The organism is Synechococcus sp. A15-44 (assembly GCF_014280115.1).
Classification (GTDB): domain Bacteria; phylum Cyanobacteriota; class Cyanobacteriia; order PCC-6307; family Cyanobiaceae; genus Parasynechococcus.
The window spans coordinates 547,360-601,705 of sequence record NZ_CP047938.1; the positions used below are offsets into that span (position 1 = coordinate 547,360).

Sequence of the window (54,346 nt, forward strand, 5' to 3'; positions counted from 1 at the left end):
TGATGCCTTCGGCTTTGTCGCCGCGCTCAAGGGTGCCGGCCAGGTTGTCGGTATCGGCTTCGATCGTGTTGCCGGTGATCGTGAAGTCGTAGACCCCGGAAGCGATGAAGTCGCCGTCAGAGACATTCTCTTGGAAGGTTATGGCGATGCCATCGGTGGATCCGTCCTCGCCTGGTGCCGTGCCCTTGGCACCTGAAGTCTTCAGGGTGTTGTCGGTGATTACCACGGTGGCCTGGGTGTTGGCCCCGAAGGCGTCGAGGGTGAAGCCTTCATCACCCACTCCCGTCACGATGTTTTGATCCACCGTGAGGTTCAGGCGGCCATTGTCACCGATGTTGGCGTCGATGCCGTCAGCACCACCCTGGAGATTGCTCACGGTGTTTTGATCAATCACCGCTGTGAGGGTGGCGTTGCTGCTGCAGGCTCCGGCGATGCCATCGGTGAAGGCATCAGAGTCGAGGTTGATGCCACCGCGGCAGATGTTCACCTCAATGCCGTCAGTTGCGTTGGTGCCGCGAGCAGCAGGGAAGCCTTCTCCGGACGTGAGGTTGTTGTCCTGAACCGTGTTGTCGGTGATGGCGATGTAACCGTCCTTGTTGTTGCGAACAAAGATGCCGCCTTCAAGGTTGGAATCTTCGCTGGCTTTCATCCCCGAGACGTTGTTGCCGGAGATGATGTTCTTGGTGCTCGTGCCGATGTTTTCGATGTAGATGCCTTCTCCGGTGGCACCGGTGATGACGTTGTCTTTGATCGTCACCTTGTTGCTGTTGCGCACATCGATGCCACGGCCAATGAAGCTCTCCACTGAAGAACCTTCAAGCAGGCTCACTTCAGGGTTGGTGATGGTGTTGTCTTCGATCTCCAGGTTGGTGACGGTGTCAGCAAGGATCTGGCCGTTCACCTTGATGATTTTCACCGCTTGGTCTTGAACCTGGTTTTTGACGGTGACCTTCACGCTGGTTTTATTGCTGGCGCCAATGCCTTCAATCTGAATGGCATCATTCAGTTCACCATTGCCCTCGTTGGTTTTGAGGGTGTTGTTTTCGATGGTGAATTGTCCTGTGACGTAGGTATTGTCAGTTGCAGCCTGATCGTCTTTGTTTTCACTGAAATAGATGTTAATCAGGTCTTTCGATTTTTCGTCATCGGCGCTACCAGCTTGTTCGGCATCGTTGGTCTGCGTGATGGTGTTGTTCCGGATGGTGACGTCGTAGTCGACGTTGGCTGACCCTTCAGCTTCTGTAAGAGTGTCGAATTCAATGCCATCGCCCGAGCGGGTTTGGATGCTGTTGTCTTCGATCGTGGCTTTGATGGTCAGGCGACCAGCGCGTAGCTTTTCGGCCACGGTGAACTTGATGCCTTCTGCTTTTTCTGGCTTCTCGTTGGTTCCAGCAAGGTTGTCGGTATCGGCAACGATCGTGTTGTCAGTGATCGTGAAGTCGTAGACCCCGGAAGCGATGAAGTCGGTGTCAGACACGTTCTCCTGCAGGGTGATGGCGATGCCATCGGTAGAGCCGTCTTCGTCGAGATTGCCGTCGGCATCGGTGCGTGCCCCCTTGGCACCAGAGGTCTTTAAGACGTTGTCACTGATGGTGGCAGTAACTGCTGTATTTGCACCGAAAACATCAAGCGTGAATCCTTCATCGCCGACGCCAGTCACCGTGTTCCCCTTCACGGTGAGGTTCAGGGTGCCGTTGTCGCCCACGTTGGTGTCGATGCCATCGGCACTTCCTTGCAGATTGGTGACGACGTTGTTGTTCACCACGGCGGTGAGGGTGGCGTTGCTGTTGCAGGCACCGGCTACGTCGTCGGTGAACCCGTCTTCACCGAGATTTTCTCCGCCACGGCAGATGTTCAGTTCGATGCCGTCCGAGGCGTTCTGGCCATTCAAGCCACGGGAGGTGGGTGCACCCACGCCGCTTTCCTGGTTGTTGTCCTTCACGGTGTTGCCGGTAATCGCGATGTAACCGTCTTTGCTGTTTCGAACAAAGATGCCGGCTTCCAAGTTGGTGTCGACATCCACGCGCATGTCGCTCACGGTGTTGTTGCTCACCGTGTTGCTGCGGCTGGTTCCGATGTTATCGATGTAGATGCCTTCCCCCGTTGCACCCGTCACCGTGTTGCCGGTGATCCGGATGTTATTGCCGTTCTTCACTGCGATACCGCGGCCGATCAGGCTGCCGTTGGCATCCCCTTCAAGAGCGCTGGTGGTGGGGTTGGTGATGGTGTTGTCAGCAATCACCACATCGGTGGCACCGTCGAAGACGATGGCACCTTCCCCATTCACCGAGCCGGTGAAGGTGTTGTTGCGGATGCTGACGTTGCTGGTGCTGCGGTTTGTGATCGTGGCGTTGGTGAAGTTGAAGCCTGCAATCGTTGTGTCGCTGCCCACCGTCAAGGTGCCGTTGCTGATGGTCGGCATGCGGTTCGAATTGCCGGCGCCGTAGATGTCGCGAAGGTCGACATTGCCGTATTGGGTGTCGAGATCTGGTGCATTGCCGCCATTACTCAGCACAGCGTCCTTGGGAATGGCCAAGGTGCCTCCGCCCAGATCGGTGGCTTTGCCGTCGGCCACCAGGATCACGTCGCTATCGCCCGCGGTGGTTGCAGCACTGAGGCTGTTGTAACCGCAGTCATTGCCGCCTTTGTTACTGCCGACGCAACGAATCACCCAGGCATCGTTGGTTTCGGGGTTCTTGGCTTTTTGGGTGCCCTTTTTGATCCGCACCTCGCTGATGCGAACGTCGATTTCACGCTCAACGGGCAGGCCACGCTGGGCCAACAGGGTCTTCTCGGCCCGTGAGATCTCTGCAGATGCATCACGGTTGAGCGGCTGCGTTCCATAGCGGATGTAGCCGGCCGCTTTGCTCTCAAAAATATCGTCATAGCTGTAGGTGGCACCTACAGCGAAGTTGTCGGCAATCCGGGCTTCGGCCCGGGCGCTGAAGCCGGAGCTGTCGGGTCCGTCGGCCACTGTTGCATCAAGGAAGTAGTAGCCGGCATAGAGCCATAGGCCGCCCTCGTCCCACTGGGCCACAGGAGTACCTACTTCGATGTCGAATCCGCCAAAACTGGTGATCCAGTCTTCGTAGGTGTTTTTGAAAAGAAGGTTGTTGTTTTTAAGTTGGGTACCGGAGAATCCACGATCAACTTCTTTATTCCCATCGCTCAAGGGGATGTAGCCGTTGGCGCGCAGCTCTATGTTTTTATTGAGCGCTTCAAGGCCTACGCCCGCCTGCCAGTTGTAATCATCTTCGTAAGGCGTGGTGTCAGCACCGGCGTTAACTCCGAACATCCAGTCCTTATCACTATTCATCCACCGGTAGCCGAGGCGGGTGCTGGCGCCGAAGCTGCTGTCGCTGAGTTCCCCTCCGAAGTTCCAGTTGGCAAAGCCATCCACGAACAGAACGTCGCCTTTCTCGCTCTGGGACAGCGGAGCAAAGATGTAGCCGCTCAGGGTGTTCGGGGTACCAGCGCCTTCGCTCTGGAAGCGCAGGCCACCGTTGGTGCGCACCTCAGGTACCGAGTAGTCCATGACTGGCTCAGCTGCATAGGCGGTTGCGCCGGTGAAGGTCAGGGCAAGGCCGGTGAGTGCAGATCTGAGTTTCACGAACGAAAGGTTTTGCTTGGCTTATTCCATCGCTGAAAATCATGACTTTGTTAATCACATGATTAAGGTCTGTTTGTTAGCAAGTATTGGCTCAACAAAATCTTTGTTGTGTCTTGAGTTGAGATTAATGTCTCTGGTTGTCGTTTTATCCATGCCGATCAGGCCAACTTTGCTTACAACACCGGCGATGTACGTCAGGCCGGCTGTCTGATCGCCAGCCATGGAAAAGCCCACGCCGAGCTCGGAGAGCGTGCGACGTGGGCCATGGCCGAGATTGATCCCGGCTTTCAGGTCTGAGACCTGATCAGCTGAGTGGTGCCACCGGGGTGGGCTGAGGCTCCACTTCGGCGGCGTCGCCGGCTTGGGGCACGCCCCGCAGGGTGAGGTTGATGCGGCCGCGGTTGTCGATTTCGCGCACCCGTACGGTCACCTCGTCGCCCACCTTCACCACATCTTCGACCTTCTCGACACGGGCTTCGGAAAGCTGCGAGATGTGAATCATGCCTTCCTTGCCAGGGAGGATCTCCACGAAGGCGCCGATCGGGATGATCCGGGTGATCGCCCCAGAGAACACTTCGCCTTCGTTGACCTTACGGGTCAGGCCTTCGATGATCTTCTGGGCTTCTTCAGCCGCAGCACCATCGTGGGAGGCGATGGTCACGATGCCGCCGTCCTCGATGTCGATCTTGGTGTTGGTGCGCTCGGTGATGCCCTTGATTGTGCGTCCACCGGGGCCGATCACGGTGCCGATCAGCTCAGGATCAATCCGGAAGCTGAGCAGACGCGGGGCATGGGGAGACAGGTTGTCCCGCGGGGTGTCGATCGCCTCGAGCATCTTCTCGAGAATGTGGAGACGCGCCGGGCGTGCCTGGTTGACGGCCTCGGCCACGGTCTTCACCGACAGACCGGTGATCTTCATGTCCATCTGCAGGGCGGTGATGCCCTTTTCACTGCCGGCCACCTTGAAGTCCATGTCTCCGAGGAAGTCCTCGATGCCCTGGATGTCGGTGAGGATCCGCACCTCATCGCCTTCCTTGATCAGACCCATGGCTGCGCCACTCACCGGGGCCTTCAACGGCACGCCGGCGTCCATCAGCGAGAGGATGCTGCCGCAGACGGAGCCCATCGAGGTGGAGCCATTGGAGCTGAGCACTTCGCTCACCACACGCACCACGTAGGGGAAGGTGTCCTTCTCGGGAAGCACCGGAAGAATGGCTCGCTCGGCCAGGGCGCCATGGCCGATCTCTCGACGACCGGGGGAACGCATCGGCCGCGTTTCACCGACGGAGTAGGGCGGGAAGTTGTAGTGGTGCAGATACAGCTTCTCGGTGTTGGGATGGAGATCGTCCATCTCCTGGGCATCGCTGGGGGTGCCCAGCGTTGCGGTGGAGAGCACCTGGGTGAGTCCGCGCTGGAACAGACCCGAGCCGTGTACCCGGCGCGGCAGCACACCGGCCATGGCGCTGATCTGACGCACTTCGTCGAGGCCGCGTCCATCCACGCGCTTGCCGTCCTTGAGAATCTGCTGACGCATCAACTTCTTGGTTAGCGCCTTGAAGCTGTTGCCGAGCAGTTTGGGGCTGCTTGCCAGGGCCTGACGGACGGCATGGTCTTCCTTGAGGCCAGCGATCGTCTCGGATACCTCACCTTTTACAGCTTCCAGAGCTGTGTCCCGCTCGTCCTTGCTCTGATCAAACTTGCTGAGGACAGCACTGATCGCCTTGGTGCACTGCTTCTCGAGATAGGCAGGAACGGTGCTGTCTTCCTCCGGCTTCTCCGGCTTCACCTGGGTGATGCCCAGATCCTTCAGCAGCTGTTCCTGGGCCTTGATCAGTTCGCAGATCGCTTCGTAGCCGAAATCAATCGCCTCGATCACGTCTTGCTCGGGCAGCTGGTTGGCGCCGGCCTCAACCATCACCACCCCGTCAGGGGTGCCGGCGACCACCAAGTCCAGATCACCCCGTTCGATCTCCCGATAACTCGGGTTGAGCACGAAGTCATCTCCCAACAGGCCCACTCGCACGGCTGCCATCGGGCCGTTGAAGGGGATGCCTGCCAGCAGCGTGGCAATCGATGCGCCCGTCACCGCAAGAACATCAGCGGGCACCCGCTCATCAAGGGACAGGCAGGTGGCCACCACCTGCAGGTCGTCGCGCAGCCAGCTGGGGAACAGTGGCCGCATCGGGCGGTCAATCAGTCGGGCCGTGAGGGTGGCGCGTTCGGGTGGGCGGCTCTCACGACGCATGTAGCTGCCAGGAATGAGCCCAGCCGCATAGAGGCGCTCCTCGTAGTCGCAGATCAGCGGCAGGAAATCAATTCCATCTCGGCCGCCGGAGCGGGTTGCGGTGACGAGCACGGCGGTGTCTCCACACTCCACCAAGACGGATCCTCCCGCCTGAGGGGCGAAGCGCCCGGTGGTCAGTCGAATCTCGCGTCCGTCAAAGGAGATCGACTGGGTTTGTCCTTGCACGACGTCTTATGTCCTTTTGTCAATCCCAATTCTGACATTTCATGGCTGCTCTTCACAAGAAAGGGGAGGCCAAGCCTCCCCACTACGACGTCATGGCGAGACGCTGATCACCAGCTGGACTTGACCACGCCGGGCAGTTCACCTTTGTGGGCGCGCTCACGCAGCTGGTTACGGCAGAGGCCGAAATCGCGATACACACCGCGGGGCTTGCCGGTGGCCCAGCAGCGGTTGCGCACACGGATGCGTGCGCTGTTGCGGGGCAGAGCCTGAATCTTGCGATGGATCTCCAGGCGATCCATCGGATCTTCGGCTGCGTTGAAGGCTGCCATCAGTGCTGCGCGCTTGGCCGCATAGCGCTCAACCGTTTTCTTGCGCTTCACATCGCGAGCGATCATCGACTTCTTGGCCATGCAGCTGAGGGCAGCGAGTGAACGAATCGTCAACGATACATGGGCGTCATCACCCTGCTAGCGACCCATCAATTGCTGGACCACCGGCAGCTGGCTGGTGTCACGCACGATCAACACCACGGTGAGGCCCACCAGAAGCAGGAAACCGGATTGCACAAAGGCCATTTGGATCCGTTCGGACACCGGACGACCGCGAACGGATTGGATCGCCAGCATCATCATTTGCCAGCCATCGAGCAGAGGCAGTGGCAGTGAATTGAGCACCGCCAGATTGATCGAGATCAGAGCTGAGAAGAGCACCAACCCAGATCCCCCCTGCTGGCTGAGCTGAGCGCCCATCTCAACGATCTTCACCGGGCCACTCACCTGGCCTGCGGTGGATCGGAAGTTGGTTAGCAGGCCGGCGTAGCCATGCACGGTTTGCTGCAGCATTTGGCCGAATTGAGAGCCCGTGGTCCCTAACAGTTCTCCAGGACCACGCACACGCCGCATCTCTCCACTGATGTTGGCCTGCAGCTGAGCCCCGATTTTTCCCGTGCCTTGCTGATCGTCAGGGATCAGCTCAACCGTGGAGGTCTCGTCTGCGCGTTTTCGTTCCACACGGATGGATTGTTCTGGTGCTGCTTTCACATCCCGCACCATGGCTTCCACGCCCCGTTGTCCTGCAGCAAGGGGTTGGGCATTCAGGCTAAGGATCTGGTCACCGGCACGAAGCCCGGAGCGGGCGGCAGCGCCACCCGGTTGCACCTGCACCACCAGAACCCCCGGATCCGGCGCGGCGGGAACGCCGACAAACGCTGCCTGAGCGAACAGCACCACCAGTGCCAAGGCCAGGTTGGCCAACACCCCAGCAGCCACCACCAGGGCTTGCTGGGGGATGGGCCGGTTGCGCAGCAGATCCGGATCATCAGCCGGGATCGTGCTCTCCTCATCGTCGTCAGGGAAGGCGACGAAACCACCCAGGGGCAGCAGCCGCAGGGCGTAGGTCACCCCACGCCGTTGCCGCTTGATCAGGGCCGGGCCAAAGCCAATGGAAAAACCGCTGACGCGGATGCCCTGGAGCGTGGCAGCCAGGAAATGGCCGGCCTCATGGACCACGATCAGCAGGGCGAGGACCAGAAGGGCCGCCAAAACGTTCATATCGCCGTCAGGATTCCAGTCGGATCATTCTGGCTGGAGTCGCTCGCGGCCGACGTAGGGCACCAGCGCTTTGGGCAGCAGGACGCTGCCGTCGGGCTGTTGGCCGTTCTCCAACAGGGCCGCCATGGTTCTGCCGACGGCCAGACCGCTGCCGTTCAGGGTGTGAACCAGTTTCGTGGCCTTGCCTTCTTTGGTGCGGATGGAGGACCGTCGCGCCTGGAAATCGCCACAGACGCTGCAACTGGAGATTTCCCGATAGGCCCCCGCTCCTGGCAGCCACACCTCGAGGTCGTAGGTCCGACGCGCGGAAAATCCGAGATCAGCGGTGCAGAGGTCCAAGACCCGATAGGGCAGCTCCAGCGCTTGCAGAACGGCTTCTGCATCGGCGGTGATCTGTTGGTGCGCTTCTTCGGAGTGATCCGGATGGGCAAACCAGTACAACTCCACCTTGTTGAACTGGTGCAGGCGAATCAGCCCACGGGTGTCGCGGCCGTAGCTGCCGGCCTCACGGCGGAAACAGGGGCTGTAGGCGGCGTAGCGCAGGGGCAGTTGATCCGCAGGGATGATTTCGTCTCGGTGCAGGGAGGTCACCGGCACCTCAGCGGTCGGTGTCAGCCAGAGGTCGTCATCCGCGCAACGGAAGCTTTCCTCAGCGAACTTGGGCAGTTGTCCTGATCCGGTGAGGCTGGCGCTGTTCACCAGCACCGGGGGCAGCACTTCCCGGTACCCCTTGCTCGCGTGAAGGTCGAGCATGAAATTGATCAGGCCTCGCTCCAGGCGTGCCCCCTGGCCCAACAGGGTGACGAACCGACTCTGCGCGATGCGGACGGACCGTTCGGTGTCGAACAGCTGCAGACGATCCGCGATCTGCCAGTGTTCCTCGAGGTTGTCGTCAACGCGGGGGGTCCCCCAGCGGCGCACTTCAATGTTGTCGTCCTCACTGCGACCGTCAGGGCAGGCGTCTGAGGGGAGATTGGGAAACCCCAGCAGCTGCTGCTTGAGCTCACTCGAGAGCTGCTTTTCCTCCTCTTCAAGCACCGCCACCTTCTGCTTGATGGCATTGCCCTGTTGACGGAGTTCGGCGACCTCGTCGCCTTTGGGATCAGCACCTGATTTGATGCGCTGGCCCACTTCCTTGCCGATCCGATTGCCTTCCGCCTGAAGGCTGCTGCGTTGTTGCTCTAGACCGCGTTGCTGCTGGGCAATCAGCTGCAGTTTGGTGAGATCAACAGCCTTTCCTCGCCGCCCCAATTGCTGGGCGATCGTTTCGGGGTTGTCACGCACAAGGCGCTGATCGAGCACGGTTTCAGGGGCGTCAGCGCGGGCAGCCTATGGCAGTCCGCTTCAGAGCACCTGGCCCACCATCACCGCTGCGATGCCCGAGAACAGGGTGATGCCAAGAGCTGTGAGGGGGCTTTGCCCCTGGGCGACGGCCATGGTCGTGATCACACCAGCGCCAAGGCAGGCCACGCAGAGCTGAGTGGCGATGTCGTTGCGGCGCTCCACGTTGGTCCTGCTGTTGTTGGGACCGTAGGGAGCGCGCCGGCCAGCGCCTTACTCAAGGCGGGTGTTCGTTACGCCGCGTCAGGCTTCGTTACCTGCAGCAACAGAGGCGGGGCGGGCACGGCCGCCGTCAGCCCACTGTTTCAGCCGCTCCAGCTGTTCGCTGGCGGTGCGGGAGAGGGGGATGAGCTGGGAGGCCGCTCCAATCAGATCAGGCTCCGTCAACTCACGGTTGTCGGCAAAGGCCAGGTGCATCGCTTCGATCACGGTCTGCTCCAGCTCGGCACCTGAGAAGCCCTCACTGCGGCTTACCACCGTCTCCAGGGGAAGCTTCAGCCCCGGTCGTCTCCGTTCCAGATGCAGCTCAAGAATGCTGCGGCGCTCAGCGCTGCTGGGCAGATCGAGCATGAAGATCTCATCGAAACGTCCCTTGCGCAGCAGCTCCGGTGGCAGCTTCTCAACGCCGTTGGCGGTGGCCACCACGAACACCGGTGACTCTTTCTCCGCCATCCAGGTGAGCATGTTGGCCAGAACCCGCTGGGTTGTGCCGCCGTCACTGCGGCCATCCCCGCCGAAGCCCTTGTCGATCTCATCGATCCAGAGCACGCAGGGCGCCATGGCTTCAGCCCGTTGGATCATCTCGCGGGTGCGTGCCTCGCTGGCCCCCACCAGACCCGCGAACAGCCGCCCCACATCCAGCCGCAACAGGGGCATCGACCAACTGCAGGCAATGGCCTTGGCCGTGAGGGATTTGCCGGTGCCTTGAGGACCCACGAGCAGGACGCCACGGGGCAGAGGCAGTCCGAAACGCCGTGCATCTTCTGAGAAGGCCCGGTGCCGTTGGTTCAGCCAGGTCTTGAGACCATCGAGGCCTCCGATGGCTTCGGTGCCCGCATCGCTGCGACAGAACTCCAGCACCTCACTGCGGGCAATCGTCTGGCGTTTTTCGTCCAGAACGTCCTGCAGATCTTCAGATCCCAACTGGCCGCGGCGTGCCAGGGCCCGGGCGGCCACCTGGCGAACACGCATCTCGCTGAGCCCGCTGCAGGCCTGAGCCAATTCATCCAGGACAGGAGCTGGCAGGGGGCTGCCGCTGCTGGTGCCGATGCTGCTGATCAGCCGGCGCAGGTCGTTGTTGTCGGGAAGGGGGAGATCGAGAAGCGTGAGGCTTTCTTCCAGATCACCGGGGGGTGTCCATTGCCCGCAGCACAGCACCAGCGTGTGAGGGGTGCTGCGCAGGGATGCTTCGAGATTGCGCAGCATCCGGGCCACACCGGGGTCATCGCAGAAACGATGAAAATCCTTGGCGAGCAGAAGGGTTGGGCTACCCGCATCCCGTTGCTGCAGCCACTGCAGCATGGCCATCGGTTGACGGCTCCCCTGGCCATCGGCATTCACCGGACCGCTGATGCCATCGATGAAATTCCAGCAGACCAGCTGGCGTGCAAGCCGCTGAGCAGCCTCTCCCAGCAGGCTCTCCACCCGGGCTTCCTCATTGCTCCGAACCCAGATCAGGGGTGTGCGCGCACGCACCAGAAGGTCGATCTGATGTCCCCAGGTGGCACTGCTCATGGCTGATCGATCTGCTGCTGTAGCTGCTGCAGGGCCTGCCAGCGGGGATCCACAAGCTTTGTTTTGGTGTCTGGGATCACGGGCTGCTGCTGGAGACCTGGTGGGCCTGGGCAGTGGTCACCGCAATGGTTGACGGCCGGCAACAGCAGGTTGAGCTGTTCGAAGGCCCATTGCTGGGGGTCAAATTGACCGCGTGGATCGAGAACATCCACCAGCCCTTCCATCTCGGCAACCTCTCCGGACAGCTCCAGCTCGTCGGCCGTCGGCTGCTCGTCTCCCAGCCAGATCAGTTCCGAAGGCGTGCAGCTGAGCTTCTGATTGAACTGATTCAGGCAGCGATCGCAGCAGAGCGTCACGATCGTGTTGAGTTTCCCCTCAACCGCCAAGACGTTGCCGCGGTGCTCTGCGGAGACATGGCCTCGCACGGGTGTGAGCAAGGGGAGCTCATCGAGCTCACCCTCAACCTCCCAGACTTTCGCGGTGCCGAGGGCCCGGAGCTCCTGGAGAGGAACAGGCTCCAGTGCCTCGGTCACTTGCCCTTCGGTTCAAAGGGCAGGCGTGAGCCGCCTGAGGTGGCAGAGACCGTCACTGTTTTCTGGGCCATTTGCTGATCCAGAATTTTCTGCAGGTTGTCGGGCAGTGCCTCTTTGGTGAGGATGAAGGTCTGCAGGCCTTGGAAGATGTTGGCGATCAGCATGTAGAGCAGAACGCCGGCGGGGAGTGGGAAGAACAAGAACATCCCCGTGATCATCACCGGAGTGATTTTGTTGGCCGTGGCCTGCTGAGGGTTCGCAGGCATGCCCATGCCCGAAAGCAGTTGGGAGATGAACAGGGTGATGCCGAAGCCGGCAACGAGAATGGCGATGTCCCAGTTGATGGCACCGTCGGCATAGAAGCCGACCTGGCCCAGGGCTTTGATGAACAGGAAGCCGCTGCGGGCTGCCAGGCCCGGAATCTTCGCTTCAACCGTGGCGTCACCGGCGGCGAGGGCCGTGATGGTGCCGTCCTCGCTGACGCTGACGATGTCATCACCTTTAGTCACTGCCCATCTGGGGGAGAAGCGTCCAGGGTTCTCAACATCCGTGAGCACGTCGCTGAAGGCGCGGCCATCCTTCGTATGAAGGTTCACAGTGGCGCTGTCGCCAACGCCGATCTTGGTGCCCCGCGGCAGGCTGGCGATCACCGGCACATGGTCGGTTTCACCGATGAAGATGGAATGGCTGGCGCTGTTGAACGGTTTGGGTTCAACGGCAGCGATCTGGTCTGCCGGCAACACCTTCATGTTCAAGGTGTAAGGAACGTCGGCGAACGGTGACCCCCGCAGGGTTGCGAACAATGCAAACAGGATCGGCATCTGCACCAGCAGCGGCAGGCATCCCGCCAGGGGGCTGCCGAATTCCTTCATCACATTGCCCAGCTCCTCCTGCTGTTTCTGAGGATTGTCGGCGTAACGGCTTTTGATCTCAGCCTGACGTTTCTGAATCACCGGTTGGGCGATGCGCATGCGCCGAGCGCTGCGAATCGATCCTGCGCTCAGGGGGTAGAGCGCGATCCGGATCACGAGGGTGAGGGCGACGATGGCCAGGCCATAGCTCGGAACCAATCCATAGAAGAAGTCCAGGATTGGAATCAGCAGGTTGTCGGAGATGTATCCGATCACGTTGAAGAAACGGGGGGGCGGGACGTTGTGAGGCCAGTGTGCATGAACAGCTGCACTCAGGCGGCGAAACCTTCAGTGGTTTTCTCTTGGGCTTTGGCCGCACGGCTGCTGATGCGTTCGAGGATGTAGGCCTCCACTTCCCGGAATCGGGGCATCGAGCGCAGTTCGAGCCTGGCGCCGTCCTTGAGGACTAAGACCATGTCTCCCCAGGCACCGAAGCCCCGGGGCACGGTGCGGACTTCGCTGATCTGCGAGTACACCACTTGGGTTTTGTCCTTGCCCATCCAGCCCCCGGTCACCGAGATGCGGCGACTGGTGATGCGGAAGCGCAGCCAAAGGGCCCGAACAACGGCCCCAATGGTGAAGGGAAGGCCGATCAGCGTGAAGCCAAGCAGGATGTTGAAGATCAGATCCCCGCGGGCTGGTCCACCGTCGTAGTGGACATCTTCCTGAATGCTGGTCATGGATCCAGTCCGGCGCTTCTCAGAAGACTGTCGCATTCTTCGAGCAACTGTGTGGGTTCGGCTTCCGCGGCTTCCGGACGAAGGCTGATCAACAGCCAGCGACCTGCCAGGTCGTTGCGTTGTTCAAAACGTCGACGCAGGTGGTCATGCAAAAGCCGCCTGAGGCGGTTCCGCTTGACCGAGCGCTTGCTCACCTTGTTGCTGATCACCAGAGCGCAGCGACAGGTTTTCTCCTGGATGCCCCGCAACTCCTGGCGAAGCAGATTGGAATCACCTGCAGCAACGCGCAGAACCATCAAGGTTCCGTGCTGTCGCTTGGACGATCGGTGCAAACGGTTGAAGCATCGATGCCCGCGCAATCGCATTGAGGCGGGAAGGACCATCAACCAATCTTGTTGGGAGGGGCCGAAGACGGGATGAATTCTCTGGATTCATCCCAGGCAATCAGGCGGCGAGGCGGGCGCGGCCGCGCTTGCGACGCGTGCGGATCACGCGACGGCCGGTGTGGGAGCGCATCCGTACACGGAAACCCGAGACGCGCTTCCTCTTGCGGTTTGTTCCCCCGAGGGTGCGCTTGGTCATGGACGTCTCCTGGCTACCGGCCGATCTGAATCTGGGATTTTATCAGTTAGTCCACATCGATCAGCCAGCTGCCGCGGTAGCCGGACATCGGCACATCGCCGGGGGCCTGCACCAGGGCGTTGAACTGATACATGCGCTTCCCCTGGGGGTTGAACAGCTTGATGTGAAGCGAATAGTCCCCGTCTGAAGGCAGCGGCGTGTCGGGGAAGACCACGATTTCTGTTTGGTCTTTGTTGACCTCAATCACCGCCGGGATCTCTTCGAGGCACTTGCTGCGGCTCATCATGCTGCCAACGCTGGTGCGGCAAATGCGCATGCGGTGGGGCTTGAGCTTGGAGTCGAAGTAGTCCGGAACGGTGACGGTGAGTTTGAGAATCGCGGTCTTGCGGTCCTTTTCGCGCAGGGTGAGGTACCACTCCGAGCGGTCGTTTTCGATGCTGGAGGTTTGGTAGTAGTACAGCTTCCGGTAGTCCCGGTCGTTGTCCCAGCGGAATTCCATCAGCCCCGGTGTGCCCTGGGCGTGGGCGATCTGCTGGGGGGCTCGGGTCAGTGTGGAGCCAATCAGTAGGGCCGCCGCAGTGCCGGCTCCAGCAAGCAAGCGTCTGGTGGTGGAACGGGCCATAGGAAGCGTCTCGTTGGTGGGATTCTCCTGAGTCCAACCACGGGGCGGTGATCTCAGGGGTCGGAGGCTGATCTGTCAGTTGTGACCAGATCTGTCCGGCCGCAGCCGCTGCGCATCGCCCTGATAGGGATGAACCGGTTGCTGGCCCTGCGGAATCCAGGCGTGGGCCAGGACACGGATGCAGCGTGGGAGATCTCCCTGAACGGCCATTTGCTGGCAGTCCAGCAGGGCTACCGAGTCCCAGCCGGGCCGCCTCCGTGCAATGGCGGCCGGAAAACAGGCGTCAAGATCAGCCGTCACCGAGAACGTCACCGACACCAGCTGGTCGGGAGTAAGACCATTGCGATCAACAAGGGCATCCATCAGGGCGCTGACCGCGGTTTGAATGGCCTCCGTGCTGTTCTCCGTGCAGGTGGTGGCCCCACGCAGGCCTCTTAGCGCAAAGGGTGAGCTGCTCATGGGCGGTACAGCCAAAGCACCTGACCGCTCCCCATCAATTCAATCGAGAGGCGCTGCTGCAGTTGATGCAAGAGCTCGGATCCCGGCAGCAGGCCACTGAGCTTGCGGCGTTGCTTGCCCAGAGTGACGGGGCGAATGTCGTCCGCGTCGAGGTCGGCCAGCTGCGCTGCGAGGCGACGGGCATGGTCCTCGTCACCGAGTTCATCCACCAAGCCCAGTGCCTGTGCCTGTTCTCCGCTGAAAACCCGTCCATCGGCGAAGCGCTTCACCGTTTCCAGCTCAAGGTTTCGCCCCTGCGCTACAACACCAACGAACTGGCCGTAGCTGCTGTCGATCAGCTCCTGAAGCAAGGCACGTTCGGCATCGCTCAGCGGGCGATCCGGGGAAAGGATGTCCTTGAACGGACCACTCTTCACCGTGTCGAAGCGAATTCCGATCCGCTCGAAGACCCGAGAGAGGTCGTTGCCCCGCAGGATCACCCCGATGGAACCGGTGATCGTGCCGGGATTGGCGACGATTTTTTCCGCCGCCACGCCGATGTAGACGCCGCCGGAGGCGGAGATGTTGCCAAAGCTGGCCACCACGCGACAGCCCTGTTCCCGGAGCCGCAGCAGGGCTGCATGAATTTCCTGGCTGTCTCCAACCGTGCCGCCTGGACTGTCAATCCGCAGCAGCAGGGCTGGAAATTCCCTTTGCTTCACCTCCCGCAGCGCTTTGAGCACCCGCTTCCGCGTGGCACCGGTGATGGGGCCATCAACAACGATGCGCGCCATCCGTCGTCGGGATTTTCGCCGCCAGGGCCAGATCATGTTGCGCATCTGCATCGCTCCAGATCTTAAAAAGAGCACCCAAGCGCCCATCCATGCCGTCGTTGCGACTCTGGTTTCTGATGGTGTTGCCCTTCGCGCTCTGGGGAACGGCGATGACCGCCATGGCGCCATTGCTCGCCAGTGCAGGGCCTTGGCTGGTAGCAGGCTTGCGCCTTGTGCCCGCCGGTTTGGCTCTTCTGCTCTGGGGGCAGTGCACCGGCCGAGGCCTGGCGATCGATTCCCGTGATCGGCCTTGGTTCCTCCTGTTCACCCTGGTGGATGCCACCTTGTTTCAAGGCCTGTTGGCGCGGGGGTTGGAGGGCACAGGCGCGGGTCTCGGTTCCGTCCTGATTGATTGCCAACCTCTGTTGGTGGCCCTGATGGCACGCGCGTTGTTCATGGAGTCGATCAATCCCATCGGCTGGATGGGGCTGGCCATCGGTTTGGCTGGAATCGTCTGCATCGGCCTACCGGCTGAGCTGTTGGGACATTGGTGGTTGCTGGCAGACCCGCCGGTGGTGCAGCAGGTGTTTCAGCCCGGGGAGGGCTGGATGTTGCTTGCGGCCGTTGCCATGGCTGCTGGCACGGTGTTGATCCGCTTTGCTTCACGCCACAGTGATCCGGTCAGCGTTACGGCCTGGCACATGGTGCTTGGGGGACTTCCCCTGCTCTTGGTTCATGCCCTGCAGCGCACGGATGCTGGTTTGGCCTGGACGGCAACGGACTGGGCGCGCATGGGGTACGCGAGCCTGCTCGGAAGCGCCCTGGCCTACGGATTGTTTTTCTGGTTCGCCAATCAGCGCGACCTCACCAGCTTCAGCAGCCTTGGATTCCTCACGCCGGTGTTTGCGTTGGCCACCGGTGGGTGGTTGCTGGGAGAGCGCCTTGATCTGCTCCAGTGGATCGGCGTCGTGATGGTGCTTGTGTCGGTGATCTTTGTGAGTCAACGGCGCCGGTTCTGGGAGCCGCTGTCGATCACGGACGCCTCTTCATGACGGCTGCTCCGCTTCATCTCGTCATCGTGAACACGCCCATCGGGGCCCTCGGCAGCGGCGAGGGTGGTGGCGTGGAGCTCACACTCCGATCGCTTGTTCAGGGGTTGGTGCGGCGGGGCCACAGGCTCACGCTTGTGGCCGCCAAGGGCTCCACGCTCCCCGCCGACTGCAGCGGAGTTGAGTTGCTGGAGGTGGAGGGTGTGAACCAGCCCAGCTGGCAGCACGCCGCCGAGCATGCGCCGGTCGAAATTCCCCGTAATGGGCTTCTGCCGGCTCTCTGGGAGGCCGCGCTCGATGTGGGTCAGTCCGCCGACGCCGTGATCAACGGTGGCTACGACTGGCTGCCGCTGTGGCTGACGCAACGGGTCAGCGCCAGGCTCTTTCATCTCGTGAGCATGGGGGATGTGGCTGCGGTGATGTGCGATGTGATCGAAGCCGTCGCCGCCTGGGATTCACGTCGCCTTGCTTTTCACACCCACCGCCAGGCCGCTGATTTCCGGCTGCCTTCTCCGCCCAGTGTTGTGGGCAACGGATTTGATCTCAGCAACTACACCTTCCAAGGGCAGACCAATGGCCCCCTGGGTTGGGCAGGCCGCATCGCTCCGGAAAAGGGGCTGGAGGATGCTGCTGCTGCCGCTGCTGCGTTGGGAGAACAGCTTCTGGTTTGGGGGTTGCGTGAGGACGACGCCTATGCGCGGCAGGTGGAGTCGAGTGTTCCCAAGGGCACGATCGACTGGCGTGGATTTCGATCGACCCGGGAGCTGCAGCAGGAGCTGGGCCACTGCCGCGCTCTGATCAACACACCGAAATGGAATGAGGCCTACGGCAATGTTGTGGTTGAAGCCCTGGCCTGTGGTGTTCCGGTCGTCGCCTATGACCGTGGAGGACCGGGGGAGCTGATCTGTTCCGGTCGCACTGGCTGGTTGGTGCCGCCCGACGATGTTGCTGCCATCACGGAGGCTCTTCGGCGCGTCGACAGCATCGAGCGCTCCCTCTGCCGCAGCTGGGTTGAAGAGCACGCCTCCTGTGAGGTCTTCAGTCAGCGTGTTGAAGCTTGGGTTCGAACAGGACTGACGGCGGATGTCAGCATCAATCGCAGGAGCTGAGGGTCCCTTGTCGGTCAATGTTTCAGGACGTCAGCGACGCCAGGTTCTGGCACTTGTGCTGACCCTGGGACTCGTTATCACCTTTTGGCGGTTGGGATCCACCGGTGTGGTGGATGAAACTCCGCCGTTGTTTGCCGCAGCCGGACGGGCCATGGCTGACACCGGCGATTGGCTGACTCCTCGGGTGAACGGCTTGCCCCGTTACGACAAACCGCCCCTGGTGTACTGGCTGATGGGGTTCGGTTATGCCTTGCCCGGACGCGAGGTTTGGGATCCTCTCGGCAGTTGGGCGGCACGGCTTCCTTCCGCCCTGGCCACGCTCGGACTGATGCTTGGCCTCGCCGATACGGTGCTGCGCTGGCCGTTCTCCGGCGATGTCCGTCCGCGTTTGACGGCACTGATCGCACCGCTGGCCTTTGCCTTCTCGCCGCTGGTGCTCGTCTGGAGCCGCACCGCGGTGAGTGATGCCCTGCTGTGTGGCCTGCTGGGTCTCAGCCTGTTGTTGCAGTGGAGGCGTTTTGCCTCCCCCCAAGAGGTGGCCTGGTGGCCAGCCTGGGTGATTCTCGGATTCGCAGTGCTGGCCAAGGGGCCTGTCGCTGTAGTGCTGTCAGGGCTCGCTCTGCTGATGTTCGGCGCGTTGCGACGGGATCTCGTTCAACCCTGGCGGCGGCTGCGCCCGCTGCCCGGGTTGCTGCTCACCGCTCTGATCAGCCTTCCCTGGTATGCCCTGGAGTTGCTGGTGGAAGGACAGCCCTTCTGGGACAGCTTTTTCGGCTACCACAACCTTCAACGCTTCACCTCCGTGGTGAACGATCACCTGCAGCCCTGGTGGTTTTTCGGCCCGGTGATGCTCGTGGCTGCCCTGCCCTTCACGCCCTACCTGCTGTTGGGACTGGCGCGGGTGCCCCGATCTCGGACCGCTCCGGAGCATTCGTTGCATCAATTTGCAGCGTGCTGGCTGTTGGCGGTGCTGCTGCTGTTCACCACCGCAGCCACCAAGCTCCCCAGTTATTGGTTGCCCGCCACCCCCGCGGCGGCCCTGTTGGTGGCCCAGGCCACGGTGGGCTCATCGCGCTGGCAACGGATGGCCTGGGCAACTTGCCTGGCCTTGATCGCCGTCCTGGCTGCTGGGTTCTGGCAGGGATCGCTCTGGGTTCCCTTGATCGAGGATCCGGAGATGCCGACGCTGTCGGTGGATTTGCTCGCCAGCGGTTTGTTGAAGTGGGCTGCGGTCTGGTTCAGCGCTGCAGCCGTGCTTGGAGCCGGTCTGTTGCTTCAGCGTCGTGCTGCTGCTCAAGCCCTGCTGGCCATGCAGGGTTGTCTGCTTGGATTTCATCTCACGGCTCTGGTTCCCATCGCCGAACTCGCTGATCGTCTGCGTCAGCAGCCCGTGCGTGACGCGGCCTCACTGATGTTGTCGTACCAGCGCCGTGGAGAGCCCATGGTCATGGTTGGCGCCATGAAGCCTTCGCTGCACTTCTACACAGGGCAGGTAATCCTTTACGAAGGCCAATCCGATGGGGCGTTGGTCAACATTGCGGATCGCCTGGCCCACGAACAGCGACGCGGCTGGAGTGGATATCCCCTCGGTAGTCCTCGTGCATCCAGCACTGTGCTGGTGCTGATCGACCGCGGCACGGCAGAACGGGATCATTGGAGGAACCTGCAGCCTGTGCTGCTGGGACAGATCGGGATCTACGACGTGTGGCGTCTGGACCGCATTCGCCTTGAGCAACGGGCACAAACCCTTATGGCCGATGGCGTCGATGCCGACTGGGAGAAGCCAAGGCCGGAACGCTATTGATCAAAAGTTGAATATCTTGGGGAGTACCCGAGGGTTTTGAAGTCGTCTTGGTAGTGGGCTGCAATCCTTCCAAAATCCTTACGCGATAGGCTTCCGAGTTCAAAATTTTTATTGGATTCATTTGTGCGTTTCAATTTTAAACTTTTATTAAAGACATTTGATAAAAGTAAAAAATCGGTATCAATATTTTCCACTCTACCTATGAACTGTGGCTTGCCTGCGCTAAGCCAATGCTGTTGGGGCATGAATGTCAACATATGGCGTAAATTTCCGCTGATAAGATCGTTTGTGAATGAAGAAAAAGTTGCTTTGCTGTTCAAGAGGTGCAATCGATATTTCTTTGTTGGGCTTAGGGATTCGAAGTTTGATTGCTCGAGTTGATGGCGAGTTGAAATGGCCACTCTCAGATTGTATTTGCATGCTGATATGAAGCGTCGTACAGGGTGTCTTACGAAGGTGAATCGAAAGTATTTTTCTAGATTCTCTGGTAAATCGTTGACTTTGTGATGTTTGTGATGGTGCTTGAATCCGAGCGCTTTTTCAATTGATTGCCCTGCGCACTTTGGAATGTGCAGAAAAATGGCATTGTGTTTGGGAAGGAACAAGCTCACTTTCTTTGAGATTTAGGGGTTAAGAGTTTGCCTGTGGCAAAAACCGCAGTGCCCCCAGAGCCTGATTTCTCCGTTGGGTCCTGGTCGGCCGCAGTCCGGGCATGTCCCCATACCATGGACATCGGTGCGGCTCGGATGCTGAGCCCAAATGCTGGCTTCGCTTTCCAGCGCCGGGGATTGGAGGGAGTGGTGTTGCTGAATGCGCAGATCACGCACCGCGTGGCCGGCTTGATGCAGGGCGTTGATCAGTTGGGGCTTGTTGTAGAGGAGAGCCTGGCGCCATTGAGGATGGCTGGCTCCCACGGTCAGCACCCCGCGTTGCAGCGATAAGGGGCGACAGTGCGGTGCCAGTTGCGCTCCCGCAACTCTCGGCCAGTCCTGCCACAGCGCTGCTATGTGGTCGTCCTTGCGCCACTTCCTCTGAAGTGCGCCAAGACAGGTTTTCAAGGGTTCCGCCGGCGCTGGCGCAGCTGACTGCAGCAGCTCCAAGCCCGGAAGGCGACGACGTTGGGATTCAGGTGCAACCGCCATGGGTTGATCCTAGGCAGAACTGCTGCAGGAACCTCGCTAATCTCAGCGCGTCTGAGGCCAAGTCATGGGTTTCTTTGATCGGCTGAGCAGGCTGGTTCGTGCCAACGCCAACGCTGCCGTCAGTAGCATGGAGGATCCGGCCAAGATCCTCGATCAATCCGTCGCTGACATGCAGGCGGATCTGGTCAAGTTGCGTCAGGCCGTTGCCCTGGCGATCGCGAGTCAGAAGCGACTGACCAGCCAGGCTGAGCAGGCTGCAGCTCAATCCAAGACCTGGTACGAGCGTGCTGAGCTGGCGTTGAAGAAGGGTGAGGAATCCCTGGCTCGGGAAGCATTGACCCGCCGCAAGACGTTCCAGGAAACGGCAACCTCGCTGACGGCCCAGGTGCAGGCCCAAGACGGTCAGGTGGAATCGCTCAAGAAGAGTCTGGTTGCCCTCGAAGGAAAGATCGCTGAGGCCAAGACCAAGAAGGACATGCTCAAGGCCAGGGCCCAGGCGGCCAAGGCCCAGCAGCAGTTGCAAAGTGCCGTCGGCAGCATCGGCACCGATTCCGCCATGGCGGCCTTCGAGCGAATGGAGGAAAAGGTGGAGGCCCTGGAGGCCACCGGCCAGGCTGCGGCTGAGCTAGCTGGATCTGATCTGGAGAGTCAGTTCGCGGCGTTGGAAAGCGGTGGCGGTGTTGATGATGATCTCGAGGCGTTGCGCGCTCAGCTGAAGGGAGGCCCGGAAGCTGTTGCTCTTCCCGCATCTGAGACCTCCGAGGCCGTGAAGCCCGTGCAGGTGGAAGAGGTGGATGCTGAACTCGAAGACTTGAAACGATCCATCGACAAGCTCTGATCAACCCAGGAAAGTCGTCCGGCTTTCCATAGGATCAGTTCAGTGATTTGAGTGCCTTGGCTGGAGCTGTTGCCGATTTCACCGACGCTGGTTTTGAACGTGAAGTTCTCAAGGCTTCCGGCACGGTCCTCGTCGATTTCTGGGCTGCCTGGTGCGGCCCCTGCCGACTGATCGCTCCGTTGATGGATTGGGTGGCGAGCGACTACGGCGATCGTGTCAGCGTCGGCAAGCTCGAGGTGGATGCCAATCCTCAGACCCGTGACGCTTATCAGGTTCAGGGCATTCCCACACTGATCCTCTTCCGCAACGGTGAAGTGGTGGCGCGGCACGAAGGTGCCATCGCCAAACCGCAGCTGCAGTCCTTCCTGGATGCCAACCTCTAAGCGGCTTGCCTCACTGGGCAGCGCTGTTTTTGCCCGTGTTGATGCCGCCAAACAGGCTTATCGGCTCGAAGCGTCTTCTTCGGTTCTTCCGGATCTGGTGGATCTCTCCATCGGATCCTCTGATCTTCGGCCTCCCACGCCGTTGCTGGACTCCATGGCCTCAGCTGTCATGGAGTCCAGCAGCAGCTCCTATTGCCTTCAAGCCGGACTGAGGCCTTTTCATGCCGCTGTCGCGGACTGGTGTCGGCATCGCTTCGACGTTGCAGTCGATCCTGATCAAGAGGTCCAGTTGTTGGTGGGATCCCAGGAAGGAACCGCCCATCTGCCGCTGGCGGTGCTGGATCCGGGTGACGTCGCCCTGCATCTGGACCCCTGTTATCCGTCCCATACCGGTGGATTGCATCTGGCTGGAGCCCGGAACACGGCCCTTTCCCTTGCCCCTGAAAACGACTGGCGGCCGGACCTGACGACCATCAGCCCCCAGCTCTGGGATCAACTGAAGTTGTTCGTTTTGGGGTATCCCCACAACCCTTCAGCCCGGCTGGGGGATCAGGAGGATCTCAATCGCATCACGGCGATTGCAGCTCGGCACGACGTGGTGATCGCTCACGACAATCCCTATGTGGATTTTGCCCTGGATGGAGAGCCTCCTTCGCTGTTGCAGGCTCCGAACTGGAGGGAGTGCGGCATTGAATTCTTCTCCCTTTCGAAGGGCTGGTGCCTTGGGGGATTCCGACTTGGTTTTGCAGTTGGTGCGGCACCGCTGATTGCCGCCCTGCGTCGCGCCAAGGCCGTCATCGATTTCAACCAGAGCCTGGCTCTGCAGCAGGGTGCGATTCAGGCCTTGCAACGCTTCCCCGATTGGCCGCGGCAATTGCATCCGACCTATCGCGAACGACGGGATCGTGTGGTCGAGACCCTCAGGGCACGCGGTTGGTCGGTTCCCTGTCCAGAGATGGCGATGTACCTCTGGTTTCCCTTGCCTGATGCGGCCCATCGTCGGGGCTGGAGTGATGAAGATGCCGCGAGGGAACTGCTTCAGCGAAGTGGTGTCGCCTTGACCCCTGGGTCTGGGTTTGGTGGCGGCGGTCGCCAGTGGCTGCGCATGGCGCTTGTACGGCCAGTGAATGAGTTGGTGGACGCTGCATCGCGTCTCGCGGATGCGATGGATGACTGATCCACGCATGCCGCAACATCGATTCCCACACTTCGGTGGTGGCCGGTTGATGGCGACGTATCGCCGCCTCGCTGGTGCCTCGGCACGCCACTGGTCCATCCGTCATGTGCCTGTGTGCAGCAGCACGGAGGAGCTGCTGGGGGCCTGGTTGCGCGATCAGCCTTCATTGATGGGACCTCGCGCCGTCATTGCCACCCACCAGCGCCGGGGAGTCGGCCAGTGGGGCCGATCCTGGGTTTCTCCGCCAGGTGGTGTCTGGATCAGTGCTGCTTTGCCTTGGCGCAGCCAAGGGTACGGTCAGGCCGGCTTGCTTGGCTTGGCGCTGGCCCTTTCGGTGGTGCACCGGCTTGAGCAGCGGGGCCTTTCGGTTCAGATCAAATGGCCCAACGACCTGTTCGTGAATGGCCGCAAATTGGCGGGCCTTCTGCCTGGGGTGGTGCAGCGGGGCTCCCAGCTGCGTTTGCTGCGGATCGGCCTGGGCCTGAATGTGCGGAATGCAGTTCCTGGTCATGCCATTGCCCTGAGAAGGCTTCAAGGGCAGCAGGCTGCGGATCCGATCCGGTGGACGGCGGAGGTTTTGCTGGCCTTCGATCACTGTCACGGCCTTGGAGGCGATGGGGCCTGGTGCCTCGATGGCGTTCAGGCCAGGCTCTGGTCCGATCAGCTCGTCCATCCTCAAGACGGTCAGATCTGGAGGATTGCTGGCCTGGAACGCGATGGAGGGCTGCGGTTGCGTCAGGGTTCAAGGACTGAAACCTGGCGCCGCTGGCCCTGAGTGGGTGTCCCATCCATAGGATTCCTTGGTACAGCCGTCTTGTCCCTTGCTGGCTTGGTTCGCGCTGATCTGGATGTTGGCTCCAACCGCTGCTGCGCAGGGTTTTGATCAGTCGCTCGATGGTCTGGTTCGCCAACGGGTGATCACGTCCCAAGAGCGCAAGCTGCTCCGGGGCGGTGGCTCGGTGGTTCCCATGGAACGAAGCCGTTTTGAAGAGACCTGTCGCACCGGAGCTCTGTCCCGGCAGGACTGCGCTTCCGGGGTGGCCAGGCGTCCGCCGGGGGCACCGGCCTCAGCACGGGTTCGCTTGATCCCCTCCCGCCAACCGTTGCGTGTTCCCGTGTCAGCGCTGCTCGCCCGCGATGGCGGCACCTTTCGGCTGGAATCCGTCTTTGCGGTCACGCCCCGTCCGCTGCCAACTCCTGGCAATGGCAACAGTCAATTGCTTTTCCCGGTGGCTGGAGACGCTTTTAAGAGCAGTGGATTTGGTTGGCGTCTGCATCCGATCCTGGGGAGCTGGCTGATGCATGCCGGGCGGGACTTTGCAGCACCGGAGGGCACGCCGGTGGTGGCTGCTCTTTCGGGGCAGGTCTTAAGCAGTGGTCTTGCCGGTGGGTATGGCGTCGCCATCGAACTGGAACACGCTGAGCCATTGCGCCGCACGCTCTATGGCCATCTCTCGGAGATCTATGTGCGACCCGGGCAGCCGGTGCGCCAGGGAGAAGTGATTGGCCGCGTCGGCAGCACAGGTCTCAGCACAGGGCCGCACTTGCATTTCGAGTTGCGCACACCATCGCGGGCCGGTTGGCACGCCGTTGATCCAGGAGATCTGGATCTTTCCGCCGTGATGCGTGCCAACAACGATCCTGTTTCGCTGCTGCTCGGCCAGGTGTTGCGCAGCCTTGAACGCGATCAGCCCTAGCCCAGAGCGACGCTGAGCGAAACAGAGACGTCAGTTCGTCTGTTCCCGGAGGATGAATCCAACACCGCGCACGGTGTGGATGAGGGTTGGCGTGTTGTCCAGTTCGACTTTTTGACGCAGGTAGCGGATGTAGACGTCGAGAAGATTGTCGTCTCCATAAAAATTTTCTCCCCAAACACCGTGCATGATTTCCTGGCGTTCAAGCACGCGGCCTGCGCCCCGCATCAGGAAATTCAGCAGGTCGTATTCCTTCACAGACAGTCCGATCGCATGATCTCCCCGCATCACATCACGGGTTCGCGTGTTCATGCTGAGGTCGGCGACCTTGAGAATTTCGTTGACGTCTGAGCCGCCTACAGGCCCTGAGAATGTTTCAGCGCGGCGGTGCATGGCCCGCAGGCGCGCCATTAATTCGTCGATGGAAAAAGGCTTGATCAGGTAATCATCAACGCCGGCATCGAGAGCTTTGACCCGATCGGTGATCTCGTCGTGCCCCGTCAGCATCAGGATGGGGATGGTGATTCCCCCAGCTCGGATGCGTTGACAGATGTCGATGCCGCTGAAGTCCGGCAGGTTCCAATCCAGGATGATCAAGTCGGGAGTGGGTTCAGTACGGCTTCGGATCAGCCCGCTGGCTCCGTCAGAAGCAACATCAACGTCGTATCCCTCAACATCAAGCTCCAGCCGAAGCAGATCAGTCAGTTTGTGTTCATCGTCAACAAGAAGGACACGGAGACGGGGCTGGGATTCCAGGGACATCCGGCCTTAAAACCTCATTCCAATCTAGGTGTTGTGTCTCACCACGTTGATCAGCAGAGCAGCTCGTTGAGCCGCTGCTGAGGGGATCGACCGCCGAGGGCTGAGTGCTTCCTGAGCCGGTTATAGATCGAGAGGTAACGCGGCAGCCAGTTGTCGCGTTCCCGGGAGTTCTGGAAGGCCATCGCATAGGCCCATTCCTTGCAGAGGGTCTGGATGAACCGTTCGGCTTTGCCGTTGGTGCGGGGCATGTAAGGCCTGGTGCGGATGTGCTTGAGGCCAAGGGCTTTGCAGGCCTTGGCAAAGCTGCGTGAGAGGTATGCGGGACCGTTGTCCGACATCACTTGGCGGCAACTCCATGCCATGGCCGTTGAACCAGGCCACAGCACGGCTCAGGAAGCCGATCGCTGTGGCCTGCTGCTCGTCGGCGAGCACCTCGACGTAGGCCAATCGGGTGGCATCGTCGATCGCAACGTGCACACGGTCGTAGCCGACGCCGGCAGAGCGGCCCTGCCGCCGGTTACCGGTGATTCGGTGGCCGACCTTGCGAAAGCGGGCGAGCTTTTTGACGTCGATATGGATCAGGTCTCCGGGATGCTCCCGCTCGTAGCGCTGCACTGGAGGTTTGGGTTCGAGATTTCGCAACCGCCCGAGACCAAGGAGGTTGAGCACCCTGGCCACGGTGGAGAAGGGAGCGGCTAGCAGCCTGGCGATGTGCCGGAGGTGGAGGCGTTGGTGACGGAACTCCACGGCCTGTTGCAGTTGCTGTGGATCGAGCGTCCGCCGCTGGCTGCGGCGACCACTGCGTCGATCCACCAGAGCGGCTGCCCCACCTGAGCGGTAACGGGCCAGCCACTTGTAGGCACAGCGGAGGCTGATACCAGCTTCTGCAGCCAGTTCAGCCAGGGAGCGGTGGTGGTTCAGGTGTTGAGAAACCAATCGCAGCCGGCCTCGCTGCGTCAGGCGGGCATTGGCGTGTGTATGCATGGGGCGTGAGGTTTCGGTTGGGCGGTGACACCTCAACCGGTAGCGACCTCACACCTCATTGGCTACTGAACAACCTGCTGAGACAGAACATCTAGGCACCAAAAGAACTTTCAGTGATTTTGTCCCTACATTGAAATCGGCTGTTCTTCGCTATGTCGACCCCGAGAGCCTGGACGGAAGATCGAATCCGAGCACTGCGTGAAAAGGAAGACCTCCCCTTTGTTCGTGCCGATGCCTCGGGGATCGTTCAGGAAATCAATGACCGTTTCAAGGCCGTCTATGGCTGGTCTGAAGCTGCCTTGATTGGTAAATCCCTGGGTTTGATCTTGCCGCCAAGCTTCCGTGATTCCCATCATGCTGGGTTTGCCCGCTTCCAACTGACGGAAGTGTCCAAGGTGCTGAATCACCCGTTGAAACTGGCAACGTTTTGCTCCGACGGGCACGCCATTGAAAGTGAACATTTCATCGTGGCGGAGAAGCACAGCAATGGCAGCTGGTCGTTCGCGGCAACGCTGCGACCGTTGATGGAATCGAGCTGAGATGGGCGATTCGGCATGAATAGCTCAGATTCATCGTCGTCATCCTCAAGGGATCGAGAACTCATTGCGCAATTGCGGCAGTCCCTTGGAATGCTTCAGGTCGCTTTCGATGCGGCCAGCGAAGCGATGGTGATTGTCGATGTGGATCGCAGAATTTACTGGGCCAATCAAGCCTCTGCCGACCTCTTTGTTGGTGGCGTGCCGATTCAGCTGGTGAATCAAACCCTGGCTGATGTTCTGAAGCTGAGGCCCTTGGATGCCCATGCCAAGGCAGCCCTTCAGTTGCTGGACCCCCAACATCCTTTGCCGCGGACCTCCGGAGCGAGCCGCTGCCAGGTGCTGTCCCCCCATGGGGATGAATCCCAGGTGCAGCTGCTGCGTTGGCGGCCTGTGGAATTGATTCAGTCGCCCTTTCTGCTGGTGTCGTTTCGCGACCTCAGCCTCGAAGAACGGGCGTTGGTTCAGCAGCAGCGCTTCATGACCGATCTCACCCATGAATTGCGCACGCCCCTAGCGATCGTGAGCGGGAATCTGCAACGGATGGCTCGGCTGAGCGCTCTCCCGGAGGCCGTTAGCTCCCGGCTCACGATGGCCCGCGAGGAAATGGCGCGGATCCAGAAGTTGCTCGGGCATCTCTCGCTGCTCACACGCCTGGAGGTGGATCCGGATGTGGTCAGCTGTGGCGACCATCTCCTGGTGCCGTTGCTTCAGCGCTGGTATGAGGCCTCTCGGGAGCTGGCGCCGAGTCTCCAGCCGAAGGGCATCGAACGGGGGGATGAACTGGTGGTTCAAACCGACCCTCGGGCCTTGATGCTGGCATTGGATCAGTTGCTCGACAACGCCTGCCAGCACGCCAATCGATCCATGCCGATTCAGCTCAGTCTTGCTGGGAGTGACGGGCGCGACCATTGCATTCTGGAGTTCGCCAGTCAGAGCCTTGACGCTCCTGTGGCTTCGGAGGATCTGGAACGTTGGTCTGCACCGTTTTTCCGGGGCAAGCCCGAACGGGATGGCGAACGGGTGGAGGGCCCTGGTCTGGGGCTCGCCTTAGCGCGAGAACTGGTCAGGGGGTGTGGAGGAACGCTGGAGCTCCACCAGCAGCCCTCATCGCAAGGAACCACCACGATCGTTCGCTTGCATCTGAAGCTCAGACCATCGAACGCGTCTGGAGCAGTTGCGGCAGCTGTTCGAACAGATCCGGCTTGAGCACGTAGGCCTCCGCTCCATTCGCCAGAGCTTCGTGTTTCTTGTCGGCGTCATTGAGAGCCGTCACGATCACCACCCTCAACGCAGGCTGGGAAGCGGCCCGGAGCTGCAGCTGTTTCAGGCAGGCCAAGCCGTCCATGCCCGGCAGCATCAAGTCCAGCAGCAGCAGATCGAAACGATCGGAGCCGGTTTCGTCGAGAAAGTCTTCTGCGGATCCGAAGCAGATGCATTCGTGCCCCTCATCGCTGATTTCAGCGCAGATGAGTTGCTGAATGCGCGGATCATCCTCCACGACTGCAACACGAAGAGCCTTGGGAGTTTCCTCCATTAGCGCAGGGGGCACTGCACTCATTGTGGGCATCCTGTGAGCGCCCGACCATCCTGGAAGCGAGCAATGCGTTGTGCTCGGGCCGCCACATCGTCTTCATGGGTCACCATCACCAGGGTGATGCCCTGGTGGTGGAGTTCATCAAACAGTTCCAGCACCTCGGCGGTGGTGCTGGAGTCCAGAGCCCCTGTGGGTTCGTCCGCCAGCAACAGACTGGGGCGGTTGATGATGGCCCGGGCGATGGCCACCCGTTGTTGCTGCCCTCCGGAGAGCTGATTGGGCTTGTTCTCCAAACGCTGCGCCAGACCAACGCGGCACAGGGCCGATTGGGCACGCTCGATCCGTTCCTCCCTGGGCACCCCCGCGTAGATCATCGGCAGCATCACGTTCTCCATGGCGCTGGCGTGGCCGAGCAGATGGAACTGCTGAAAGACAAACCCGAGCGAGCGGTTGCGAACGTCGGCTAAGGCATCGTCATCCAACTGTTCAACGGCCGTGCCATTGAGCCGGTAGGTCCCACTGGTGGGCCGGTCCAGGCAGCCAAGGATGTTCATCGCCGTGCTCTTGCCTGAGCCGCTGGCCCCCATCACCGCCAGGTAATCCCCCTCCTGAACGGTGAGATTCAGTTGATCAAGGGCTTTGACTTCGAGATCACCAGATCCGTAGATCTTGCTGATCCCCCTGAGCTCAGCAACCGGCTGCTGCACAGCCTCAGCCAAGACCCTTCAGGCTGGACAGGGCGATGGCTTGCTGAAGCAATGGCGTTCCTGCTACCGCTGTGTTGGCCCACTGGAACAGGGGATTGGAGAGGATCCCGCCAACGGCGGTGATCGCCACACATCCAATCAGGGCAACCCGAAGCGGCTGCATCCCCATCAACGACCAATTCACCTCGGGGTAGGCCTTGACCACATCGGAGGCCTCCTGGGGCTCCTTCACCACCATCATTTTGATGACGGAGATGTAGTAGTAGATCGACACCACGGAGGTGACCAGGCCAACCACCACCAGCAGGTATTCGTGGTTCGCCCAACCGGCAAAGAACAGATAGATCTTTCCGAAGAAACCCAGCATTGGCGGAATGCCACCCAGAGAAAGCAGGCAAAGACTGAGGCCGAGGGTGATCAGGGGATCCTTCTGGTAGAGCCCCGCGTAATCAGAAATTCGATCGCTTCCTGTGCGGATCGAGAAGAGGATGATGCAGGCGAAGGCCCCCAGGTTCATGAACAGGTAGGCCGCCATGTACAGAACCATGGCCGCGAAACCGTCCTCGGTGCCGCAGACCATGCCGATCATCACGAAGCCGGCCTGGCCGATCGAGCTGTAGGCCAGCATGCGCTTCATCGAGGTCTGGGCGAGGGCAACAACGTTGCCCAGGGTCATGCTCAACACCGCCAGAACGGTGAACAGCAATTTCCATTGATCGTCAAAGGCACCAAAGCAACCCACCAGGATGCGAAGGGCCAGGGCGAATCCGGCCGCTTTGGAACCCACGGAAAGGAATGCCACCACAGGGGTTGGTGAGCCTTCGTAGACGTCAGGCGTCCACTGGTGGAAGGGAACGGCTGCGATCTTGAATGCAACGGTGGCCAAGACGAACACCAGGGCCAAAGCAGCCAGAGGTGTGGTGCTGGTTTGCAGAGCCAGGCCGATGGTGTCGAGGCTGGTGCTGCCGCTCAGGCCGTACAGCAGGGAAGAGCCGTACAGGAAAACAGCAGCGGCCGCCGATCCCACGAGCAGATATTTGAGTGCTGCTTCCGAGCTGCGGGCATCCCGCTTCATGTAGCCCGACAGCAGATAGCTGGCGACGGAGAGCGTCTCCAGCGAGATGAACACACTCACCAGATCCGTTGCCCCGCAAAGGAGCATGGCGCCGAGGGTGGCGGCGAGGAGGATGGCGGCGTACTCGCCAACGGGTGTGCCGCTCTTCTCCGCGTAACGCCAGCTGATCAGCAGCGACAGAAGCGTCGACAAGGCAATCACAGCCCGGAACGCCACCGCCAGGTTGTCGGCGAGGAAGGCTCCAAGGAACGAGGGCTCCAGCGGTGCGTTCCACTGCAGGGCGAGTAGCACCAGGGAGGTGCCCAGACCCAGGTAGCAAATGGGCGGCACCCAACGTGCGGCGACCTTTTCGCCGGCTAGGTCCACCAAGAGGGTGGCGATCATCGCCAGAAGCACTGCAGCTTCGGGCAGTACGGCGGAGGCGTTGAGAGAGAGATTCAGCAGCTCACCAGGGGCAGCCGTGGCCTGGGTGGCGAGAAGGAAAGCACCCATGTCGGGCATGGCAGCCTGGAACCGTTGCGCTGGGGCGACTGTAGCGGCGCTTGACGCGCCGACGGTCATGCAGAGCGCTGCTCGGTGCGATAAAGAAGGGGAACGGTTTACCTGCCGCTAGTGGCGCACACCCTCGTCATCGTTGAGAGCCCCACGAAGGCCAAGACCATCCGTGGCTTCCTTCCCAAGGGATTCAAGGTCGAAGCCTCGATGGGGCATGTCCGCGACCTTCCTAACAACGCCAGCGAGATTCCGGCATCGGCCAAGGGGCAGAAATGGGCCAACCTCGGTGTGAACACCGACGCGGATTTCGAGCCGCTGTACGTGGTCCCGAAGGACAAGAAGAAGACGGTTCGCGAACTCAAGGACGCCCTCAAGGGTGCTGATCAGTTGCTGCTGGCGACGGACGAAGACCGGGAAGGCGAAAGCATCAGTTGGCACCTCCTCCAGCTGCTGGCGCCGAAGGTACCGGTGAAGCGCATGGTGTTTCACGAGATCACCAAGGAGGCCATCGGCAAGGCTCTGGATCAGACCCGCGACCTGGACATGGAGCTGGTCCATGCCCAGGAAACCCGGCGGATTTTGGATCGCCTTGTGGGGTACACCCTGTCCCCTCTCCTCTGGAAAAAGGTGGCCTGGGGACTCTCCGCCGGGCGGGTGCAGTCCGTTGCGGTTCGGCTCCTGGTTCAACGGGAACGGGCCCGTCGCGCCTTCCGCAGCGGCAGTTACTGGGACCTCAAGGCCCAGCTTGAGCAGTCGGGCAGTGCCTTTGAGGCCAAGCTGACCCATGTGGGTGGCCAGCGGATCGCCACCGGTAACGACTTCGACGAGAGCACCGGCGGGCTGAAGGCGGGCAGTGCCGTGCGGCTGCTCAGCGAGAGCGAGGCCAAGGCGTTGGCTGAATCCGTGCGAACCAGCGCCTGGACTGTGGATGCGGTGGAGGAGAAGCCCACCGTGCGCAAGCCGGTGCCTCCCTTCACCACCAGCACCCTTCAACAGGAGGCGAATCGCAAGCTGCGCCTTTCAGCCCGGGAAACCATGCGCTGTGCCCAGGGGCTCTACGAACGCGGTTTCATCACCTACATGCGGACCGACTCGGTTCACTTGTCGGATCAGGCGATCAACGCATCCCGCAACTGCGTGGAGAGCCTTTACGGCAAGGAGTATCTGAGCAAAGGGCCGCGGCAGTTCAGCACCAAAGCCCGCAATGCCCAGGAGGCCCATGAAGCGATTCGTCCATCCGGCGAAAGCTTCCGAACCCCCGGTGAAACCGGTCTGGATGGGCGAGATCTGGCGGTGTATGAGCTGATCTGGAAGCGCACCGTGGCCAGCCAGATGGCTGAAGCCAGGCTCACGATGCTCTCGGTGGATCTCAGCTCAGGCGAGGCCAGTTTCCGGGCCAGCGGCAAGCGCATCGACTTCCCCGGTTTCTTCCGCGCCTACGTGGAAGGCAGTGATGATCCCGATGCGGCCCTTGAGGGTCAGGAAGTGTTGCTGCCGGCGTTGAGCGTTGGCGATGCACCGGAGCCGAAGACCGTTGAGCCCCTTGGCCATCAGACCCAGCCGCCGGCACGGTTCAGCGAGGCATCGCTGGTGAAGATGCTGGAAAAGGAAGGCATCGGCCGGCCGTCGACCTACGCCTCGATCATTGGAACGATCGTGGATCGCGGCTACGCCACGCTGTTGGGCAACGCCCTGACCCCCAGCTTCACCGCCTTTGCTGTGACGGCGTTGCTCGAGGAGCATTTCCCTGAACTGGTGGACACCAGCTTCACCGCTCGAATGGAGAACACCCTCGATGAGATCTCCCACGGCAAGGTGCAGTGGTTGCCTTACCTGGAGGGCTTCTACAAGGGTGATGAGGGCCTGGAAAACCAGGTGCAGCAACGGGAAGGGGACATTGACCCCGGCGCATCCCGCACCATCGGTCTGGAGGGCTTGTCCTCCGTGGTTCGCATCGGCCGCTTCGGCGCCTACCTGGAGGCCAAACGGGTCAGCGACGACGGTGAGGAAGAGCTGATCAAGGCCACCTTGCCCCGGGAGATCACTCCGGCTGACCTGGATGAAGAGCAGGCCGAATTGATCCTCAAACAGAAGGCCGACGGCCCCGAAGCCATCGGTGAGGATCCGGAAACGGGGGATCTGGTCTACCTGCTCTTCGGTCAGTACGGCCCTTACGTGCAGCGGGGCCAGGTGAGTGATGAGAACCCCAAGCCCAAACGTGCGTCTCTGCCCAAGGGGCAGAAGCCGGAGGATCTCACCCTGGAGGATGCCCTCGGACTGCTCCGTTTGCCGCGTCTTCTCGGTGAACACCCCGATGGTGGGCGCATTCAGGCGGGGCTTGGCCGCTTTGGTCCTTACGTCGTCTGGGACAAGGGCAAGGGCGAGAAGGATTACCGATCGCTCAAGGGGGATGACGATGTTCTGGCGGTGGGGCTGAGCCGTGCCCTTGAGCTGCTGGCCATGCCCAAACGGGGTCGGGGTGGACGCACCGCCCTCAAGGACCTCGGTAAGCCGGAGGGCAGTGATGAAACGATTCAGGTCTATGACGGTCCTTACGGCCTGTACGTCAAACAGGGCAAGGTGAATGCCTCGCTGCCGGAAGGCAAGGGCGCTGACGATGTGACCCTTGAAGAAGCTGTGGAACTGCTTGCCGCCAAGGCAGCATCGAAGAAGGGCGGTCGTAAAACCGCCGCGAAAAAACCAGCCGCGAAAAAACCAGCGGCCAAGAAACCAGCGGCCAAGAAACCCCCCGCCACCACCAAAACCGGTCGGCTCAGGGCCAGTGCGGTGCGGGTGATCAAGCCGGCTGACAGCTGATGGCCCGTCTGCTTTGGCTGCTGCCTGTGGGGCTCCTGCAGGCCTGTGCCGGCACACCGGTCGCTGAACAGTTGGAACGCTCCTTCGCGGTACCTGAAGCCAGGCCGGCTCAGGCAGCTGCGCCCGCACCGGTTGTGAAGGCCAGCCCAACAGTTGTCAGCCCATCGGTTGCCAGCCCTACTGCTGCGACTCCCTCCACGCCGGCGGCCAAGGCTGTTTCCCTGCCTGAGGCAACGGATGCTCCTGATCCTGTTCCGCAGCCAAAACCACGGACGGTGTCATCCCAACGTCTGCCCCAAGCGCCCTACCGGATCACCATCCGTTTGGCCGGAGCCGACCCTGCCGCTCCTGCTGAAGCCGTCACCCGCGCCCTGCGTGAGGCGGATGTTGGCTTTGCGGTGGAACGGATTGAGCGGGTTGAACCATGACCGACGCGACCCCCCGGTTGGGCCGCCAGCAGGCTCTGAGGCTGGTTGAGGGGGCATATCTCGCGGCCGCGACTGGGCTGATCTGGTTGGCTCTGTACTACTTGCCGGTGGGTGGTGCGCTGTTCCGTCTGGCCCTTCCCTTGCCCCTGATCCTGCTGCAGTTGCGTCGTGGCAACCGTTCCGGTGCAGAGGGTCTGCTGCTCTCTGTGCTGCTGCTCACCGCCTTGATGGGTCCTTTGCGTGGACCGCTGCTGCTGTTTCCCTACGGACTTTTGTCGCTCTGGCTGGGCTGGAGCTGGTGCCGGGGGATCAGCTGGTGGCTGAGCTGGTCGGGGGGCGTTGTTCTTGGAACGGCAGGGTTTTTGGTGCGAGTTCTGGTGCTTTCGTTGCTCGTGGGAGAAAACCTCTGGGTCGTGATCACCCGGGCCGGTTCCGCTCTGCTCGAGCGCTTGATCGCGGTACTGCATCTGCCGATCACACCGGATCTCACCCAGGTGCAGTTGATGGCGTTGCTGTTGGTGGTGGTTCAGGAGGTCATCTATGTGCTGTCTCTTCACGCTTTGGCGTACTGGATCTTTCCCCGCCTGAAATCACCGATTCCGGAGCCCCCGAGGCTGCTGCATGGACTCATTGCCCTCGATCCCCTCTGAAGCCTCGCTGTTGCCTGAGGGCTGCCAGCAGCTGGGAGGTCTCGGTGCACGCAGGTTGGACGCAGCGGCACTTCGTCCCTGGACCTCCAACGATCAACCGCTGGATCTTTTGCTCGTTCTGGCGGCCACACAAACGGCTGAGCATGAAGGGATTTCAGCCGCTGGCTCCACCGTGGCTTCGCGGCGCTACACCGCCCTGGCTGATGCGGAGCTACTGATTCACGGGCCGGCGCGGCAGCGCCGTTGGCCTCTGCCGCCTCTGCCCGCTGGCGTCTCCCCCGCCCTGCTCAGCCATGTCGCGGCGCGACGCTTGACGTTGAGGCCGCAGGTGGCGGCCCTCGGCTTGGCTCAGAAACCCGATTTTCCTCACCTGCACATCGAGCCCCTGGACCAAGGCCCCTCGGCCTGCCTGTCCAGTGGTGCGGCGATGCCATTGCCGCGGGTGCAGCAGTTGTGGCGACAGGGAGAGCTGCTGGGGCGGGGGTTGCAACGCCCCTTGGTGGTGGCGGAGTGTGTTCCAGGGGGCACCACAACCGCTCAAGCGGTGTTAACGGCCCTCGGCGTGGAGGTTGCCCATCTGATCAGCGGTAGTGCTCTTCATCCGCCGCAGCAACTCAAGCAAGATCTCGTTGTCCGAGGGCTTCAGCGGGCTTCGCTTGGTGCGCATCCTTCGGCCGAGCAGATCCTGGCTGCTGTTGGTGACCCTTTTCAGGCCTTTACCGCAGGGGTGGTGGTGGGTGCGGTGTCCGCGGGACAACCGTTGTTGCTGGGGGGCGGTTGCCAGATGCTGGCTGTTCTGGCCTTGGCGATGCAGGCTTTGCCCGCCCGTCAGCGGGACCAGCTGGCGGCCCAGGTGCTGATCGGCACCACCGGTTGGCTCGCTGATGAGGGTGCGGATCTGGCAGGTCAGTCCCCCTTCGGCGGGCTGGTGGATGCCACTGCGAGCCACCTGGCCTCTGCCCTCACCGTTCTGGCCTGTGGCGTGCGTTTTCACAGCAGCACCCATCAACCCTTGCGTGACTACGAACGGGGCTATGTGAAAGAAGGGGTGGGGGCCGGCGCTCTTTTGCTGCTCGCCCAGTTGCGTGGATGCTCTTGTGCCGATCTGGTGCTGGATTGTGAGCACGCCCTAGAGCAGCTGCTCAGCCGCCCCGTAACGTCAAGCCCATGAACGTCTGGAGAGAGCGGTTGGGTCCCCTGCGCCGGCGCCAAGTGCTCCAGATGATCGGGGCGACGGGAACCGTGCTGCTGGCGGGCTGTCGTCCGGCGACATCCGCGCCAACCCTGATGGCTCCGGCTGGGGTTTTGCCGAAAGCGTGGGCTGATGCCTTGCCCAAGCCCTGGAGCCTGACGTTGGCTCCAGCCCAGCAGGACTGGAGGCCGGCGGATCAGGCGCGTGCCGATGTGTTGGTGATCGGTGATGGATGGCTTGATGCCCATCCAGCGGACACGCTCCAGCCCATTGCCTCTGAACCGCTCCTGAGCCAGTTGGATGGTCAGGCCAAGGCTCTGCTGGCCAGCCTCGGTGCTCTTCAGGATCGGGTGTTGCCGCTGGCTGTCAGCCCCTGGGTGATGCTGCTAAGGGATGACCCGGCCATGACCCAGGAGGGGTGGCCCCTGTTGCTGGATTCCGCCATGGCAGGGCGTGTAGTGCTTCCCGCCAGCCCCCGCTTGGTCATGAGCCTGGCGGACCATTTGGGAGGAGGCCAGGCTTTGTCTGCGCTGCGTCGCCAGGCTCTCACCTATGACGACCGTCAAGCCACCAACTGGTTGCTTAAGGGTGAGGCCAAGGTGGTGGTTCTTCCCCTGAGCCGCTGCATCGCTCTGTTGGGGCGTGATCCCCGTCTTCGGGCGATCCTGCCTGCCTCCGGCGCTCCCTTGCACTGGACTGTTCTGCTTAGGCCGGAGGCCAGTCGTGAACCGGTTCCCCAGCGCTGGGTCGAGCATGGATGGCGGGATCCCCTGCGTCGCCGCTTGGTGCAGCAGGGATGGCGGGCTCCGATTGCATCGCCAGGGCTGATGGTGGACCAGACCGCCCTATCGGCGCGTCTGCGGCCTCTGCTCTTTCCGTCCGCAGACACCTGGTCGCGCTGCTGGTCGCTGCCACCGCTGTTGCCCGAAGATCGGAGCGCCCTGGAAGAGCGCTGGCGTGATTCAGCTCCAGAGCCGCCGTCGCGGTGAAGCCTTCAAGCGTTGGTGGGTGTCCGCCAGCAAATCAGGAATGGGCAAGTGATGCGGGCAACGGGGAAGGCACTCCCCACAGCGTTCACAGGCGGAGGCGTCGTGCTCTTCCCACCAGTGGCCAGCACGGCCAATGAGGTTGTAGCGCTCCTGCGCAAATTCGGTAAGCCCATGGCCAATGGCCAGATTGCGCAGCCGCAAGAGTTCGGGGATAGGAACCTCGTTCGGACAGGGAAGGCAGGCCTGGCACTGCTTGCAATGCTCCTGGCCAAGCCGTTCCTGCTGCCGAAGCTCTGCCGTGACCAGAGCCTGTTGCTCGGCCTGGCTGAGGGGCCCATCCCCCTGCGCCAGGGTTGCGGCGAGTTGAAGATCCCCTGCAGCTGCGGCGCCAACGGTCAGGGTGCTGATGCCCTGTGCCAGCAGGAACCGGTAGGCCAGCTCGAGGGGGGCAAAGGGGGTGCAGTCCTCCACCAGTGTTGGGCTGGGGGCCTGGAGGCGACCACCTTTGTCGGCAGGGGAGATCGCCATCACACCGAGGCCGTGCGCCAGGGCCCAACGGGCCAGGGGCAGACGCTGGGGATCCAGCCAATGCAAGTGCAGGCTGCAGAACCTGAAGCGCTGGCTGCGCAGCGCCCGATCGATCAGCGGGTTGTTGCCATGGCTGCTGAAGCCCACCTGGCTGACGCGGCCACTGCTGACGGCCCAGTCCAGAAGCTTGGCTCCATCGCCCACCAGGGCCCAGTTCAGATGCTCCTCCCGGTTGAGGCCATGGATGGCGAGGTTGTCGAGCTGTGGACAGCCCAGCCGCTCCAGAATCTGATCAAGGCGGCGTTGTCCTTCCTCGAAGCTCAGCCCTGGCAGCAGTTTGCTGGTGATCACCCAGTGGTCAGAGTCTGTGCGGCTGTTCTGGCGAAGGGCCTCTCCCAGAAAACGTTCCGCAGGTCCGTAGGCCGGGGCGGTTTCCAGATGATTGATCCCAGCTGCTGCTGCCGCGTCAAGCACCTCGGCCATCTGGGCCGCCGAGTTCAGGGCACGCATCGTGCCGAGGGTGAACAGGCTGACGGGGCGGCCGCTGCCGAAGGCGCGGGTGTTCACTCCTCTGAGGGCGTCTCGCTGTCTTGGTTGCGCAGATGGCGCACCAAGGCCGCAGGGCTGAGGTCGTCGACGAAACGGCTGAAGGCACTTTGATCTTCCGCATCCGCCTCCGCATCCACCGGTATCGAGGCTTCCGCCACCACCTCTTCCAGCATCCAGATGCCGCTGCCCGTGCGGATCGCCAGCGCAATGGCGTCGCTGGGTCGGGCATCCACTTCAATCAGTTCCAGCACTTCGTTTTCAGCCAACTCGGCTTCGTCCAGATCGGGTCGCAGCTTCAACACTGCATGAAAGGTGCTGTCCTCAATCGCGTGGACGATCACGCGCTCCAGTTCGAGCCCCCCAGCCACCAACAGTGCTGCCATCAGGTCATGGCTGAGGGGGCGTGGTGGTGCCGCCCCCTGCAGTCCGGCCATGATGTTGTGGGCTTGCGCCTGATCGATCCAGATCGGCACCTGACGGCGGCCACTGGGATCCCGCAGCAGCACCATGGGTGTGCGGCTGGCGGCATCGAGGGCGATTCCGGCGACGCTCATTTCGACCATGTCGGCGGCGCAGCTCTATCCGATTATGGCCAGAGAGCCGCTGGGAGCGATGTTCACTGGGCTGGTGCAGTCAGTTGGAAGGATCGAGCGCCGTGCCGGGGCGGTGGTGGTTTGGGGCTGCGCTCCTTTTGCCCCGTTGGCCCTTGGCGACAGCGTGGCTGTGGATGGCGTTTGCCTCACGGCAGCAGAGCTGATCGCGGATGGTTTCCGCGCCGATGTGAGTGAGGAAACCCTGCGCCGCACCACGTTGGGACGCAAAGCGGACCGTGGTGGAGCGGTGAACCTCGAGCCAGCGCTTCGACTGAGCGACCGCCTTGGAGGTCATCTGGTGAGCGGTCATGTGGATGCGACTGGAGAAGTCACCTGCGTGGAGACCCTCCCCCACTCCTGGGCCCTGTCGCTCCGCTGGTCGGATCCCCGATTCGGCCGTTATGTCTGTGAGAAGGCCAGCATCGCGGTGGATGGGATCAGCCTCACGGTGGCTGACTGTTCAGCCGATGGAACGACATTCAGACTCGCCGTCATCCCCCACACCTGGGAGGCGACGACCCTGAAACACCTGGCTGTCGGGGACACCGTGAACCTGGAGGCCGATCAACTGGCCCGTTACGCCGAGCGGCTGCTGCATGCCGCCGCTGCCGATGACGGAAACACCGATGGCCAAGACAAGACCGAGAATCTTTCAGCCAGCTGGCTGGCGGCTCATGGCTGGTCTTGATCCATCTGCTGCAGAACGATCATTCCGGAGTCCCGCTGCAGCTCGATCTTGAACTCCTGGCCGGGTTCCAGGCCGAGCCGACGGGTGTAAGCGTGGCCGATCAGCAGGTTGCCGTTGCCATGCACACGGGTTCGGAATTCGGCCTGGCGACCTCGGCTTCCGCCTGAGGAACTGCTGCTGCTTTTCGGCAATTGCCATCCCTGAGCCGCCGCTTTGGCCTCCACCAGAGCCCGATAGAAACTCTTTTTCAGCAGTCGTCCGCTGGGGCCGACGTAGCCGCAGCCGCGGGCGATGTCATCTTCCGGCCGATTGCTGAGCGATCTGGCCTTGTCCAGCAGTTCCTTGCCGACCAGCATTTCAGGAATTAATTCAACTGAATTCTGGCCATGCTCGCCAATCAAGGCAAGGGATCAGAGCAGATAAAGGATCACGAAAAGAATCACCCAGATCCCATCAACAAAGTGCCAGTACAACTCCGCTGCTTCCAGGGGGAAGTGGTCGGCTGCAGTCACACGGCCCTGCGGCTGCCTCGCCTGCCACCAGACGATCAGGATCATCAGGGCGCCAAGGGTCACGTGGAGACCATGAAATCCCGTGGCGGCGAAGAAGGTGCTGGCGTAAAGGTTGTCGGTGAGACCGAAGGGGAGTGTGAAGTACTCCACCATCTGGCTCACCAGAAAGGCCATTCCGAGGCCTGCGGTGATCAGCAGCCAGCGTCGACAGCGGCTGTGGTCGTCCTGTCGGATTGCCTGGCCGGCCCGGTGGAAGGTGGCACTGCTCACCAGGAGCAGAACGGTGTTGAGGATGGGCAGGGGGAGCTCCAGTTCATAGATGGCTCCATCCGGTAGGGGATTGACCGCTTTGAAGGTGAGGTAGGCCGCAAAGAAGCCGGCGAAGGTCATGGCGTCCGCCACAAGAAATGTGGCCAGGCCGAACATGCGGTGATCGGGATGCTCCCCATGGCTGTGGTTCTGATCCTTCGTGGGAACTATGGTGGTCATTTGCCGCTGCTCCAGAGATCACGACCGCTGGTTGCGGTCAGGTCCAGCTCGTCCGGTGGGACGCCGTAGCCGTAGGGCTCTTCCACCAGAGGGGCCTCACCAATCCAGTTTTCGACCGGTGGCGGAGAACTGGTCAGCCATTCGGGCGTGAGTGCTTTCCAGGGGTTGTCGCCTGCGACAGGACCGCTGAGGGCGCTGTGGATCACATTCCAGAGGAAAGGCAGGGTGCTGATGGCCATCAGCAGGGCTCCGACGGAGCTGATCTGATTGATCAGGGTGAATTGGGGGTCGTATTCAGCAACGCGTCGCGGCATCCCATTGAGGCCCAGCCAGTGCTGGGGGCCGAAGCACAGGTTGAAGCCGATGAACGTGAGGGCACAGTGCAGGCGGCCGAGATCTTCATTGAGCATCCGGCCGGTGAACTTGGGATACCAGTGGTAGATCGAGGCGAAGATCACGAACACCGATCCACCGAAGACGATGTAGTGGAAGTGCGCGACGACGAAGTAGGTGTCGTGCACATGAATGTCGAACGGCACCTGCGCCAGGGCGACCCCTGTGATGCCTCCGAGCACGAAGTTCACGATGAAACCGCAGGAAAACAGCATGGCGCTGTTGAGGCTGATGCGGCCGCCCCAGAGTGTTGCCAACCAGTTGAAGAATTTGATGCCGGTGGGAACGGCGATGAATGCGGTTGCAATGGTGAAGAACAGGCGCATCCAGGGAGGTGTGCCGCTGGTGAACATGTGGTGCGCCCACACAATCAGGCCCAACACAACGATGGCCATGATCGAATACACCATCGTCACGTAGCCGAACAGCGGCTTGCGGGCATGAACCGGCAGGATTTCGCTCACCAAGCCGAAGGCCGGCAAGACCATGATGTAAACGGCTGGGTGCGAATAGAACCAGAACAGATGCTGGTAAACAACCACGTTTCCCCCAAGGGTGGGGTTGAAGAAGCCTGTATGGGCAACGATGTCGAAACTCAGCAACACCAACGTTCCCGCCAGAACCGGTGTTGAGAGAACCACAAGAATGCTGGTGCCCAGCATCGCCCAGCAATACATGGGGAGCTGCATTAGTTTCAAACCGGGGCGACGCAGTTTGAGAATGGTGGCGATGAAGTTGATGCCTCCGAAGATCGAACTTCCGCCCAGGAGCAGCACGCTCAAGATCCAGATGATTTGGCCCGTTGCTGGTGTGGTGATGCTCAGAGGTGGATAGGCCGTCCAGCCCGATTGCGCAGCCCCTGTGAGGAAATAGCTGGTGATCAGCATCAAACCGGCTGGAGGGATCAGCCAGAACGCCACGGCATTCAGGCGCGGGAAGGCCATGTCCCTTGCACCCACATAAAAGGGGATCAAATAGTTTCCAAAAGCACCATTCACCACGGGGACAATCCAGAGAAAGATCATCACCGTGCCGTGGAGCGTCAGCACCTGGTTGTAGACATCACGTGCCATGAAGTCGGACATGGGACTGGTGAGTTCGGTGCGAATGGCACCGGCTAGGGCCCCGCCAATCAGATAAAAAACAAAGCCGCAGACGAGGTACTGCAGCCCGATCACCTTGTGATCAACGCTGAAGCTGAAATACCGCAACCAGCCGCTGGGTTGAAGCCGTGGAGGGCTGGACGTTTCCGGGGGCAAGCTGATGGTCATCTCAGGCGTTCGCGATGGTGAGTGTTTCGTCTTCAGGTGCGGCTTTGGCGTTGTCCCTGTACCAGCTGTGCCAGTCCTCCGGGCTTTCCACTACAACGGTGGAGCGCATTCCACCGTGGTAGGGCCCACAGAGTTCGGCGCACACGATTGGATAACGGCCGGTGCGTGTGGGTGTGAAACTCAGCTGGGTTGGTTGGCCGGGAATGACGTCTTGCTTCAAGCGAAATTCAGGCACCCAGAAGGCATGAATCACATCTTTGGCTTCCATCCGCAGAGTGATCGGTCGATCGGCGGGCACATGAAGTTCACCTGACGTGATGTCTCCCTCTGGGTAATGAAAGAGGAAGGCAAATTGCATGGCTGTCACTTCAATGGGTAAAGCATTTGTTGCGGCGGCTGATTCAATCGAGCCTGAACTGATGCCTCCCCAGATCTGTTCGTCGTGGGCTTCGCCCATGTGGTCATGAGCCAGAGGCACCATGCCACCCATCCGGTCGTAAATGTCGTAGCTGTACAGACCAACAAACAGCACCACAACGGCAGGAACAGCTGTCCAGAAAATTTCAAGTGGCAGATTTCCTTCGATGGCAAGGCCGTCGCCGAGCTGGCCGCTGCGTCGCCGAAAGCGAATCAGGCTGAACACGAGAAGGCCAACGATTCCGATAAAAAGAATGCTGCCAATCGTGAATAGAACCTTAAAAAGCTCGTCGTAAATCGGCGCGTTGGCGCTCGCATCGATGGGGAGAAGGTTGATGTTCTGGCCGATCCATAGGCCGCCCAGAGCAAGGACCATCCCGATCACCAACGTGAGAATGGCGGATGGGATCTGCACCTGATCAATCCCAGGTTTTCAACAGCGTATGGGCCTGGCTGCGGTTCTCCATGAAGTGATTGTTAAGGCCTTATTTATGTCAGGAAAAGGGGATGATTTTTCCTCATTTGTGTTGCAGACGTCCACACAGCGTGACGTCATCTTCTGCATCGCTACGGTCCAAGCAATCCCTTATGGGTGCATCGGATGGAGCTTGTTCGATGATGCTTTCCTCAATGTCGACATTGCGTCGACGTCTTGGGTTGTTGTCGGCTCATCTAGTGGTTGCCGTGATCGCCTTGGTGGTGATCGGAGGGGCGACCCGGGTGATGGAGGCCGGCCTGGCCTGTCCGGACTGGCCCCTGTGCTTCGGCTCGTTTCTGCCGGGTCGCCAGATGAACGTGCAGGTGTTCTTGGAGTGGTTTCACCGCCTCGACGCCTTCGTTATTGGCATCGCCCTGGTGGTGATGGCTGTGACCACAACACTCCAGCGGCGGCAATTGCCGCGCTGGCTGCCCTGGCTGGCGGCAGCTCTGATGCTCCTCGTGGCCATGCAGGGAGCTTTGGGTGCTTTGACGGTGACCCAGCTGCTCCCCTCCGCTGTGGTGACAGCCCATCTCGGTCTTGCTCTCACGCTTGTGGCGCTCCTGAGTGGGTTGACGCAACGACTGCTGCATCCCGTTGCCGCAACCGCTCCGCTCTGGTGGCGCATCGCGGCACTGCTTGGTCTGTTGTCGGTCTTCGTGCAGTGTCTGCTCGGTGGTCGCATGGCCACCGCATGGGCAGGGCAGCGTTGCCTCGCTGGTGGCGATGCCTGTCATCTGGTGCTCTCCCATCGCGTCACGGCGATGCCGGTGGCTGTTGTTCTGCTCGCCTTCGCCGCGGCTGCACTCCTGGCGGGTGGTTGGGCTCGCCAGCAGTGGCCCTGGCTGGGCGGGGTGGTGCTCCTGGTGCTGGTTCAGGTGGCCCTTGGCGTTCTCACCCTCCGTCTTGGTTTGTCGCAACCGGGGGTGACCGTTGCGCATCAACTCGTGGCTGCCCTGCTGATCGCTCTGCTGGCGGCGCTTCTGGTTCGCTCTCCGAACCTCCCCTCACCGTCCCGTTCCGTCGTCCTCGACGACACCTCGTTGGAGGCCTGTCATGGCTGAAATCACCGCAACCATTCGTCCGACTCGTGAGGAGGTCGTTCCCTCCCGCAAGCGGGTGAAACTTCCGGCCTGGCTGGAAGTGGCCAAGCCCCGCCTGATCCCTTTGCTGCTGGCCACCACCCTGGGTGGAATGGCTCTCAGTGAAGGCTGGCCGCTCTCATCGCCTCGGCTCGTCTGCACCCTGGGGGGAGGGGCGCTTGCCTCCGCTGCTGCAGGGGTTCTGAACTGCTTGTGGGAGCAGGATCTCGATGGCCGGATGGCCCGCACCAGCGGTCGCGCACTCCCCTCCGGTCGGCTGTCGCCCACCAGTGCATTCATCGGCGCCATCGCCTGCACCCTCGCGGCGGCGATGCTTCTCGTAAGCGGTGTGAACTGTCTCGCTGCTGGGTTGTCCCTGCTCGGCCTCTGCAGTTACGTGCTGCTCTACACAGCCTTGCTCAAGCCGCGGACGTCCCAGAACATCGTCATCGGTGGTGTCGCTGGGGCCATTCCGCCCCTGGTTGGGGCGGCGGCCGCCACGGGCCATGTTGGCCTCGGGGGCTGGTGGCTGTTCGCTTTGGTGATGGTCTGGACGCCAGCCCATTTCTGGGCTTTGGCCCTGCTGTTGCGCGAGGACTATCGCGCTGTTGGGATCCCGATGCTGCCCGTGGTGAAGGGTCCTGTGGTGACGGCGCGGGCGATCAAGACCTACGGCTGGATCACCGTTCTGCTCAGCGGTTTGGGCGTGTTTGCTTTGCCTTCAGGTGGCGCCTTCTATGGCGTGATGCTGCTGCCCTACAACGGCCGATTGCTGCAGCTCGTCGATCGGCTGTCCCTGGATCCCGACAGTCTTGTGAATGCCAAGGCCCTGTTCCGTTGGTCGATCCTTTATCTGTTTGGTCTGTGCCTGCTTCTCATTCTCAGCCGGACGGATCTGGCCTCAGGCTTTGCTCACCAGGTGATGCAACTTCTCTCCCTGCCAACGGCGGTGCAATGAGCACTCTCTAGATGTTCTTTCTCAGCAGGTTGTTCAGTAGCCAATGAGGTGTGAGGTCGCTACCGGTTGAGGTGTCACCGCCCAACCGAAACCTCACGCCCCATGCATACACACGCCAATGCCCGCCTGACGCAGCGAGGCCGGCTGCGATTGGTTTCTCAACACCTGAACCACCACCGCTCCCTGGCTGAACTGGCCGCAGAAGCTGGTATCAGCCTCCGCTGTGCCTACAAGTGGCTGGCCCGTTACCGCTCAGGTGGGGCAGCCGCTCTGGTGGATCGACGCAGTGGTCGCCGCAGCCAGCGGCGGACGCTCGATCCACAGCAACTGCAACAGGCCGTGGAGTTCCGTCACCAACGCCTCCACCTCCGGCACATCGCCAGGCTGTTAGCCGCTCCCTTCTCCACCGTGGCCAGGGTGCTCAACCTCCTTGGTCTCGGGCGGTTGCGAAATCTCGAACCCAAACCTCCAGTGCAGCGCTACGAGCGGGAGCATCCCGGAGACCTGATCCATATCGACGTCAAAAAGCTCGCCCGCTTTCGCAAGGTCGGCCACCGAATCACCGGTAACCGGCGGCAGGGCCGCTCTGCCGGCGTCGGCTACGACCGTGTGCACGTTGCGATCGACGATGCCACCCGATTGGCCTACGTCGAGGTGCTCGCCGACGAGCAGCAGGCCACAGCGATCGGCTTCCTGAGCCGTGCTGTGGCCTGGTTCAACGGCCATGGCATGGAGTGCCGCCAAGTGATGTCGGACAACGGTCCCGCATACCTCTCACGCAGCTTTGCCAAGGCCTGCAAAGCCCTTGGCCTCAAGCACATCCGCACCAGGCCTTACACGCCCCGCACCAACGGCAAAGCCGAACGGTATGGCCTCCGGCCGACTGCGTCTACATCCAGACCCTCTGCAAGGAATGGGCCTATGCGATGGCCTTCCAGAACTCCCGGGAACGCGACAACTGGCTGCCGCGTTACCTCTCGATCTATAACCGGCTCAGGAAGCACTCAGCCCTCGGCGGTCGATCTCCTCAGCAGCGGCTCCATGAGCTGCTCTGCTGATCAACGTGGTGAGACACAACATCTAGATTCCCTGGATTGGCCGAGCAAGTCCCTGACGGTGCCTGATGGCGTTGATTGAACTGCGCAAGATCTCCAAGGCCTACGGCTCGGTACCGGCTCTGCGTGAGCTTGATCTCACCGTTCCTGAAGGATGCCTGTACGGGCTGCTTGGCCCGAACGGTGCCGGCAAAACAACGGCCATGCGCATTCTGGCCACCCTGCTCGCCCCCGACAGCGGCTCAGTGATTGTTGGGGGTGTTGACGGTTTGGTGCAGCCACGAGAAGTGCGCCAGCTCATGGGTTATGTGGCCCAGGAGGTGGCCATCGACAAGATCCTGAGTGGCCGGGAACTGCTGCAATTGCAAGGTGATCTTTACCACCTGCCGCGGAACGATCGCGACAGCCGCATCGCCGATTTGATTGACCGCCTCGCGATGGGCGATTGGATTGACCGCCGCTGCGGCACCTATTCCGGCGGCATGAGGCGGCGTCTGGATCTAGCCGCCGGTCTGTTGCACCGCCCCCGGTTGCTCGTGCTCGATGAACCCACCGTGGGACTGGATATCGAGAGCCGCAGTGCCATCTGGCAGCTGCTGCGTCAGTTGGTTGATGAGGGCACCACTGTTCTGTTGAGCAGTCACTACCTCGAAGAAGTGGAGGCTCTGGCGGATCAGTTGGCGATCATCGACGCCGGCCGTGTGATTGCCGAAGGCAGCCCTGATCAGCTCAAACAACGGCTTGGGGGTGATCGCGTGACTCTGCGAATCCGAGAGTTCAGCAATGCCGATGAGGCGTCCCAGGTCCGTGCCCTTCTCGACCCCTTGGATGGGGTGCGTCAGGTGGTGGTGAACCGCTCCCAGGGCTTTTCCCTCAACCTGGTGATTGAGGGAGGGGCCGTGATCGATCAGCTGCGTCAGACCCTCGAGGCTGCAGGTTTGCCTGTGTTTGCCCTGGCCCAGAGTCGTCCCAGCCTGGATGATGTCTACCTTCAGGCCACAGGACGCACCCTGATGGACGCTGAACTGGCCATCGCCGGCCAGCGCGACGTCAAACAGGAAAAGCGTCAATCCATGCGTTGAGTGCCAACGATGACCTCCCCAACTGCATCCGTTGCTCTCCAGCAGCAGCCACCCGGAGCCCTGTCAGAGCTCAGTCAGGAGACGTGGGCGCTCACCCGGCGCTTGTTCCTTCAGCTGATGCGTCGCCCTTCGACCTTGATCGCGGGGGTTCTGCAACCGCTGATCTGGTTGATTCTGTTCGGTGCACTGTTCGCCAATGCCCCCGAGGGGCTGTTGCCAGGGGGCATGAGCTACGGCCGTTTTCTTGGTGCTGGAGTGATTGTCTTCACAGCCTTCAGCGGTGCTTTGAATGCCGGCCTGCCGGTGATGTTTGATCGCGAATTCGGTTTCCTCAATCGGCTACTGGTGGCACCGCTGCGAAGCCGCAGTTCCATCGTGCTGGCGTCGGTGATCTACATCACGGCGTTGAGCCTGTTGCAGAGTCTGGCGATCATGGGCACGGCAGCAGTGCTCGGTTACGGATGGCCCGGCATCAGTGGCCTGGCCCTGGTGCTGGTGACGTTGCTGCTTCTGGTTTTCGCTGTGACGGCCCTCAGCCTCGGACTGGCCTTCGCTTTGCCGGGGCACATCGAGTTGATCGCTGTGATTTTTGTGGCCAACCTGCCGTTGCTGTTTGCCAGCACGGCCTTGGCCCCGTTGTCATTCATGCCGACCTGGCTGGGCTGGCTTGCGGCCTTGAATCCCCTTACCTTCGCGATAGAACCCATTCGAGCGGCTTACCAGGGTCCTCTGGACCTTTCGGCTGTTCTGCTGGAGGCCCCCTATGGGGATGTCACCGGCACCAGTTGCCTGCTGATCCTTCTGGTCCTCACCATCGGGCTGTTTCTTGCGATTCGCCCTCTGCTCAACCGCAAACTTTCCTGAATCCGTGCTCTCTTCTCCGTTCCAGCAGCCATCACCTCGACAGAACGCTCTGGCCCAACAGATCCAGGAGGCCCGAACCTCAGGTGATCTGGCCTTGCTCGCGGGTCTGATCAGTCAGTGGGTTCACCGTTACGGCTTTGACGGAGCAGCTGAGCTTGATCTGAGTTTGCCGGAACCTTCAGTTTCGAAGCATGGGTTCAGTTCCGTGCCGATGCCTGTCGCGGAGGAGGAGATTGCTCCTGAAGACGACGTTTTGGTTGAGAACGAGGTGGATGGTCAGGTTGAAATGGTTGCTGAGGACGAGGTGGTCGTTGAAGAAGAGCAGCAGATTGCGCCTGAAGATGACGTGTTGATTGAGAGCGAGGTGATGCAGAACGGGGTGGTCGCTGAAGAAGAACCGATCGTCGAAGAGGACGAGAGTGCAGTTGAAGAAAAGCCGCTTCAACGCAGCCTTGCGGCGGCACCTGTGCCTGCCCCGCCGATCAGCACGCCCCGTTCGCTGCGGCGTTGGCTTCCCCGCCGGGAGGATGACGCTTTCCCCAAGGCGTCCTGAACAGCATGATTCCCAACCCTGAATCCCTGGATCAGGGCTTGATCGTTTCGGTGCAGGCCCCCCAGGGTTCGCCGATGCGCGATCCCGATGTGATCGCAGCCATGGCGGATGCAGCCCTGCGCAATGGTGCTGTGGGTGTGCGCTTGGAAAGCCCTGAACACATCGGGGCTGTGCGTCGGCGCTGTCCGGATGCCTTGATCATCGGCCTCTGGAAATGCACGTTCCCGGACAGCTCTGTGTACATCACCCCGGGCTGGAAAGAAATTCAGGCGGTGTGGTCGGCGGGAGCCGATGTGATCGCGATTGATGCCACAGCCCGTCCGCGGCCTGCAGGGCAGGACCTGGCCGCGTTGATCCAGCGCAGCCGTGATGAGCTGAGAGCTCCGCTGATGGCTGATGTGGATTCGCTCGAGAACGGTCTGCTCGCAGCCGAGCTGGGCTGTGACTGGGTTGGGACCACGCTCTACGGCTACACAGAAGACACGGCACAACAGCGCCCCCCTGCGTTTGATCTGCTCCCCCCACTTCGCGCTGAACTTCCCAGCTCGGTTCGTCTGATCTGTGAGGGGGGAATTGCTTCTCCAGCGGATGCACGGTTGGCATTGCAGGCCGGAGCCGACACCGTTGTGGTGGGGACGGCGATCACCGGAGTGGACCTCCAGGTGATCGCCTATCGCCAGGGAATGATCAGCTGATCACATCATCCCGGGCATGCCCATGCCGCCCATTCCGGGCATGCCCATGCCACCCATTCCGCCCATGCCAGCCATGGGGTCTCCGTCTCCGGCGGGAGCTGGTGCAGGGGGTTCCGGCTTGTCGGCAATCACAACCTCGGTGGTGATCAGCAGAGAAGCGATCGAAATCGAATCCTGCACGGCCAAGCGCACCACCTTGGCGGCATCAACGATGCCAGCAGCCATCAGGTCCTCGTAGGCACCACTGAGGACATTGAATCCCTGGCCGCTGCTGCGCATGCCCGCGATCACAACATCACCGTTCTGACCGGCATTGGTGGCGATCTGATGAATCGGCGCCGTCAGTGCCCGCTGCACGATTTCCACGCCGGTGCGCTGGTCGCCGTTCAGGGATGAAGCCAGGGCGTCCAGGCTGTCCGAGAGTTGCAGCAAGGTGCTGCCGCCTCCCCCAACGATGCCCTCCTCGACGGCGGCCCGGGTGGCATTCAGGGCATCCTCGATCCGCAGTTTGCGGTTCTTGAGCTCCGTTTCCGTCGGTGCACCGACCTTGATCACAGCCACGCCGCCGGCCAGCTTGGCGATCCGCTCCTGGAGCTTTTCGCGGTCGTAGTCGGATTCGGTGGCCTCCAGTTCACGTCGGATCGCGCCGACGCGCTTGCTCACCGCCTGGCGATGGTCGTCGGTGGCGACGATCGTGGTGCTCTCCTTGCTGATGGTGACGCGGCGCGCCTTGCCGAGATCCTCGAGGGTCACTTTGTCGAGGGTCATCGCCTTGTCTTCGCTGATCAGCGTTCCGCCCGTGAGGATGGCGATATCGGCGAGGGCTGCTTTGCGGCGTTCGCCAAAGGAGGGTGCCCGAACAGCGGCCACCTGCAGAACCCCACGGCTCTTGTTCATCACCAGGGTGGCGAGGGCTTCGCCTTCCACTTCCTCAGACAGGATGAGCAGGGGAGAGCCGCTCTTCTGAACGGTTTCCAGCACGGGTACCAGATCCGTGATCGTGCTGATCTTGCGATCCGTCAGCAGGATCAGGGGATTTTCAAATTCACAGACCTGACGGTCGGCATCCGTCACGAAGTAGGGGGAGCTGTAGCCCCGGTCGAAGGCCATGCCCTCGGTGATTTCCAGTTCCGTTGCCAGAGACTTCGATTCCTCAACCGTGATCACCCCATCGGTGCTCACCTTGTCCATCGCCTCCGCAATCATCCGACCGACTTCGTCGTCACCCCCGGAGCTCACCGTGGCCACCTGACGAATGGCATCGCCGGCGACGGCCTGGCTCCGCTCGCCCAGTCCAGCCACGACCTGTGCAGCGGCCTTCTCCATGCCTCGGCGGAGTTCCACAGGGCTTGCGCCAGCAGCGGTGTTGCGCAGACCTTCCCGCACCATGGCCTGAGCCAACACGGTTGCGGTGGTGGTCCCGTCGCCGGCCTTGTCCTTGGTCTTTGAGGACACCTGCTGCATCAGCTTGGCGCCAAGGTTTTCGAACGGGTCGTCCAGTTCGATTTCTCGGGCGATTGAGTCGCCGTCGTTGACGATGTCGGGTGCGCCGAATTTCTTCTCGAGCACAACGTTGCGACCGCGGGGGCCGATCGTGACGCGCACCGCATCGGCGAGTGCATCAACCCCCCCGCTCAAGGGCGCTGCGGGATTCGTCAGAGAAGGAAAGGAGTTTGGCCATAGTCGCAAGCACGCCGTTGGTCACTGTCCCACAGCGATGTGGCCCTCGTGGAGAGGCGTTGTGGTGGGGAAAGCCGAATGGTTGGGGGCTGCCCGGATGCCGCCCTCAAATGAACTGATTAGGGTCCGGTCATGGCCGAATCCGGAGCGCTGTTTTTTGTTCTGATGGCGGGGCTGGCCGGCTCGATGGCCCTGGTTTACGTGCCCTTGCGCATCTTTCTCACCGCCACCGCCCGCAGCCGTCGGTTACGCCTGCTCCAGCGCATCCGCCGCCTGCGGGATGAGTTGGCCCAACCCCTTGATTCCTGATCCTGAGGGTCAGGCCATCACCATGCCGCCATCCACCTGCAGCACCTGGCCTGTGATGTAGGCCGCGGCCGGGTCGGCGGCTAGGAAGCGCACGGAACCGGCCACCTGCTCCTGGGTGCCAAAGGTTCCCAGGGGGATGTCTTTGAGGATGGCCTCCGCATCGAGGTCCTTGGTCATGTCTGTGGCAATGAAACCCGGAGCTACGGCGTTCACGGTGATGCCACGGCTGGCGAGCTCTTTGGCGGTGCTGCGGGTGAGACCGATGACGCCCGCTTTGGCGGCGGCGTAGTTGGCCTGTCCCGCGTTGCCCATCAGCCCCACAACGGAGGTGATGTTGATGATCCGACCACTCTTCTGCTTAAGCATCGGGCGTGCCACGGCTCGCGTGCAGAGGAACACTCCACTGAGGTTGAGGTCGATCACCGATTGCCAATCGTCGGTTTTCATCCGCATCAGCAGGCCGTCCCGCGTGATGCCGGCGTTGTTCACCAGCACATCCAAACGGCCGCTGCGCTCCAGCACCGTCTTGATCAGGCCATCCACCTCGGCCTCAACCGACACATTGGCCTTCAGGGCGTAGGCCTTGCCCCCAGCCGTAGTGATGGCAGCAACCACTTCATCGGCTGCGGCGGCGGAACTGGAGTAGTTCACAACCACCTCTGCACCGGCTTCGCCCAGGGCCAGAGCGATGGCCCGGCCGATGCCGCGACCTCCTCCCGTCACCAGGGCGGTCTGTCCGGCAAGAGAAGCGCTGGGAGACATGGAGGAACCGTTGATCGGAGGATCGTACGGAGCCGTCGTCATTCAGCTCAACCCGGCATGGTTTCAATCGTGTCGACGGCCTCCCCAAGCAACGACTGAAAGGTGGCGAGTTGGGTTTTGCTCCCCAGCACGATCAGGAGTTGCCCCGGTGCCATCTGGGTGTCGCCGCCTGGATTGGCGATCAGCTTTCCGTTCTCCCGGATCGCCAGCACCATGGCCCCACTGCGCCGGCCCAGCTCAAGTTCCGCCAGGCTCCGCCCGCGGATCTCCATCAGGTGCTGAGGGTCGTGACTCAGCTGGAATTCCTCGATTTCATAGTCGGAGCCCGCCAACAGCTCCATGAAGTTGAGGGCCAGCGGTCGCAGCGCCGAAGCGGCCATCACCCGGCCACCAGCCACATAGGGACTGACCACCACAGTGGCGCCCGCCAGCCGCAGCTTTGAGGCGGCTTCATCGCTGTTGGCGCGAGCAATCAAGCGGCAATCCGGTCGTAGGTCCTTGGCGCTGAGGATCACGTAAAGATTGGAGGCATCGCTGGGTAGGGCTGCCACGAGGCTGCAGCAGCGTTCCAGACCTGCGTCCAGCAGGGTTTCATCGAGGGTTGCATCGGCCTGAAGCACCCAGAGGCCATTCTCGTCTGCCACGGCCTTTCGCTCTGGATCGGTTTCGATCACCACGAGGGGCACCGCGTCCCGTTGCAGTTGGGCTGCAATCTCCTGTCCGATCCGGCCGTAGCCGCAAAGAATCACGTGGTCGTGAAGGCCTTCCAGCATGCGGAGAAAGCGGAACTCCCGTAGTCTGCGGAAATATCCCGACTCCTTCAGCCCGAGAACGCGTTGGATGGCCAGTTGCACAACCACCAAGCCACCCACCACGATCAAGACGGTGACCAGGCGGCCTGGAGGTGAAAGCGGGGCGACTTCTCCAAAACCGATGGTGCTGATGGTGATCAGCACCATCCAGAGGCAATCGCCCCAGTCCCATCCCTCCGTGATCCGATAACCGAGGGCACCCGCGAAGATCACAGCACTGAGGGCACTGATGGGCCCCCGCCATGGAGCCGTGATCAGCTTCAGCTGTCCCCTGGCTCGGCGCCGCCTCATCGGACGTCTCCTCAGAAACCGAGGGCCGTCAGCACATCACTGCTCTGCAGCGTGGCGAGCTCCTGCGGGCGGCTGAGGCAGCGGATCTCCTGGCGCTCGGGAAGGTCTGCGGCCTCGGCTCCAAGGGCAACCAGGGGGGTTCCGCAATAGGTCGCCAGGCGCTGGGACACCGGGCAGCTGCTGAGCACGACATCGGCATTGGCCACCAAAGCCGCCCGTTTGGTCAGGCTGAGCTCGGCTGGCAGCACCATGCTGCGCAGCGCCGGTAGGCGGCTTTTGATCGTCTCAGGCAGCTGGTGCCATTCCGCTGCAGGCCAGTCATTCCCCTGGCCGGATGGCGACAGCAACAGCAGGGGGCCGTCACCGCTGGGCAGTGCTTCACGGGCTTCCTCAAGAGCCTCTGCCGCCAGGGGCAGGCGGAACTGATCGGCCTTGAGATCAAGGCCCAGGGCCTGAAGAAAGGGGTTGAGACGCTGCGCCGTCCAGCCGGGACCGACGCTGACCTGGTCGGTGCAGGCAAATCCCTCAACCGCCAACCGTTTGGGGATATGGCTCATCGACAGCATCAGGTTCACCTGCTGCCCTTCAGCGAAGTTGATGCAGATCTGAAAGTCGGGTTCGCGCACACAACCGAGCAGGTTGGCCCAGTCCGCAAGGGTGGGGTTGGCCTCAAAGCTGAACGGCAACAGCTTGTCCAGGCACGGCAAAAGTTTCCATGGAGCTGCCTGCTGGGGGTCACAGGCCACCTGCAGGCTGGCGTTGAGCTTCTGGCAGATGTCGGCCAGAGCCGGTAGACGGTCCAGCTGGTCTTCGAGCGAACCCGGGCTCAGGGCAAGAACTCGCATGCAGCGCCGCCATCCATGGTGCGAGCTGATTGTATGGAGGTCGTTTACGCCTGTCTGGGGCAGGAGTCGATTGTGCATCTGTTGATTGCTGCGGCGGGAAGCGGTCGGCGCATGGGTGCGGATCGCAACAAGCTGCTGCTGCCGTTGGCCGGACGCCCCGTCATTGCCTGGACCCTGGAGGCGGCCCTGAATTCCGAGCGGATCGAATGGATCGGGATCGTCGGCCAGGAGGTCGATCGAGAGGCCATCCTTGCGGTGCTGGATGCACCCAGCAAGCCGGTGCGCTGGATCCAGGGCGGCAGCACGCGGCAGGAGTCGGTGCTTTGTGGTCTGGCGGGGTTGCCGGAGCAGGCTCGGCACGTCTTGATCCATGACGGCGCCCGCTGTTTGGCTGAACCGGAGTTGTTTGATCGCTGTGCAGCTGTGGTGGAGGCCGGCACGGCGCTGATTGCTGCAACGCCGGTGAGCGACACGATCAAGCGCGTGGGATCTGATGGTGTGATTTGTGAGACGCCGGATCGATCGGAGCTTTGGGCTGCGCAGACGCCGCAGGGCTTTGCCGTTGATCAGCTGCGTCGCGGCCACGCTGAGGCGGTTGCCCAGGGCTGGACGGTCACCGACGATGCGTCGTTGTACGAGCGTCTGGGGTGGCCTGTGCAGGTCTTGGATGCCGGCCCCGCCAACATCAAGGTCACCACACCGTTTGACCTCACCGTGGCGGAGGCCGTGCTCGCCCTCAGGTCAGCAGGCTGAGCCGGCCGTTTTCGCCATCCAGGCGTGCCATCGCCCCCATGGGCAGGGCTGCGTTTCCGGATCGGTGACCAACGG

Annotated in this window: 57 protein-coding genes and 4 pseudogenes (2 of these 61 running past the window's edge); 27 read left to right on the forward strand and 34 right to left on the reverse strand. The window is 61.5% G+C overall.

Going from position 1 to position 54,346, the window contains the following annotated elements:
- Window positions 1-3,535 carry the 5' portion of an S-layer family protein gene (locus tag SynA1544_RS03035; protein WP_186514785.1) on the reverse strand. It extends 554 nt beyond the left edge of the window, so 3,535 of the gene's 4,089 nt are visible here — the first part of the coding sequence; the start codon lies at window positions 3,533-3,535; its stop codon lies beyond the left edge, outside the window.
- Window positions 3,536-3,742: 207 nt separating this feature from the next.
- Between SynA1544_RS03035 and SynA1544_RS14610 the strand changes: the two are divergent.
- Window positions 3,743-3,907, forward strand: a pseudogene (locus SynA1544_RS14610) (3'(2'),5'-bisphosphate nucleotidase CysQ); the annotation flags it as partial.
- A gap of 7 nt (window positions 3,908-3,914) precedes the next feature.
- On the opposite strand, the gene SynA1544_RS03045 reads toward SynA1544_RS14610, so the two are convergent.
- From SynA1544_RS03045 to sppA, 14 genes are all read right to left on the reverse strand, one after another.
- Window positions 3,915-6,080, reverse strand: a complete 2,166-nt coding sequence (locus SynA1544_RS03045; RefSeq protein WP_186514787.1) for a polyribonucleotide nucleotidyltransferase — start codon at window positions 6,078-6,080, stop codon at window positions 3,915-3,917.
- Between the two features lie 107 nt (window positions 6,081-6,187).
- Window positions 6,188-6,490 (reverse strand): 30S ribosomal protein S14, encoded by a 303-nt coding sequence (gene rpsN / locus SynA1544_RS03050; protein ID WP_011363576.1) that lies wholly within the window; start codon window positions 6,488-6,490, stop codon window positions 6,188-6,190.
- Window positions 6,491-6,547: 57 nt separating this feature from the next.
- Window positions 6,548-7,630: an RIP metalloprotease RseP gene (gene rseP / locus SynA1544_RS03055; RefSeq protein ID WP_186514788.1), complete on the reverse strand. Its 1,083-nt coding sequence runs from the start codon at window positions 7,628-7,630 to the stop codon at window positions 6,548-6,550.
- Between the two features lie 24 nt (window positions 7,631-7,654).
- On the reverse strand, window positions 7,655-8,932 hold the full coding sequence (gene serS / locus SynA1544_RS03060; RefSeq protein ID WP_186514789.1) for a serine--tRNA ligase: 1,278 nt from the start codon (window positions 8,930-8,932) through the stop codon (window positions 7,655-7,657).
- A gap of 42 nt (window positions 8,933-8,974) precedes the next feature.
- Window positions 8,975-9,136 (reverse strand): hypothetical protein, encoded by a 162-nt coding sequence (locus tag SynA1544_RS03065; protein ID WP_186514790.1) that lies wholly within the window; start codon window positions 9,134-9,136, stop codon window positions 8,975-8,977.
- Between the two features lie 78 nt (window positions 9,137-9,214).
- Window positions 9,215-10,705 carry an AAA family ATPase gene (locus tag SynA1544_RS03070; protein ID WP_186514791.1) on the reverse strand — a complete coding sequence of 497 codons (1,491 nt, stop codon included), beginning with the start codon at window positions 10,703-10,705 and terminating at the stop codon, window positions 9,215-9,217.
- Window positions 10,702-11,238 (reverse strand): DUF177 domain-containing protein, encoded by a 537-nt coding sequence (locus SynA1544_RS03075; RefSeq protein ID WP_186514792.1) that lies wholly within the window; start codon window positions 11,236-11,238, stop codon window positions 10,702-10,704. Before SynA1544_RS03075 ends, SynA1544_RS03070 begins: the two co-directional genes overlap by 4 nt.
- Window positions 11,235-12,365, reverse strand: coding sequence for a membrane protein insertase YidC (gene yidC, locus SynA1544_RS03080; protein WP_186514793.1), 1,131 nt, complete (start codon window positions 12,363-12,365; stop codon window positions 11,235-11,237). Before yidC ends, SynA1544_RS03075 begins: the two co-directional genes overlap by 4 nt.
- A 56-nt stretch (window positions 12,366-12,421) precedes the next feature.
- A complete protein-coding gene (locus tag SynA1544_RS03085) occupies window positions 12,422-12,829 on the reverse strand; it encodes a PH domain-containing protein (RefSeq protein ID WP_114988225.1) in 408 nt (135 codons plus the stop codon).
- Window positions 12,826-13,212 (reverse strand): ribonuclease P protein component, encoded by a 387-nt coding sequence (locus SynA1544_RS03090; protein ID WP_186514794.1) that lies wholly within the window; start codon window positions 13,210-13,212, stop codon window positions 12,826-12,828. Before SynA1544_RS03090 ends, SynA1544_RS03085 begins: the two co-directional genes overlap by 4 nt.
- A gap of 61 nt (window positions 13,213-13,273) precedes the next feature.
- On the reverse strand, window positions 13,274-13,411 hold the full coding sequence (gene rpmH / locus SynA1544_RS03095; RefSeq protein WP_011363584.1) for a 50S ribosomal protein L34: 138 nt from the start codon (window positions 13,409-13,411) through the stop codon (window positions 13,274-13,276).
- Between the two features lie 46 nt (window positions 13,412-13,457).
- Window positions 13,458-14,033: a DUF2808 domain-containing protein gene (locus SynA1544_RS03100; RefSeq protein ID WP_186514795.1), complete on the reverse strand. Its 576-nt coding sequence runs from the start codon at window positions 14,031-14,033 to the stop codon at window positions 13,458-13,460.
- 75 nt (window positions 14,034-14,108) lie between these two features.
- A complete protein-coding gene (gene aroH, locus SynA1544_RS03105) occupies window positions 14,109-14,492 on the reverse strand; it encodes a chorismate mutase (RefSeq protein ID WP_186514796.1) in 384 nt (127 codons plus the stop codon).
- Entirely contained in the window at window positions 14,489-15,301 is an 813-nt protein-coding gene (sppA, locus tag SynA1544_RS03110; RefSeq protein ID WP_186515422.1) for a signal peptide peptidase SppA, read from the reverse strand. Before sppA ends, aroH begins: the two co-directional genes overlap by 4 nt.
- 53 nt (window positions 15,302-15,354) lie before the next feature.
- Here sppA and SynA1544_RS03115 point away from each other — a divergent pair, with 53 nt between their 5' ends.
- From SynA1544_RS03115 to SynA1544_RS03125, 3 genes are read left to right on the forward strand one after another with little or no spacing between them, the layout of a single operon-like run.
- A complete protein-coding gene (locus tag SynA1544_RS03115) occupies window positions 15,355-16,296 on the forward strand; it encodes a DMT family transporter (RefSeq protein ID WP_186514797.1) in 942 nt (313 codons plus the stop codon).
- Entirely contained in the window at window positions 16,293-17,402 is a 1,110-nt protein-coding gene (locus SynA1544_RS03120; RefSeq protein WP_186514798.1) for a glycosyltransferase, read from the forward strand. Before SynA1544_RS03115 ends, SynA1544_RS03120 begins: the two co-directional genes overlap by 4 nt.
- Complete coding sequence (locus tag SynA1544_RS03125) at window positions 17,377-19,206, forward strand: glycosyltransferase family 39 protein (RefSeq protein ID WP_186514799.1); 1,830 nt, start codon at window positions 17,377-17,379, stop codon at window positions 19,204-19,206. The genes SynA1544_RS03120 and SynA1544_RS03125 overlap by 26 nt, the downstream gene beginning before the upstream one ends.
- Here the strand turns inward: SynA1544_RS03125 and SynA1544_RS03130 are convergent.
- Window positions 19,200-19,817, reverse strand: coding sequence for a sulfotransferase family 2 domain-containing protein (locus tag SynA1544_RS03130; protein ID WP_186514800.1), 618 nt, complete (start codon window positions 19,815-19,817; stop codon window positions 19,200-19,202). The genes SynA1544_RS03125 and SynA1544_RS03130 overlap by 7 nt on opposite strands.
- 12 nt (window positions 19,818-19,829) lie before the next feature.
- Window positions 19,830-20,348 (reverse strand): DciA family protein, encoded by a 519-nt coding sequence (locus SynA1544_RS03135; RefSeq protein ID WP_186514801.1) that lies wholly within the window; start codon window positions 20,346-20,348, stop codon window positions 19,830-19,832.
- A gap of 64 nt (window positions 20,349-20,412) precedes the next feature.
- On the opposite strand from SynA1544_RS03135, the gene SynA1544_RS03140 reads away from it, so the two are divergent.
- From SynA1544_RS03140 to SynA1544_RS03160, 5 genes are all read left to right on the forward strand, one after another.
- A complete protein-coding gene (locus SynA1544_RS03140) occupies window positions 20,413-21,186 on the forward strand; it encodes a PspA/IM30 family protein (RefSeq protein ID WP_186514802.1) in 774 nt (257 codons plus the stop codon).
- A 56-nt stretch (window positions 21,187-21,242) separates the two neighbouring features.
- Window positions 21,243-21,569 carry a thioredoxin gene (trxA, locus tag SynA1544_RS03145; RefSeq protein WP_186514803.1) on the forward strand — a complete coding sequence of 109 codons (327 nt, stop codon included), beginning with the start codon at window positions 21,243-21,245 and terminating at the stop codon, window positions 21,567-21,569.
- Window positions 21,556-22,746 carry an aminotransferase class I/II-fold pyridoxal phosphate-dependent enzyme gene (locus SynA1544_RS03150; RefSeq protein ID WP_186514804.1) on the forward strand — a complete coding sequence of 397 codons (1,191 nt, stop codon included), beginning with the start codon at window positions 21,556-21,558 and terminating at the stop codon, window positions 22,744-22,746. The genes trxA and SynA1544_RS03150 overlap by 14 nt, the downstream gene beginning before the upstream one ends.
- 7 nt (window positions 22,747-22,753) lie before the next feature.
- A complete protein-coding gene (locus tag SynA1544_RS03155; protein ID WP_186514805.1) occupies window positions 22,754-23,521 on the forward strand; it encodes a biotin--[acetyl-CoA-carboxylase] ligase in 768 nt (255 codons plus the stop codon).
- Between the two features lie 73 nt (window positions 23,522-23,594).
- Window positions 23,595-24,443 (forward strand): M23 family metallopeptidase, encoded by an 849-nt coding sequence (locus SynA1544_RS03160; protein ID WP_186515423.1) that lies wholly within the window; start codon window positions 23,595-23,597, stop codon window positions 24,441-24,443.
- A 30-nt stretch (window positions 24,444-24,473) separates the two neighbouring features.
- Here the strand turns inward: SynA1544_RS03160 and SynA1544_RS03165 are convergent, their stop codons facing one another.
- The 3 genes and pseudogenes from SynA1544_RS03165 to SynA1544_RS15010 all read right to left on the reverse strand — a co-directional run.
- On the reverse strand, window positions 24,474-25,202 hold the full coding sequence (locus SynA1544_RS03165) for a response regulator transcription factor (RefSeq protein WP_186514806.1): 729 nt from the start codon (window positions 25,200-25,202) through the stop codon (window positions 24,474-24,476).
- Between the two features lie 50 nt (window positions 25,203-25,252).
- Window positions 25,253-25,564, reverse strand: a complete 312-nt coding sequence (locus SynA1544_RS15005) for an integrase core domain-containing protein (protein WP_370594089.1) — start codon at window positions 25,562-25,564, stop codon at window positions 25,253-25,255.
- A gap of 364 nt (window positions 25,565-25,928) precedes the next feature.
- A pseudogene (locus SynA1544_RS15010) lies at window positions 25,929-26,186 on the reverse strand (leucine zipper domain-containing protein); the annotation flags it as partial.
- Window positions 26,187-26,338: 152 nt separating this feature from the next.
- Here SynA1544_RS15010 and SynA1544_RS03175 point away from each other — a divergent pair.
- Both SynA1544_RS03175 and SynA1544_RS03180 read left to right on the forward strand, forming a co-directional pair.
- Window positions 26,339-26,725, forward strand: coding sequence for a PAS domain-containing protein (locus SynA1544_RS03175; protein ID WP_186514807.1), 387 nt, complete (start codon window positions 26,339-26,341; stop codon window positions 26,723-26,725).
- Between the two features lie 90 nt (window positions 26,726-26,815).
- Window positions 26,816-27,931: a PAS domain-containing sensor histidine kinase gene (locus SynA1544_RS03180; RefSeq protein ID WP_186514808.1), complete on the forward strand. Its 1,116-nt coding sequence runs from the start codon at window positions 26,816-26,818 to the stop codon at window positions 27,929-27,931.
- Here the strand turns inward: SynA1544_RS03180 and SynA1544_RS03185 are convergent.
- From SynA1544_RS03185 to SynA1544_RS03195, 3 genes are read right to left on the reverse strand one after another with little or no spacing between them, the layout of a single operon-like run.
- Window positions 27,873-28,259 carry a response regulator gene (locus SynA1544_RS03185; protein ID WP_186514809.1) on the reverse strand — a complete coding sequence of 129 codons (387 nt, stop codon included), beginning with the start codon at window positions 28,257-28,259 and terminating at the stop codon, window positions 27,873-27,875. The genes SynA1544_RS03180 and SynA1544_RS03185 overlap by 59 nt on opposite strands.
- 20 nt (window positions 28,260-28,279) lie before the next feature.
- Window positions 28,280-28,978 (reverse strand): ABC transporter ATP-binding protein, encoded by a 699-nt coding sequence (locus tag SynA1544_RS03190; protein WP_186514810.1) that lies wholly within the window; start codon window positions 28,976-28,978, stop codon window positions 28,280-28,282.
- Window positions 28,971-30,542 (reverse strand): NAD(P)H-quinone oxidoreductase subunit N, encoded by a 1,572-nt coding sequence (locus SynA1544_RS03195; protein WP_186515424.1) that lies wholly within the window; start codon window positions 30,540-30,542, stop codon window positions 28,971-28,973. Before SynA1544_RS03195 ends, SynA1544_RS03190 begins: the two co-directional genes overlap by 8 nt.
- Window positions 30,543-30,653: 111 nt before the next feature.
- Between SynA1544_RS03195 and topA the strand changes: the two genes are divergently transcribed.
- Genes topA through SynA1544_RS03220 form a run of 5 tightly spaced genes read left to right on the forward strand, consistent with a single transcriptional unit; the run spans window position 30,654 to window position 36,612 of the window.
- The gene (gene topA, locus SynA1544_RS03200) at window positions 30,654-33,353 is read left to right on the forward strand and encodes a type I DNA topoisomerase (protein ID WP_186514811.1); all 2,700 of its coding nucleotides are present in this window, start codon (window positions 30,654-30,656) and stop codon (window positions 33,351-33,353) included.
- Complete coding sequence (locus tag SynA1544_RS03205) at window positions 33,353-33,781, forward strand: hypothetical protein (RefSeq protein WP_115161513.1); 429 nt, start codon at window positions 33,353-33,355, stop codon at window positions 33,779-33,781. Before topA ends, SynA1544_RS03205 begins: the two co-directional genes overlap by 1 nt.
- Window positions 33,778-34,431 carry a DUF2232 domain-containing protein gene (locus tag SynA1544_RS03210; RefSeq protein ID WP_186514812.1) on the forward strand — a complete coding sequence of 218 codons (654 nt, stop codon included), beginning with the start codon at window positions 33,778-33,780 and terminating at the stop codon, window positions 34,429-34,431. Before SynA1544_RS03205 ends, SynA1544_RS03210 begins: the two co-directional genes overlap by 4 nt.
- Window positions 34,403-35,602: a nicotinate-nucleotide--dimethylbenzimidazole phosphoribosyltransferase gene (locus SynA1544_RS03215; protein WP_186514813.1), complete on the forward strand. Its 1,200-nt coding sequence runs from the start codon at window positions 34,403-34,405 to the stop codon at window positions 35,600-35,602. Before SynA1544_RS03210 ends, SynA1544_RS03215 begins: the two co-directional genes overlap by 29 nt.
- A complete protein-coding gene (locus SynA1544_RS03220; RefSeq protein ID WP_186514814.1) occupies window positions 35,599-36,612 on the forward strand; it encodes a substrate-binding domain-containing protein in 1,014 nt (337 codons plus the stop codon). Before SynA1544_RS03215 ends, SynA1544_RS03220 begins: the two co-directional genes overlap by 4 nt.
- Here SynA1544_RS03220 and SynA1544_RS03225 read toward each other — a convergent pair.
- Together SynA1544_RS03225 and SynA1544_RS03230 are read right to left on the reverse strand one after the other, a co-directional pair.
- Window positions 36,586-37,707 (reverse strand): aldo/keto reductase, encoded by a 1,122-nt coding sequence (locus SynA1544_RS03225; RefSeq protein WP_186514815.1) that lies wholly within the window; start codon window positions 37,705-37,707, stop codon window positions 36,586-36,588. The genes SynA1544_RS03220 and SynA1544_RS03225 overlap by 27 nt on opposite strands.
- The gene (locus tag SynA1544_RS03230; protein ID WP_186514816.1) at window positions 37,704-38,252 is read right to left on the reverse strand and encodes a bifunctional nuclease family protein; all 549 of its coding nucleotides are present in this window, start codon (window positions 38,250-38,252) and stop codon (window positions 37,704-37,706) included. The genes SynA1544_RS03225 and SynA1544_RS03230 overlap by 4 nt, the downstream gene beginning before the upstream one ends.
- A 49-nt stretch (window positions 38,253-38,301) precedes the next feature.
- On the opposite strand from SynA1544_RS03230, the gene SynA1544_RS03235 reads away from it, so the two are divergent.
- Entirely contained in the window at window positions 38,302-38,970 is a 669-nt protein-coding gene (locus SynA1544_RS03235) for a riboflavin synthase (RefSeq protein WP_186515425.1), read from the forward strand.
- On the opposite strand, the gene SynA1544_RS03240 is transcribed toward SynA1544_RS03235, so the two are convergent.
- The 4 genes from SynA1544_RS03240 to SynA1544_RS03255 are packed head-to-tail and all read right to left on the reverse strand — an operon-like array spanning window position 38,955 to window position 42,467.
- Window positions 38,955-39,326 carry an AbrB-like transcriptional regulator gene (locus SynA1544_RS03240; RefSeq protein WP_011363609.1) on the reverse strand — a complete coding sequence of 124 codons (372 nt, stop codon included), beginning with the start codon at window positions 39,324-39,326 and terminating at the stop codon, window positions 38,955-38,957. The genes SynA1544_RS03235 and SynA1544_RS03240 overlap by 16 nt on opposite strands.
- A gap of 54 nt (window positions 39,327-39,380) precedes the next feature.
- A complete protein-coding gene (locus SynA1544_RS03245) occupies window positions 39,381-39,971 on the reverse strand; it encodes a cytochrome c oxidase subunit 3 (protein WP_186514817.1) in 591 nt (196 codons plus the stop codon).
- Entirely contained in the window at window positions 39,968-41,635 is a 1,668-nt protein-coding gene (gene ctaD / locus SynA1544_RS03250; RefSeq protein WP_186514818.1) for a cytochrome c oxidase subunit I, read from the reverse strand. The genes SynA1544_RS03245 and ctaD overlap by 4 nt, the downstream gene beginning before the upstream one ends.
- 1 nt (window position 41,636) lies before the next feature.
- A complete protein-coding gene (locus SynA1544_RS03255) occupies window positions 41,637-42,467 on the reverse strand; it encodes a cytochrome c oxidase subunit II (protein WP_186514819.1) in 831 nt (276 codons plus the stop codon).
- Between the two features lie 200 nt (window positions 42,468-42,667).
- Here SynA1544_RS03255 and SynA1544_RS03260 point away from each other — a divergent pair, with 200 nt between their 5' ends.
- The 8 genes and pseudogenes from SynA1544_RS03260 (at window position 42,668) to SynA1544_RS03290 (ending at window position 48,819) form a co-directional block, all read left to right on the forward strand.
- Entirely contained in the window at window positions 42,668-43,594 is a 927-nt protein-coding gene (locus tag SynA1544_RS03260; RefSeq protein WP_186514820.1) for a heme A synthase, read from the forward strand.
- Window positions 43,587-44,570, forward strand: coding sequence for a heme o synthase (locus tag SynA1544_RS03265; RefSeq protein ID WP_186514821.1), 984 nt, complete (start codon window positions 43,587-43,589; stop codon window positions 44,568-44,570). The genes SynA1544_RS03260 and SynA1544_RS03265 overlap by 8 nt, the downstream gene beginning before the upstream one ends.
- A gap of 102 nt (window positions 44,571-44,672) precedes the next feature.
- Window positions 44,673-45,380 (forward strand): annotated as a pseudogene (locus SynA1544_RS03270) (leucine zipper domain-containing protein); the annotation flags it as partial.
- Window positions 45,381-45,496: 116 nt separating this feature from the next.
- Window positions 45,497-45,628, forward strand: a complete 132-nt coding sequence (locus SynA1544_RS14625; protein ID WP_255477774.1) for a hypothetical protein — start codon at window positions 45,497-45,499, stop codon at window positions 45,626-45,628.
- Between the two features lie 65 nt (window positions 45,629-45,693).
- Complete coding sequence (locus SynA1544_RS03275; protein WP_186514822.1) at window positions 45,694-46,707, forward strand: ATP-binding cassette domain-containing protein; 1,014 nt, start codon at window positions 45,694-45,696, stop codon at window positions 46,705-46,707.
- A 9-nt stretch (window positions 46,708-46,716) separates the two neighbouring features.
- On the forward strand, window positions 46,717-47,571 hold the full coding sequence (locus SynA1544_RS03280) for an ABC transporter permease (protein ID WP_186514823.1): 855 nt from the start codon (window positions 46,717-46,719) through the stop codon (window positions 47,569-47,571).
- Between the two features lie 4 nt (window positions 47,572-47,575).
- Window positions 47,576-48,124 (forward strand): hypothetical protein, encoded by a 549-nt coding sequence (locus SynA1544_RS03285; RefSeq protein ID WP_186514824.1) that lies wholly within the window; start codon window positions 47,576-47,578, stop codon window positions 48,122-48,124.
- 5 nt (window positions 48,125-48,129) lie between these two features.
- Entirely contained in the window at window positions 48,130-48,819 is a 690-nt protein-coding gene (locus tag SynA1544_RS03290; RefSeq protein ID WP_186514825.1) for an N-acetylmannosamine-6-phosphate 2-epimerase, read from the forward strand.
- Here SynA1544_RS03290 and groL read toward each other — a convergent pair.
- Window positions 48,820-50,500 (reverse strand): annotated as a pseudogene (groL, locus tag SynA1544_RS03295) (chaperonin GroEL).
- 131 nt (window positions 50,501-50,631) lie between these two features.
- Here groL and SynA1544_RS03300 point away from each other — a divergent pair.
- Window positions 50,632-50,808 carry a hypothetical protein gene (locus tag SynA1544_RS03300; protein WP_114988256.1) on the forward strand — a complete coding sequence of 59 codons (177 nt, stop codon included), beginning with the start codon at window positions 50,632-50,634 and terminating at the stop codon, window positions 50,806-50,808.
- A 9-nt stretch (window positions 50,809-50,817) separates the two neighbouring features.
- On the opposite strand, the gene fabG is transcribed toward SynA1544_RS03300, so the two are convergent.
- Genes fabG through SynA1544_RS03315 form a run of 3 tightly spaced genes read right to left on the reverse strand, consistent with a single transcriptional unit; the run spans window position 50,818 to window position 53,518 of the window.
- Window positions 50,818-51,570 (reverse strand): 3-oxoacyl-[acyl-carrier-protein] reductase, encoded by a 753-nt coding sequence (gene fabG / locus SynA1544_RS03305; RefSeq protein ID WP_186514826.1) that lies wholly within the window; start codon window positions 51,568-51,570, stop codon window positions 50,818-50,820.
- Between the two features lie 47 nt (window positions 51,571-51,617).
- Window positions 51,618-52,673: a TrkA family potassium uptake protein gene (locus SynA1544_RS03310; protein ID WP_186514827.1), complete on the reverse strand. Its 1,056-nt coding sequence runs from the start codon at window positions 52,671-52,673 to the stop codon at window positions 51,618-51,620.
- A gap of 11 nt (window positions 52,674-52,684) precedes the next feature.
- Window positions 52,685-53,518: a glycosyltransferase family 9 protein gene (locus SynA1544_RS03315; protein ID WP_115132166.1), complete on the reverse strand. Its 834-nt coding sequence runs from the start codon at window positions 53,516-53,518 to the stop codon at window positions 52,685-52,687.
- 72 nt (window positions 53,519-53,590) lie between these two features.
- Between SynA1544_RS03315 and ispD the strand changes: the two genes are divergently transcribed.
- The gene (ispD, locus tag SynA1544_RS03320) at window positions 53,591-54,271 is read left to right on the forward strand and encodes a 2-C-methyl-D-erythritol 4-phosphate cytidylyltransferase (protein WP_186515426.1); all 681 of its coding nucleotides are present in this window, start codon (window positions 53,591-53,593) and stop codon (window positions 54,269-54,271) included.
- On the opposite strand, the gene SynA1544_RS03325 is transcribed toward ispD, so the two are convergent.
- A protein-coding gene (locus SynA1544_RS03325; protein ID WP_186514828.1) for an LD-carboxypeptidase crosses the window boundary here: on the reverse strand, window positions 54,255-54,346 show its 3' end. Its footprint extends 793 nt past the window's final position; 92 of the gene's 885 nt are visible here — the last part of the coding sequence; its start codon lies off the right edge, out of view — the gene reads right to left on this strand; it ends in the stop codon at window positions 54,255-54,257. The genes ispD and SynA1544_RS03325 overlap by 17 nt on opposite strands.

What these genes read in the sequence shown, in the direction of transcription:
- rpsN (WP_011363576.1), bottom strand. Translation starts at nt 6,490, where the DNA reads ATGGCCAAGAAGTCGATGATCGCTCGCGATGTGAAGCGCAAGAAAACG.
- rseP (WP_186514788.1), bottom strand. Translation starts at nt 7,630, where the DNA reads ATGAACGTTTTGGCGGCCCTTCTGGTCCTCGCCCTGCTGATCGTGGTC.
- SynA1544_RS03070 (WP_186514791.1), bottom strand. Translation starts at nt 10,705, where the DNA reads ATGAGCAGTGCCACCTGGGGACATCAGATCGACCTTCTGGTGCGTGCG.
- SynA1544_RS03085 (WP_114988225.1), bottom strand. Translation starts at nt 12,829, where the DNA reads ATGACCAGCATTCAGGAAGATGTCCACTACGACGGTGGACCAGCCCGC.
- SynA1544_RS03090 (WP_186514794.1), bottom strand. Translation starts at nt 13,212, where the DNA reads ATGGTCCTTCCCGCCTCAATGCGATTGCGCGGGCATCGATGCTTCAAC.
- rpmH (WP_011363584.1), bottom strand. Translation starts at nt 13,411, where the DNA reads ATGACCAAGCGCACCCTCGGGGGAACAAACCGCAAGAGGAAGCGCGTC.
- SynA1544_RS03100 (WP_186514795.1), bottom strand. Translation starts at nt 14,033, where the DNA reads ATGGCCCGTTCCACCACCAGACGCTTGCTTGCTGGAGCCGGCACTGCG.
- aroH (WP_186514796.1), bottom strand. Translation starts at nt 14,492, where the DNA reads ATGAGCAGCTCACCCTTTGCGCTAAGAGGCCTGCGTGGGGCCACCACC.
- sppA (WP_186515422.1), bottom strand. Translation starts at nt 15,301, where the DNA reads ATGATCTGGCCCTGGCGGCGAAAATCCCGACGACGGATGGCGCGCATC.
- SynA1544_RS03115 (WP_186514797.1), top strand. Translation starts at nt 15,355, where the DNA reads ATGCCGTCGTTGCGACTCTGGTTTCTGATGGTGTTGCCCTTCGCGCTC.
- SynA1544_RS03120 (WP_186514798.1), top strand. Translation starts at nt 16,293, where the DNA reads ATGACGGCTGCTCCGCTTCATCTCGTCATCGTGAACACGCCCATCGGG.
- SynA1544_RS03125 (WP_186514799.1), top strand. Translation starts at nt 17,377, where the DNA reads ATGTCAGCATCAATCGCAGGAGCTGAGGGTCCCTTGTCGGTCAATGTT.
- SynA1544_RS03135 (WP_186514801.1), bottom strand. Translation starts at nt 20,348, where the DNA reads ATGGCGGTTGCACCTGAATCCCAACGTCGTCGCCTTCCGGGCTTGGAG.
- SynA1544_RS03140 (WP_186514802.1), top strand. Translation starts at nt 20,413, where the DNA reads ATGGGTTTCTTTGATCGGCTGAGCAGGCTGGTTCGTGCCAACGCCAAC.
- SynA1544_RS03150 (WP_186514804.1), top strand. Translation starts at nt 21,556, where the DNA reads ATGCCAACCTCTAAGCGGCTTGCCTCACTGGGCAGCGCTGTTTTTGCC.
- SynA1544_RS03155 (WP_186514805.1), top strand. Translation starts at nt 22,754, where the DNA reads ATGCCGCAACATCGATTCCCACACTTCGGTGGTGGCCGGTTGATGGCG.
- SynA1544_RS03160 (WP_186515423.1), top strand. Translation starts at nt 23,595, where the DNA reads ATGTTGGCTCCAACCGCTGCTGCGCAGGGTTTTGATCAGTCGCTCGAT.
- SynA1544_RS03165 (WP_186514806.1), bottom strand. Translation starts at nt 25,202, where the DNA reads ATGTCCCTGGAATCCCAGCCCCGTCTCCGTGTCCTTCTTGTTGACGAT.
- SynA1544_RS15005 (WP_370594089.1), bottom strand. Translation starts at nt 25,564, where the DNA reads ATGGCATGGAGTTGCCGCCAAGTGATGTCGGACAACGGTCCCGCATAC.
- SynA1544_RS03175 (WP_186514807.1), top strand. Translation starts at nt 26,339, where the DNA reads ATGTCGACCCCGAGAGCCTGGACGGAAGATCGAATCCGAGCACTGCGT.
- SynA1544_RS03180 (WP_186514808.1), top strand. Translation starts at nt 26,816, where the DNA reads ATGCTTCAGGTCGCTTTCGATGCGGCCAGCGAAGCGATGGTGATTGTC.
- SynA1544_RS03185 (WP_186514809.1), bottom strand. Translation starts at nt 28,259, where the DNA reads ATGGAGGAAACTCCCAAGGCTCTTCGTGTTGCAGTCGTGGAGGATGAT.
- SynA1544_RS03195 (WP_186515424.1), bottom strand. Translation starts at nt 30,542, where the DNA reads ATGCCCGACATGGGTGCTTTCCTTCTCGCCACCCAGGCCACGGCTGCC.
- SynA1544_RS03205 (WP_115161513.1), top strand. Translation starts at nt 33,353, where the DNA reads ATGGCCCGTCTGCTTTGGCTGCTGCCTGTGGGGCTCCTGCAGGCCTGT.
- SynA1544_RS03210 (WP_186514812.1), top strand. Translation starts at nt 33,778, where the DNA reads ATGACCGACGCGACCCCCCGGTTGGGCCGCCAGCAGGCTCTGAGGCTG.
- SynA1544_RS03215 (WP_186514813.1), top strand. Translation starts at nt 34,403, where the DNA reads ATGGACTCATTGCCCTCGATCCCCTCTGAAGCCTCGCTGTTGCCTGAG.
- SynA1544_RS03220 (WP_186514814.1), top strand. Translation starts at nt 35,599, where the DNA reads ATGAACGTCTGGAGAGAGCGGTTGGGTCCCCTGCGCCGGCGCCAAGTG.
- SynA1544_RS03230 (WP_186514816.1), bottom strand. Translation starts at nt 38,252, where the DNA reads ATGGTCGAAATGAGCGTCGCCGGAATCGCCCTCGATGCCGCCAGCCGC.
- SynA1544_RS03235 (WP_186515425.1), top strand. Translation starts at nt 38,302, where the DNA reads ATGTTCACTGGGCTGGTGCAGTCAGTTGGAAGGATCGAGCGCCGTGCC.
- SynA1544_RS03240 (WP_011363609.1), bottom strand. Translation starts at nt 39,326, where the DNA reads ATGCTGGTCGGCAAGGAACTGCTGGACAAGGCCAGATCGCTCAGCAAT.
- SynA1544_RS03245 (WP_186514817.1), bottom strand. Translation starts at nt 39,971, where the DNA reads ATGACCACCATAGTTCCCACGAAGGATCAGAACCACAGCCATGGGGAG.
- ctaD (WP_186514818.1), bottom strand. Translation starts at nt 41,635, where the DNA reads ATGACCATCAGCTTGCCCCCGGAAACGTCCAGCCCTCCACGGCTTCAA.
- SynA1544_RS03260 (WP_186514820.1), top strand. Translation starts at nt 42,668, where the DNA reads ATGATGCTTTCCTCAATGTCGACATTGCGTCGACGTCTTGGGTTGTTG.
- SynA1544_RS03265 (WP_186514821.1), top strand. Translation starts at nt 43,587, where the DNA reads ATGGCTGAAATCACCGCAACCATTCGTCCGACTCGTGAGGAGGTCGTT.
- SynA1544_RS14625 (WP_255477774.1), top strand. Translation starts at nt 45,497, where the DNA reads ATGGCCTTCCAGAACTCCCGGGAACGCGACAACTGGCTGCCGCGTTAC.
- SynA1544_RS03275 (WP_186514822.1), top strand. Translation starts at nt 45,694, where the DNA reads ATGGCGTTGATTGAACTGCGCAAGATCTCCAAGGCCTACGGCTCGGTA.
- SynA1544_RS03280 (WP_186514823.1), top strand. Translation starts at nt 46,717, where the DNA reads ATGACCTCCCCAACTGCATCCGTTGCTCTCCAGCAGCAGCCACCCGGA.
- SynA1544_RS03290 (WP_186514825.1), top strand. Translation starts at nt 48,130, where the DNA reads ATGATTCCCAACCCTGAATCCCTGGATCAGGGCTTGATCGTTTCGGTG.
- SynA1544_RS03300 (WP_114988256.1), top strand. Translation starts at nt 50,632, where the DNA reads ATGGCCGAATCCGGAGCGCTGTTTTTTGTTCTGATGGCGGGGCTGGCC.
- fabG (WP_186514826.1), bottom strand. Translation starts at nt 51,570, where the DNA reads ATGTCTCCCAGCGCTTCTCTTGCCGGACAGACCGCCCTGGTGACGGGA.
- SynA1544_RS03310 (WP_186514827.1), bottom strand. Translation starts at nt 52,673, where the DNA reads ATGAGGCGGCGCCGAGCCAGGGGACAGCTGAAGCTGATCACGGCTCCA.
- SynA1544_RS03315 (WP_115132166.1), bottom strand. Translation starts at nt 53,518, where the DNA reads ATGCGAGTTCTTGCCCTGAGCCCGGGTTCGCTCGAAGACCAGCTGGAC.